The sequence below is a fragment of the candidate division WOR-3 bacterium genome (assembly GCA_039804025.1).
Classification (GTDB): Bacteria; Hydrothermota; Hydrothermia; order Hydrothermales; family JAJRUZ01; genus JBCNVI01.
In genome coordinates, this window is sequence record JBDRZP010000007.1 from 1 (window position 1) to 57671 (window position 57671).

53 protein-coding genes (1 of these 53 running past the window's edge) are annotated in these 57671 nt (G+C 28.6%); 24 read left to right on the top strand and 29 right to left on the bottom strand.

Translation table 11 applies throughout. The features are described from left to right. The 5 genes from ABIN73_03615 to ABIN73_03635 all read left to right on the top strand — a co-directional run. Window positions 1-666 (top strand): hypothetical protein (locus ABIN73_03615; GenBank protein ID MEO0268810.1); only part of this gene is annotated, 666 nt, incomplete at its 5' end. Then, window positions 666-1010, top strand: coding sequence for a 6-carboxytetrahydropterin synthase (locus ABIN73_03620; GenBank protein MEO0268811.1), 345 nt, complete (start codon window positions 666-668; stop codon window positions 1008-1010). The genes ABIN73_03615 and ABIN73_03620, both read left to right, overlap by 1 nt. Continuing rightward, window positions 1007-3667, top strand: coding sequence for a M1 family metallopeptidase (locus ABIN73_03625; GenBank protein ID MEO0268812.1), 2661 nt, complete (start codon window positions 1007-1009; stop codon window positions 3665-3667). Before ABIN73_03620 ends, ABIN73_03625 begins: the two co-directional genes overlap by 4 nt. Window positions 3668-3701: 34 nt before the next feature. After that, window positions 3702-4214, top strand: coding sequence for a YIP1 family protein (locus ABIN73_03630; GenBank protein ID MEO0268813.1), 513 nt, complete (start codon window positions 3702-3704; stop codon window positions 4212-4214). A gap of 111 nt (window positions 4215-4325) precedes the next feature. Next, a complete protein-coding gene (locus tag ABIN73_03635; GenBank protein ID MEO0268814.1) occupies window positions 4326-5573 on the top strand; it encodes an FAD-linked oxidase C-terminal domain-containing protein in 1248 nt (415 codons plus the stop codon). Between the two features lie 97 nt (window positions 5574-5670). On the opposite strand, the gene ABIN73_03640 is transcribed toward ABIN73_03635, so the two are convergent. Next, window positions 5671-6918, bottom strand: a complete 1248-nt coding sequence (locus tag ABIN73_03640) for a Glu/Leu/Phe/Val dehydrogenase (protein ID MEO0268815.1) — start codon at window positions 6916-6918, stop codon at window positions 5671-5673. Window positions 6919-7067: 149 nt separating this feature from the next. Between ABIN73_03640 and ABIN73_03645 the strand changes: the two genes are divergently transcribed. From ABIN73_03645 to ABIN73_03685, 9 genes are read left to right on the top strand one after another with little or no spacing between them, the layout of a single operon-like run. Continuing rightward, window positions 7068-7247 (top strand): hypothetical protein, encoded by a 180-nt coding sequence (locus ABIN73_03645; protein MEO0268816.1) that lies wholly within the window; start codon window positions 7068-7070, stop codon window positions 7245-7247. A gap of 27 nt (window positions 7248-7274) precedes the next feature. Continuing rightward, entirely contained in the window at window positions 7275-7673 is a 399-nt protein-coding gene (locus ABIN73_03650) for a hypothetical protein (GenBank protein ID MEO0268817.1), read from the top strand. Beyond that, window positions 7670-9544 (top strand): DnaA/Hda family protein, encoded by a 1875-nt coding sequence (locus ABIN73_03655; GenBank protein MEO0268818.1) that lies wholly within the window; start codon window positions 7670-7672, stop codon window positions 9542-9544. The genes ABIN73_03650 and ABIN73_03655 overlap by 4 nt, the downstream gene beginning before the upstream one ends. Beyond that, window positions 9541-11118 (top strand): tetratricopeptide repeat protein, encoded by a 1578-nt coding sequence (locus ABIN73_03660; protein MEO0268819.1) that lies wholly within the window; start codon window positions 9541-9543, stop codon window positions 11116-11118. The genes ABIN73_03655 and ABIN73_03660 overlap by 4 nt, the downstream gene beginning before the upstream one ends. After that, entirely contained in the window at window positions 11111-11881 is a 771-nt protein-coding gene (locus ABIN73_03665) for a protein-glutamate O-methyltransferase CheR (protein ID MEO0268820.1), read from the top strand. Before ABIN73_03660 ends, ABIN73_03665 begins: the two co-directional genes overlap by 8 nt. Next, entirely contained in the window at window positions 11878-13698 is a 1821-nt protein-coding gene (locus ABIN73_03670; protein ID MEO0268821.1) for a hypothetical protein, read from the top strand. The genes ABIN73_03665 and ABIN73_03670 overlap by 4 nt, the downstream gene beginning before the upstream one ends. 29 nt (window positions 13699-13727) lie before the next feature. Beyond that, complete coding sequence (locus tag ABIN73_03675) at window positions 13728-14435, top strand: M28 family peptidase (protein MEO0268822.1); 708 nt, start codon at window positions 13728-13730, stop codon at window positions 14433-14435. Window positions 14436-14472: 37 nt separating this feature from the next. After that, entirely contained in the window at window positions 14473-15345 is an 873-nt protein-coding gene (locus ABIN73_03680) for a hypothetical protein (GenBank protein MEO0268823.1), read from the top strand. After that, on the top strand, window positions 15315-15962 hold the full coding sequence (locus ABIN73_03685; GenBank protein ID MEO0268824.1) for an ABC transporter ATP-binding protein: 648 nt from the start codon (window positions 15315-15317) through the stop codon (window positions 15960-15962). Before ABIN73_03680 ends, ABIN73_03685 begins: the two co-directional genes overlap by 31 nt. Here the strand turns inward: ABIN73_03685 and rtcA are convergent. Both rtcA and ABIN73_03695 read right to left on the bottom strand, forming a co-directional pair. Further along, window positions 15949-16962 (bottom strand): RNA 3'-terminal phosphate cyclase, encoded by a 1014-nt coding sequence (gene rtcA / locus ABIN73_03690; GenBank protein ID MEO0268825.1) that lies wholly within the window; start codon window positions 16960-16962, stop codon window positions 15949-15951. The two genes, ABIN73_03685 and rtcA, sit on opposite strands and share 14 nt — an antisense overlap. A gap of 8 nt (window positions 16963-16970) precedes the next feature. Beyond that, a complete protein-coding gene (locus tag ABIN73_03695) occupies window positions 16971-17450 on the bottom strand; it encodes a hypothetical protein (GenBank protein ID MEO0268826.1) in 480 nt (159 codons plus the stop codon). A gap of 120 nt (window positions 17451-17570) precedes the next feature. Here ABIN73_03695 and amrS point away from each other — a divergent pair, with 120 nt between their 5' ends. The 6 genes from amrS to ABIN73_03725 all read left to right on the top strand — a co-directional run bounded on the left by amrS (window position 17571) and on the right by ABIN73_03725 (window position 24762). Then, window positions 17571-18602 (top strand): AmmeMemoRadiSam system radical SAM enzyme, encoded by a 1032-nt coding sequence (amrS, locus tag ABIN73_03700; GenBank protein MEO0268827.1) that lies wholly within the window; start codon window positions 17571-17573, stop codon window positions 18600-18602. Continuing rightward, complete coding sequence (locus tag ABIN73_03705) at window positions 18593-19561, top strand: ATP-binding cassette domain-containing protein (GenBank protein MEO0268828.1); 969 nt, start codon at window positions 18593-18595, stop codon at window positions 19559-19561. Before amrS ends, ABIN73_03705 begins: the two co-directional genes overlap by 10 nt. Then, on the top strand, window positions 19558-20382 hold the full coding sequence (locus ABIN73_03710; GenBank protein ID MEO0268829.1) for an ABC transporter permease: 825 nt from the start codon (window positions 19558-19560) through the stop codon (window positions 20380-20382). The genes ABIN73_03705 and ABIN73_03710 overlap by 4 nt, the downstream gene beginning before the upstream one ends. After that, window positions 20373-21200, top strand: coding sequence for an ABC transporter permease (locus ABIN73_03715; GenBank protein ID MEO0268830.1), 828 nt, complete (start codon window positions 20373-20375; stop codon window positions 21198-21200). Before ABIN73_03710 ends, ABIN73_03715 begins: the two co-directional genes overlap by 10 nt. 9 nt (window positions 21201-21209) lie before the next feature. Next, complete coding sequence (locus ABIN73_03720) at window positions 21210-22019, top strand: class I SAM-dependent methyltransferase (GenBank protein ID MEO0268831.1); 810 nt, start codon at window positions 21210-21212, stop codon at window positions 22017-22019. A 109-nt stretch (window positions 22020-22128) separates the two neighbouring features. Beyond that, window positions 22129-24762 (top strand): S8 family serine peptidase, encoded by a 2634-nt coding sequence (locus ABIN73_03725; protein ID MEO0268832.1) that lies wholly within the window; start codon window positions 22129-22131, stop codon window positions 24760-24762. Between the two features lie 40 nt (window positions 24763-24802). Here the strand turns inward: ABIN73_03725 and ABIN73_03730 are convergent, their stop codons facing one another. The 20 genes from ABIN73_03730 to ABIN73_03825 form a co-directional block, all read right to left on the bottom strand. Further along, entirely contained in the window at window positions 24803-26239 is a 1437-nt protein-coding gene (locus ABIN73_03730) for an NOL1/NOP2/sun family putative RNA methylase (GenBank protein ID MEO0268833.1), read from the bottom strand. Then, window positions 26220-26951, bottom strand: a complete 732-nt coding sequence (locus ABIN73_03735) for a DUF1732 domain-containing protein (protein ID MEO0268834.1) — start codon at window positions 26949-26951, stop codon at window positions 26220-26222. Before ABIN73_03735 ends, ABIN73_03730 begins: the two co-directional genes overlap by 20 nt. Continuing rightward, window positions 26948-27601, bottom strand: coding sequence for a heme exporter protein CcmB (locus tag ABIN73_03740; protein MEO0268835.1), 654 nt, complete (start codon window positions 27599-27601; stop codon window positions 26948-26950). The genes ABIN73_03735 and ABIN73_03740 overlap by 4 nt, the downstream gene beginning before the upstream one ends. Before the next feature lie 3 nt (window positions 27602-27604). Continuing rightward, window positions 27605-27787 carry a 50S ribosomal protein L28 gene (rpmB, locus tag ABIN73_03745; GenBank protein ID MEO0268836.1) on the bottom strand — a complete coding sequence of 61 codons (183 nt, stop codon included), beginning with the start codon at window positions 27785-27787 and terminating at the stop codon, window positions 27605-27607. Window positions 27788-28227: 440 nt separating this feature from the next. Beyond that, window positions 28228-28785, bottom strand: coding sequence for a hypothetical protein (locus ABIN73_03750; GenBank protein ID MEO0268837.1), 558 nt, complete (start codon window positions 28783-28785; stop codon window positions 28228-28230). Between the two features lie 93 nt (window positions 28786-28878). Beyond that, window positions 28879-30900, bottom strand: a complete 2022-nt coding sequence (locus tag ABIN73_03755; GenBank protein ID MEO0268838.1) for a T9SS type A sorting domain-containing protein — start codon at window positions 30898-30900, stop codon at window positions 28879-28881. A gap of 507 nt (window positions 30901-31407) precedes the next feature. Further along, window positions 31408-31884 (bottom strand): hypothetical protein, encoded by a 477-nt coding sequence (locus tag ABIN73_03760; protein MEO0268839.1) that lies wholly within the window; start codon window positions 31882-31884, stop codon window positions 31408-31410. A 128-nt stretch (window positions 31885-32012) separates the two neighbouring features. Next, window positions 32013-33647: a Na+/H+ antiporter NhaC family protein gene (locus ABIN73_03765; protein ID MEO0268840.1), complete on the bottom strand. Its 1635-nt coding sequence runs from the start codon at window positions 33645-33647 to the stop codon at window positions 32013-32015. After that, window positions 33644-34240, bottom strand: coding sequence for a lysine exporter LysO family protein (locus tag ABIN73_03770; protein MEO0268841.1), 597 nt, complete (start codon window positions 34238-34240; stop codon window positions 33644-33646). Before ABIN73_03770 ends, ABIN73_03765 begins: the two co-directional genes overlap by 4 nt. Beyond that, window positions 34237-34494, bottom strand: a complete 258-nt coding sequence (locus ABIN73_03775; GenBank protein MEO0268842.1) for a LysO family transporter — start codon at window positions 34492-34494, stop codon at window positions 34237-34239. Before ABIN73_03775 ends, ABIN73_03770 begins: the two co-directional genes overlap by 4 nt. Beyond that, a complete protein-coding gene (locus ABIN73_03780) occupies window positions 34494-34970 on the bottom strand; it encodes a hypothetical protein (GenBank protein ID MEO0268843.1) in 477 nt (158 codons plus the stop codon). Before ABIN73_03780 ends, ABIN73_03775 begins: the two co-directional genes overlap by 1 nt. A 6-nt stretch (window positions 34971-34976) precedes the next feature. Then, window positions 34977-36287 (bottom strand): hypothetical protein, encoded by a 1311-nt coding sequence (locus ABIN73_03785; GenBank protein MEO0268844.1) that lies wholly within the window; start codon window positions 36285-36287, stop codon window positions 34977-34979. Continuing rightward, the gene (locus ABIN73_03790; GenBank protein MEO0268845.1) at window positions 36284-36727 is read right to left on the bottom strand and encodes a hypothetical protein; all 444 of its coding nucleotides are present in this window, start codon (window positions 36725-36727) and stop codon (window positions 36284-36286) included. Before ABIN73_03790 ends, ABIN73_03785 begins: the two co-directional genes overlap by 4 nt. 9 nt (window positions 36728-36736) lie before the next feature. Further along, window positions 36737-37510, bottom strand: coding sequence for an ArsA-related P-loop ATPase (locus tag ABIN73_03795; GenBank protein MEO0268846.1), 774 nt, complete (start codon window positions 37508-37510; stop codon window positions 36737-36739). Continuing rightward, a complete protein-coding gene (locus ABIN73_03800) occupies window positions 37497-37730 on the bottom strand; it encodes a hypothetical protein (GenBank protein ID MEO0268847.1) in 234 nt (77 codons plus the stop codon). Before ABIN73_03800 ends, ABIN73_03795 begins: the two co-directional genes overlap by 14 nt. Next, the gene (locus tag ABIN73_03805) at window positions 37714-39411 is read right to left on the bottom strand and encodes a carbon starvation protein A (protein MEO0268848.1); all 1698 of its coding nucleotides are present in this window, start codon (window positions 39409-39411) and stop codon (window positions 37714-37716) included. The genes ABIN73_03800 and ABIN73_03805 overlap by 17 nt, the downstream gene beginning before the upstream one ends. Window positions 39412-39442: 31 nt before the next feature. After that, a complete protein-coding gene (locus ABIN73_03810; GenBank protein MEO0268849.1) occupies window positions 39443-40837 on the bottom strand; it encodes a hypothetical protein in 1395 nt (464 codons plus the stop codon). Next, window positions 40804-41835 carry an L-threonine 3-dehydrogenase gene (gene tdh, locus ABIN73_03815; GenBank protein MEO0268850.1) on the bottom strand — a complete coding sequence of 344 codons (1032 nt, stop codon included), beginning with the start codon at window positions 41833-41835 and terminating at the stop codon, window positions 40804-40806. Before tdh ends, ABIN73_03810 begins: the two co-directional genes overlap by 34 nt. 47 nt (window positions 41836-41882) lie before the next feature. After that, window positions 41883-43301 (bottom strand): NADH-quinone oxidoreductase subunit N, encoded by a 1419-nt coding sequence (locus ABIN73_03820; GenBank protein ID MEO0268851.1) that lies wholly within the window; start codon window positions 43299-43301, stop codon window positions 41883-41885. Between the two features lies 1 nt (window position 43302). Continuing rightward, complete coding sequence (locus tag ABIN73_03825; protein ID MEO0268852.1) at window positions 43303-44862, bottom strand: NADH-quinone oxidoreductase subunit M; 1560 nt, start codon at window positions 44860-44862, stop codon at window positions 43303-43305. A gap of 111 nt (window positions 44863-44973) precedes the next feature. Here ABIN73_03825 and ABIN73_03830 point away from each other — a divergent pair, with 111 nt between their 5' ends. Continuing rightward, complete coding sequence (locus ABIN73_03830) at window positions 44974-46566, top strand: hypothetical protein (GenBank protein ID MEO0268853.1); 1593 nt, start codon at window positions 44974-44976, stop codon at window positions 46564-46566. Between the two features lie 23 nt (window positions 46567-46589). Here the strand turns inward: ABIN73_03830 and ABIN73_03835 are convergent, their stop codons facing one another. Further along, entirely contained in the window at window positions 46590-47045 is a 456-nt protein-coding gene (locus ABIN73_03835) for a hypothetical protein (GenBank protein ID MEO0268854.1), read from the bottom strand. A gap of 44 nt (window positions 47046-47089) precedes the next feature. Between ABIN73_03835 and ABIN73_03840 the strand changes: the two genes are divergently transcribed. Beyond that, on the top strand, window positions 47090-47233 hold the full coding sequence (locus ABIN73_03840; protein MEO0268855.1) for a hypothetical protein: 144 nt from the start codon (window positions 47090-47092) through the stop codon (window positions 47231-47233). 347 nt (window positions 47234-47580) lie between these two features. On the opposite strand, the gene malQ is transcribed toward ABIN73_03840, so the two are convergent. The 4 genes from malQ to ABIN73_03860 are packed head-to-tail and all read right to left on the bottom strand — an operon-like array spanning window position 47581 to window position 54049. Beyond that, window positions 47581-49074 (bottom strand): 4-alpha-glucanotransferase, encoded by a 1494-nt coding sequence (gene malQ / locus ABIN73_03845; protein ID MEO0268856.1) that lies wholly within the window; start codon window positions 49072-49074, stop codon window positions 47581-47583. Further along, a complete protein-coding gene (gene glgB, locus ABIN73_03850) occupies window positions 49067-50947 on the bottom strand; it encodes a 1,4-alpha-glucan branching protein GlgB (GenBank protein MEO0268857.1) in 1881 nt (626 codons plus the stop codon). The genes malQ and glgB overlap by 8 nt, the downstream gene beginning before the upstream one ends. Window positions 50948-50950: 3 nt before the next feature. Then, the gene (gene galT, locus ABIN73_03855) at window positions 50951-51979 is read right to left on the bottom strand and encodes a galactose-1-phosphate uridylyltransferase (GenBank protein MEO0268858.1); all 1029 of its coding nucleotides are present in this window, start codon (window positions 51977-51979) and stop codon (window positions 50951-50953) included. Window positions 51980-51994: 15 nt separating this feature from the next. Then, a complete protein-coding gene (locus tag ABIN73_03860; GenBank protein ID MEO0268859.1) occupies window positions 51995-54049 on the bottom strand; it encodes a glycoside hydrolase family 57 protein in 2055 nt (684 codons plus the stop codon). 93 nt (window positions 54050-54142) lie between these two features. On the opposite strand from ABIN73_03860, the gene ABIN73_03865 reads away from it, so the two are divergent. Further along, complete coding sequence (locus ABIN73_03865; GenBank protein ID MEO0268860.1) at window positions 54143-55576, top strand: glycogen/starch synthase; 1434 nt, start codon at window positions 54143-54145, stop codon at window positions 55574-55576. Then, window positions 55563-56792 (top strand): glucose-1-phosphate adenylyltransferase, encoded by a 1230-nt coding sequence (locus tag ABIN73_03870; protein ID MEO0268861.1) that lies wholly within the window; start codon window positions 55563-55565, stop codon window positions 56790-56792. The genes ABIN73_03865 and ABIN73_03870 overlap by 14 nt, the downstream gene beginning before the upstream one ends. A gap of 24 nt (window positions 56793-56816) precedes the next feature. Here ABIN73_03870 and ABIN73_03875 read toward each other — a convergent pair whose 3' ends face one another. Further along, window positions 56817-57671, bottom strand: partial view of a V-type ATP synthase subunit A gene (locus ABIN73_03875; GenBank protein ID MEO0268862.1) — the final stretch only. The gene runs 903 nt beyond the window's last position; the window shows 855 of its 1758 coding nt (coding positions 904-1758); the start codon falls outside the window, past its right edge; it ends in the stop codon at window positions 56817-56819.

The following is a 57671-nucleotide window of genomic DNA, read 5'->3' on the forward strand; positions in this document are numbered from 1 at the left end:
ATTGAAAAAATTGAAATTAAAAAAAATTTAAAGGGAGATACACTTTTTTATTTCTTCTTAGATAACAAAAAATTGCCTTTAATTTTGACCGATGAAAAAAATTTGATAATATCAACACCTGACTTATGGAAAATAAATCTTGCATCAGAAAGAAATTTAGAAAAAAAATTTATAGAAATAATAAGAAAAAATTTTTTATCAAATTTAGATCCTAAAATAGTTCCTCTTTTCTCAGAAAAAGAAACAGAAGGTGAATTCAGTTTATCCTTTTTTATTAAAAGTTTTGGTGAAATCCCTCCCTTTTTGCCTTTTTACATAAATGGAAAAAAATATTCTCTTAAAAGAGAAACAGAAAATATATATGAATCACCTTTAATAAATTTTAAAAAGGGTAAATATCTTATAAAAATTTTTAATAAAACTTTTAATTTAGAAATAGAAGAAGAAAAAGAAAAGCCAAAATTTTTTGATATTCAATTTCTTGAATCAGCAAGACTCTATACAGGTGGAGAAAAGATACCTTTGAATTACGATTATAAGATAAAGGATAAAGAAAAAATTTTTAAAAAAGAAATATTTTCCTCAAAAAGTATTTTTCTCTTATTATTATTTATAACCTTTTACTCAATTGAAATATATTTAAGAAAAAAAAGAGGGCTCTTATAATGGCTTTTATATTAAAATATAAAAATAGTTTCAGGGCAAAACATGCCCTCTTATCTTATAAGGGAAAAAAAGAAGAGCTTCATGAGCACCTTTATACGCTCATAGTCTCAATAAATGTCAATGAAAGAAATGATGAAGGTTATACAATTGATTTTATGGAAATTAAAAAATTTATAGATAAGCTTTTGCCCAATGAAGGAGAAAATTTAAATGAAAGATTTCCCTTCCCCACTTCAACAGAAAATATTGCAGAATATTTTTATGAAAGTATAAAAGAAGTATTTGATGTTAAAGAAATTGAATTATGGCAGGATGACAATTTCTGTGTAATATACAGAAAATGAGTCTTCTTATATTTTTTATTCTACTCTGGGAGCAAAAGGTAAATTACAAGATGGATTTAGAACTTGACACTTTAAAGGATATTTTGAAAGGTTATGAGGAAATAATCTATAAAAATAATTCACCTTATGTTCTAAAGGAGTTATATCTCCATTTATATAACAATGCTTACAAAAATCTTAACACATATGCATATAAAAGTTTTTTCAAGGATTATCTCATTTCATTTATAAGAATAATAGGAAAATTTTTTTATAAAGATGGCTATATAGAAGTAGATTCAGTAAAAATTAAAAATAAAAAGGTTAGATTTAAAATAGACGAAACTTTGCTTTTAATACCCCTTGAAGAGGACCTAAAACCATCGGATTCAATAAAATTTGAGATATATTTTAAAAGTAAGGTTCCATCTTTATTTAGATACCGATCAGGTTATAATAAAAATCACTATGATTTTGGTCAGTTTTATCCTGTTATGTGTGTATTTGATGAAAAAGGATGGCATAATAGAAAATGGCATTTTAATGCTGAATTTTATCATAACTTTTCCAATTATACTGTTAAAATTAAAGTTCCTGGTAATTTTATTGTAGCAGGTGTTGGAGAATGCATTTCAAAAAATGATACTGTAAGAAAAGATGGCTTTAAAGAGGTAATTTTTAAAGCTGAAAATATAATAGATTACTTTTTCTCTTGTGATCCAGATTTTCTATATCAGGATACGATAATTGATAATACTCATATTATTGCCTTTTACAGGAAAAAAAATGAATCTTACAAAGATTCCTTTTTAATAAGGGGAGTAAGGGCATATAACTATTTAAAAGAAATATTTGGTGAATATCCTTATAAATGGCTAAAGATTGTGGATGGTTTAATCGGAGGAGGGATGGAGTATCCTGGTTTTGCTTTATGCGGTGGAGATACATTTGATTTAATTCTTCATGAGGTTGGTCACACATATTTTATGGGGATTCTTGCTTCAAATCAGGAAGATGAAGCATGGCTTGATGAGGGAGGCACTTCTTTTATAACTGATTATTACGAAGTTAAAAAGAAAAAAAATTTAAAAATTTTCTATGAGAATACAAAAGATATAACTGAAACAATAAGGGAAGGTTTTGATGATATTCTCTTAACGCCTTCTTATGCTTTTAAGAATAATTATTTTTCAGTTTATTCAAAAGGGTCTCATATTTATGCAATACTTTTTGATATAATGGGAGAAGAAAATTTTGAAAAATTTCTAAAGGAATACTACATAAGATTTAGATTTAAACATCCCGATACTGATAGTTTATTTAAAGTAGCAGAGGAAATTTACGGGAAATCTTTAAAAGAGATAAAAAATATATATGTAAAGGGATTACCTTTAAGTGATTATGAGATTGTAAAATTTAAAAAATTTAAAGAAAAAGATAAATGGTTAAATGAAATTAAAATTAAAAATAATGGTAATACAATTTATCCAATTAGTTTATTTCTTGTAAAAGGTAAAGATACTTTTAAAACAAAAATAGATTTTTTCAAAAGGGATACTATTATAAAAATTCAAACGGATTTTGAACCTGAAAAAATAATTCTTGACCCTTATAATTTTTCTCTCGACATAAAAAGAATAAATAACTTTTATCCAGTTAATTTTGAAAGAAAATTATCCTTAAATCATAACCCTCAAGAAAATGGACTCCATTTAAATTATTTTCCCTTTTTATTTTATTCACCTTTTTCTCACATTTCCCCTGGTTTTAATTTTACTTTTTCATATTTAAGAAAATACCCCTTTCTTAATGGAGAAATTTTCTATTCTACAAAGAGAAAGGATATTTATTATAACCTTAAATATGGCATAAGTTTTCCTTTTGTTTTTCCCCAGAATATCATATACCTAAATTCTCTATTTTTTGAAAGTAATTATTTCCTAAAAATAGGTTTTAAAAAAAGATATCAGGAATATTCATTGGATCCTAAAAAAGGAATTTTTCTTTCAGAATTTATTTATAAAAACTCAAAAAAAGAAAGTAAATTTTTTGATGATGCCAATTATGCAGGTTTTAATTTTGGATTTTATATTTTCCCTGTCACTGACTTATTTTATAATGAGATTAACATTAATTTTTCTTTTTATCCCCAAAGATTTTCAGGAGATTATAACTTTAAAAAATTTTTTATAAAATATGAACTTTCTTTTAGCCCTTTTTATCCATATTTATCTTACATAAATCCTTTTGACCTTATAAATATAAAATTTTTTTACGGCAGAATTGAGGGTCATTTCCCTTTACAGGAGTTCTTTAATAATTATTCCATTTCCTCTTATGATATCTTGAGTTCCCCTTTTGAAAGAATTTCTCTTTTATCTTCTGATTATACCTTTACAGGTGAGGAAGGAATTTATTTAAAAGGCTATAAATTTGTAAGATTTAAAAATGTATTATCTTTTTTCTTTTCTTCGGGTTTTAAAAATTTTGGAATTTTCTATGAAAAGATTTTATGGGGTGACTTCAATCTTTGGGATTCAGGAATTTACTTTATAAAATACTTTAAGAATTTTATGTTGAAAATATATTTACCTTTTTATATAAATAACCCTCACCTTAATAAGGAAAAGAACAATTTTGATTTTAGAATTAAAATTGTGTTAAAATTTTTTGAATAAAAGGTTCAAATCCTAAAAAATAGAAAGAAAAAAAATGGATTTTGGAAAAATAATTGAAAAAGCTCTTTCAATTTTACAATTAAAAGAAGATGTAATAAAGGAAGTATCTGAAAAACCTGAATATTTAAATTTTTCAATTTTAATTGTTGCTATTGCGGGACTTGCAAGTTCAATTGGTTCTTTTAAGTTTATTCCAGGTATAATCACTGGTCCAATTGTTGCTGTGATTGGATTTTTTATTTGGGTTGGAATATTGTGGATTATTGCAAAAATCTTCGGTGGTAAAGGAAATTACCTCTCTTACTTTAAACCTCTTGCAATGTCTGATATAATTCAATGGGTAACAGTTATACCTTTTATAGGCTCTTTTCTTGGTGCCATTGCCTTAATATGGATGGTAATTGTTGCCATAAAGGTAACACAGATTGTTCATGAACTTGATCTTCCTAAAGCAGTTCTTGTTGTTCTAATACCGATTGGTGTAGTCTTCTTCCTGTTTCTTCTTTTTGGGGCTGCAGCCCTTGCTGTAATTGGAATGAGAGGATAAAAATCTTAATCAAGAATAAAAGAAATTTTAACTAAATTTGAAAATAAATTATTAAGAGATAAAGATTTATTAATCAAATATTCTGAGGACGAATCACCGGTTAAGGGTAAAATACCAGAATTTGTATTTCTTCCTCAAAAAGTAGAAGAAGTCTCTGAATTTATTAAATACTGCTTTAAGTATAAAATTCCAATAACACCAAGAGGAGGGGGAACAGGTCTTTCAGGTGGTGCTGTTCCTTTAAAAGGTGGTGTTATATCCTTTGAAAGGATGAATAAAATTATTGATATTGACGAAATAAATCAATATGTGGTCCTTGAGCCTGGTGTAATTACAGGGGAAATTAATAAAGTTCTTAAATCCTTTGATCTTTTTTATCCACCTGATCCAATGAGTCTTGATTCATGTACCATTGGTGGTAATGTTGCAACAAACGCAGGGGGTCCTAAGGCTTATAAATATGGTGTTACATCAAATTACCTTCTTGAACTGGAATGTGTATTTCCAAATGGGAAAGTAGAAACAATAGGTAAAAGAACAAGAAAATGGAAGGCTGGTTACAACCTATTGAATTTCTTATGTGGTTCTGAAGGAACACTTGCATTATTTACAAAGATTACTCTTAAGGTAATTCCAAAACCTGAAAAAGAGATTCTTATAATGCTTGGATTTGAAGAAAATAATAAACTTTTTGAGTTTGTAAAAAAAATTATCAAAAATAAATTTTTCCCTTCAGTAATTGAATTTATGGATAAAAGTTGTTTTAATTTAGTAAAAGAGAAAATTAAAAATTTTTTCCAAATAGAAAGTTCTATACTCTTTATCAGTTTTGAAGGAGGGGAAAAAGATATAGAAAAGATTATTGAAAGATTTTATTTACTAACGGAAAAAGAAAAGATAAATAACATTTTTGTAGGAGATGATAAAAATACTATTGAAAGAATGTGGAATATAAGAAAAAATATGTTTTATGAAACAGAAAAAATGGGTTTTAAAGTTCATTCAGAGGATGCAGGGATAACATTAACAAAAGCTATAGAATTTATTGAGGATATAAAAAAAATTCTTAAGGATTATAATAAAGAAGGTTATATATTCGGTCATCTTGGTGATGGGAATATACATATAAATTTGACTTATAAAATGGATGAAAAAGGGTTGATTAAGGAAATTTCAAAAATTATATGGAATCTCATAATAAAATATGGTGGGACAATAACTGCAGAGCATGGAATAGGTTATTTAAAAAAGGAAGGGTTTAAAAGAGAAATATCACCTTTTTTATACAGAATTCATAAAGATATTAAAAAAATTTTTGACCCAAAAGGCATTTTGAACCCGGGAAAAATTTTTTACTAAATTTTAACTCAAATTATAGAATAAAAGTTTATTTAAAGATTTAAAAGGGGAAAAGGAGAATAATACTCTCCCCTCCCCCTGTTATATATCTCCTTAATTACACCCAGCCTCTTAATTTCATTCCTTCCACCACTCTTCTCACTGCCACAGCGTATGCAGCAGTTCTGGGGTCAACATTAAATTCTTTCATAGCATCCCAGACAGCATTAAAGGACTTTGTCATTTTTGTATCAAGTCTCGAATAAACCTCTTCCTCTTCCCAGTAAAACCCAGTAATATTCTGAACCCATTCAAAGTAAGAAACAGTAACACCACCTGCATTAGCAAGAAAATCAGGTAAAAATAAAATATTTTTCTTGTGCAAAATTTCATCAGCTTCAGGAGTAACAGGTCCATTTGCAAGCTCTAAAATTATTTTAGCCTTTATTTTATTTGCATTTTCTTCTGTTATCACTTCCTCAAGTGCTGCTGGAATAAGAATATCCACATCCAGTTCAAGAAGCTCCTCATTTGTTATTTTTTCACTTCCTTTAAAACCTACTACAGAACCTGTTTTATTTTTATGTTCAAAAACTTCCTCAAAGGGAAGTCCTTTCTTGTTTAAAATTCCACCTTTTGAATCGCTGACAGCAATAACTTTTGTTCCGAACATTTCTGTTATAAGTTTGTGGGCAAAGTATCCTGCATTTCCGTATCCCTGAATTGCACAGGTTGCTTTTTTAAGGTCTATCCCGAGTTTTTTAGCAGCTTCTCTCAATACATACATACCACCTCTTGCAGTAGCATCATTTCTTCCAACAGAACCACCTATTCTTAAAGGTTTCCCGGTAATTACCCCAGGGGCATTATACTGTCTTATTTTACTGAATTCATCCATCATCCAAGCCATTATCTGGGGATTTGTGTAAACATCAGGAGCAGGAATATCCTTTTCAGGTCCTATTACCTGGGCTATAGCTCTTATATATCCTCTTGAAAGTTCTTCCAGTTCCCTTTGAGACATTTCTTTTGGATTACATACAACACCACCCTTTCCCCCACCATAAGGTAAATCCATAAGTGCTGTTTTCCATGTCATCCAGGCTGCAAGTGCTCTAACAGTATCAATAGTTTCCTCAGGATGGAATCTTATACCACCCTTTGTTGGGCCAAGAGCATCATTATACTGAACCCTGAACCCTCTAAATACCTTAACAGTTCCATTATCCATTTTTACAGGTATAGAAACATGTATTTCCCGCATAGGCCACCTTAGCATCTCGTGAACATGAGGCTCAAGTTTTAAAACTTGGGCAGCTTTATCAAGCTGCTCCTGAGCAACTTCAAAGGGATTTTTTTTAGCCATTTTTAGTCCTCCAATTGTTATTTTTAAATTTTAGGGGATTTAACCCTCCTCCTTTTTAAATTAATTATATAATAACTTTACAAATTCAGTCAAATAATTTAAAATATAATTATAAGGTTCAAGTCCCTTTTTAAAAAAGAGGTTAAAAAATGAACATTTCAAAAATAATTTTTATACTTTCCCTTATTACTTTTATAATAGCAATTGTTTTAAAACTTACAGGCACTGAATTCCCTCATCTTTTTAAACCTTATACCTACCTGAAAGGGACCTGGACATTACTTTTATTTTCTATTAGTTACCATTTGATTTTTGAAAAGGGGAAATAAAAGGGAAAAATATTTTAAAATATATATGTGAATAAAGACACTTTAATTTTAGGTGTTGAAGAATTTGTTGAATTACAGAAATTGCTTGATGATTTTACATACAGAGCAAACACACATTCTTCAATGCTTTCTACCCTTTCAGGACAATTACTTGTTTCTTCAGGTTTTAAAACTCCCTTTAATCTACTTGCCATATCAGCATTACTTGCAGGGATTTTTCAAAGCACAAGAGAATTGGCAAGAATAATAGGAGAAAAAAATTTTGTAACTTTTTTTCAGGAAGGTAATAGCTGGAATATATATTACACCCTGGTTGGGGAAGACCTGCTCCTTACCACCTTTTTTGATGATAGAACTATACTGGGAATGGTAGAAGTTCAGGCAAAAAAACTTGCAAAAAAGATAAATGAACTTTTGAAAAAATGACCCTTTTAAATCCAAGATTTACCTTTAAAAACTTTGTTGAATATAAAGGGAACAGAATGGCAAAAAGAGCCCTTGAAACCATAATAGAGGATCCACTTGTTTTCAATCCAGTCTTTATATACTCAGAACCAGGAATGGGTAAAACCCACCTTGTAACTGCTCTTACACACAGATTAAGAGAAAAAAACATTAAGGACCTTTTTCTTATACCAAAAGAATTTGAAAAAAATTATGAAAAAATATACGATTTTAAAAAGGGATTTTTAATCATTGATAATTTTGAAAATTTTTCAAAAATAAAAAGTGAAATAATTGAGGAGTTCACGAATAATTTTGAAATACTTCTTGCGAATGAGGTTGAAATAATTCTCTCTTCCTCAATTCCCTATAATGAATTAAAGGACCTACCTTTCGAACTTTTATCAAGGATAAAAGGAGGCCTTTTAATAGAAATATTGCCACCTGATGAAGAAGATATTAAAATCATTATAAAAGAGAAACTAATTAAAAGAGGAATAGAATTAGAGGAAAGATTTATTAATTTGATTTCAAGGAAAAATTACAAAAATATAAGAGAAATAGAAGGTGATATAAATAAAATTTTTTTAAGGTTTATTTCAAAAGAAAAAATTGAAGAAAAAGATATAGAAGAAATAACAGGAATATCACTTCCTATACTCTTCTTTTCAGATATAATACCTGAAATTGAAAAAAGCCTTGAAAAATTAGAAGTAGTTGCAAGGGAAGAGGAAGCTTTAAAAACAGCCTTAAAGGAAAAAATTTATATATGGGAAATGAAGGGATTTAAAACTGATAGACTCAAAAAACTTATAGGAGTAAAAGACTTGCAGATTTTAAAAGAAGAATACAGAAAATTTATCAGCGATGTTACAAAACTGATTGAGTATCAAAAAATTTATGGTGAAATAGGTGTTCAAGATATAGAAATTGAAAAAGCCCTTTTTGATCCTGATAGGGTTCTTGAGGTTGAAAAATGGATAGAAGAGATAAAAAGCAGTGTTTTAAAGAAAGAGGAACCAATAATTCTAGAAGAAGCTATAAAGGAATCTGAAGAAACTGAAGAAATTGAAGAAATCAGTACTACAGAAGAAAAAAAAGAAATTGAAGAAATTATAGAAGTAAAAGAAGAGGAAGAAGTATTTATAATTGAGTCTGATTATAACAGAGATGTTCTTGAAGAAATAAAAAAACAAGCAAGAGAAGGTAAACCTGAGATTTTACTTATCTTTTCTCAGGGAAGGAGGGGACTTTCAACTCATCTTCTTTATGCTTATGAAATAAATAAAGAAAAGAAAAAAGTTTTTTACCATTCAAATGACATATCAGATTTATTCTTTGAAGACGAAAGTAAACTTAATACAATTTTTAAAGATTATAATTTTATTGTAATAGATGATGCAGAAATATTTTTTGATGTGGAGGATTTAAGAGATAAAATTTTACCTTTAATTATAGAAGAAAAAAATAATGGGAAAAAATTTTTAATAGGAATAAAGAAAAATCCTGAAGAAATCTATTTACCGGAGGAATACAAAAAAGTATTTGAGTCTTCAAAAAATGTTTCCTTAAAAAAACCAGATAGAAAAATACTTGAAGAAATTTTAAATGAAAAAATAAAAAAAGAAAACTTGAACCTCGATGAAAATCTAAAAGAAGAAATTCTTAATAGAGAGTTTTTTGATTTAAAAGAATTTGAAGATTATCTTAAGGAAACACAGAAAATAATTGAAAATAGAGTAAAAAAAGAGGAAATTAAAATAAGTCTAAAGGGAAACTCAGCCAATGAGAAAAGTAATATAATTTTTGATATTGAAATAATAGAAGAAAGAATTTTTGAGGACTACCCATGAGAGGTTCTCTTAAAGAGGTGCCTTTTTCTGATGTAGTTCAGTTAATGGTTATGGGTAAAAAAACAGGAAGGTTATCAGTAACAAATGGAGAAGATTTTTTAGAACTATATTTTAAGGGGGGAATAGTAATATATGGTAAAATGGTTAATAGACCTGAAAGAATAGGGGAAATTCTTTTAGCAAAAGGGATAATTGATGAGGAAAAGTTAAAAGAAGCCAAATCACTTGTTGACAAAGGAAAACCAAATATAGGAAGTGCTCTTTTAGAACTTAATGTTCCAGAAAACGAAATTAAAAAAGCCTACGAAGAGGAAATTAAAAAATTTGTTGCCAATGCAATTTCTTGGAATGATGGATATTTTAACTTTGAACCTGATGAGTTTCCAAAGGAAAAACCCATTGTTTCTATTGACCCTTCTTATCTTCTTTTAGAATCTGCAAGAACCTTTGATGAATGGCGAAAAATAGAAGATATTATTCCATCTTTAGATGAAATATGTATTTTAAAAGACAAAACCTATGTGCCAAGAGATGAAAAAGAAGCTAAAATTATTGAAAGGATTGATGGAAAAAAAACTGTAAAAGAAATTTTAGAGGAAACAGGTGAAAATCTCTTTGACCTTGCTGAGACTTTTAAAAATCTCCTCTTAAGAGAGGTTATAGAAACAAAAGAAAAAATTGAAAAGGAAGAAGTTTCAAAAGCAAAAATTCTTGAACATATAAACTTAGGGTATGCCTTTCTAAAAACAGGATTATTTGAAGAGGCTGAGAGAGAATTTAAAAGACTCAATGAGCTTGCTCCCAATAAACCAGAAGGTTATTTTTATTTAGGACTTCTTTCTATTTATAAAAAGGAGTTCGAAAAAGCAATTTCTTATTTAAATGAAGCATTAAAATTGGACCCCCTTAATCCAAAAATACTTAACAATTTGCTTTATATTTACCTCGAAACTAACAGGTTAGAGGAAGCAGAAAAAATTATAAAACAATTAAATGAAATTAAAATTGATGATGAGAGATTCTTACTTAATAAGGCAATTTATTTTGAAAAAATTGGGGAAAAAGAAAAGTCAGAGGAAATAATAAGAGCATTAATGAAGGAAAAATCTTTCTTAAAAACACCTTATATTCTTCTTGCTCAGAAACTTTATAATGAAAAAAAGTTTCTTCAGGTTATAGAGATACTTTCAATAATAAAAGGATATGATCCGAAAAATCCTGAGGTTAATTATGGTCTCGGTTTATCATACAGAGCCTTAGGAAAAATAAAGGAAGCTGAAGAATTTTTGAAAAATGCAATGAAACTATCTCCATCAAATATAAAGTATAAACTCGCCCTTGCTGATTTTTATTATGAAAAGGGAAAATTTGATGAATGTAAAAATCTATACACACAGGTTTTATCAATTGATAAGCATAACAAGGAAGCCTTATTCAGAATGGGAAATATTTATTTAAAAGAAGGTAAATACGAAAATGCTCTTAAATATTTTGAAGAGATCTTAAAAATTGAACCTGAAAACAGAGTGGTAAAAAGAAATGTTGAAATTATCAGAAAAACTATTAATGTTTGATTTAAAAAGTATAAAAGAAATAATACTTGAAAAAACAGGTATTGATTTATCCTATTACAGAGATAGTTACCTTGAAAGAAGAATAAGAGTAAGGATGAGGAAAAGCGGTTTTTCAAATTTTCTCGATTATATTGAAAAACTGGAAAGTGATTTTGAAGAAAGAAAAAAATTTATAGATGAAATAGGAATAAATGTATCATACTTTTTCAGAAATAAAAATACCTTTGAAGAAATAAGAAGGTTAATTATACCTGAGTTAAGAAATAGAAAAACAATTTATATATGGAGTGCTGGATGTGCCTCTGGAGAGGAACCCTATTCTTTAGCCATAATTTTAAACGAGGAAAAAATTGAAAACTACAAAATATTTGCAACAGATATTGATAGTGAAATAATTGAAAAGGCAAAAGAAGGGATTTATTTTCCTGATAAGTTTATTGAAACACCTAAGGAATTTATTGAAAAATATTTTTTTAAAATAAATGGAAAATATAAAATAGTTGAGTATTTGAAAAAAAATATTACATTTTTTCTTCATGATGTAATAAAAAAACCACCACTTTTTAATTTTGACCTCGTTCTTTGCAGAAATGTTGTTATATATTTTATTAAGGATAAACAAAGAATTGTATTCGAAAATCTATATAATAGTCTGAAAAAAGGGGGGTTTCTTGTTCTTGGTAAAACAGAATTCCTTCCCTTTGAATTTAATGATAAATTTGATTACATTTCAAAATCTGAAAGAATATTGAAAAAATTATGAAAGAAGAAAAATTTTTTATTCCTGTTTTGGATACAAATTATGAGGAAAGTTACAATTTAAGTTATCCAGAATGGAGAATAAAATTTGAGAAATTATTACAGGAAATGGAAAAGGGAAATCTAAGGTATATATACTTAGGAGCAAACACTTCCTTTTTCCTTAGATTTTATAAAGAAAACATTTTAGAAGAAATTAAAATAAACCTTCCCCTTAGATTAAAGAAAATTGGTTTAAACACACTTTATTACTTTATTCCAGTAAATGTTATTGATTCCTTTTCTTTGATTTTAAACTTTAAAATTATTTTTGAAGAATTGAAGGAAAGTTTTTCAGGAGAAAGAACAGTTTATTTGCCTTATATAAATAAACTTCCTAAAGGATTTTTAGCACTTTTAAAGGGATTTGGCATAGAATTCATATTTTCAAGAGTTCCTGTAAAAAGACCCTACTTAATAGTAAATGATATTGAAAATGAAATAAAAATAGTTAATGTTTCTTCTGACTCAAAAATTGTATTCCTTGATTCCTTTCTAATAAAAGAGGATATTAGTAAAAATTTATTCTCCATTGAAGAAATAACATCAAGTATTCCTGATAAGGGTGAATTGTATGAATTTAAATCAGAAGTCAAAATAAAGAAAAGTTTTCCTTATTTTAAAAAGCTTGAAGAAACTATTTTTAAATACCATATTTTAAACATAGTATTAAAAATTGAAAATCCCAATATTTCAAATTATTATATTAAAGAAAAAATAAAAAATTTTTTAACCCTCTATAATTCAGAAAATATCGAACTTTTAAAAGAAGAAATAAGGGAAATAAAGCACTATGGTAAAAAGTTAAAAGAAGATTTTCTTGATAATAGTAAAAAATTATCAGTATTCAATCCTTTACCCTATAAATTTAATTATTACAGAATAATAAATAACAAACTTTATAAGGCAGAAGCAAAGCCTTTTTCCTTTTCAGAATTGAAAGAAGAAGAATCCTATGAAAAAAATCTGGATTTTAGAATTTATAATAGAGGTAACATAAAATTTTATGAACTTTTAATTCTTACAAAATTAATTGGTGAAAAAGGTGAACTTAAAGGTGGAATTTATGAAGAAGAAGTTATAAAGGAAAACTTTATTAAAACTAAATCAAAATTAAGATTGAGTGATAAATCTTACGATTATTCAATTACATTAATTCCTCATGAAAATCTTTTAAAAATAAGAGGAAAACTAAAAAATATAAATAAATGTGAAATTTTAATAGGGAGTGAAAAAAATTTAAATATTAGAGAATTTTCCCTCTTTGAGTTAGAGGAATTGACTCTTGAGAAAACCTATTCCGGTTTTCTTATTATTGATGGTGATAACAGATATCTTATAAAAACAATACCTGGAATCGGTGTTAAAAAATATAATAATACCTTGAAACTTATTTTTGAAGGAAAGGTAAGCCTTGATATAAAGAAAATTTCTGAATCTTTAATCCTTGAGTATATGAAGTATAAATACAAACCCATTATTTTTGAAGGCTCGCCTAAAAAGGAACTTTCATCAATTTTTGAAATAAAAAATGAAGATACAAATTTTATTTATATGGATGTTAAAGAAAATATGCTTTATATATACCTTTATTCAGATGAAAAAGATAATATAAAAATTCTTTTTAAGGGAAAACCTCTTGAAGCCTTTATTTTTGACTTAAAGGCTAATAAAAAACTTGATAAAGTTATGATTAGGGATAGATGGGTAATAATACCCCCAAAAAAGGGAATTTTCTGTATTGGAGTTGACATAAAAACTTTTCCCTTTTCAATATTTTAATGATAAAGGATTCAATTTTGATTTTTTATATGAATTTTTTAATGTCAATTGGACCAAGAGTTCCGGGAACTTTTGCTCATGAAAATTTAAGAAAATTTCTCTTAAAGGAATTTGAAAGAATGGGATTTAAATCTGAGATAGATTCTTTTTATGAAGATGGGTATAAATTTTTTAATTTAATATTTAAAAAGGGAAAAGGAAATTTCATACTTCTTGGAACCCACTATGATACAAAGCCTGGTATAGAAGGTGCAAATGATTCAGGTTCAGGTGTTCTTTTACTTTTATATTTGGCAAATTTACTTAAAAATACTCATAAAAATTTTCTATTTGTCTTCTTTGATGGGGAAGATTTCGGTGATAATGCACCTCTTTACGGTTCAAAACATTTTGCAAAAACAAAAAATTATAAAATTGAATGGGGAGTTATTTTTGATATGATCGGTGACAAAAACCTTGAAATTTTTATGGAAGGTTTTTCTTATGAATTAGCTCCAGATTTAACCTTAAAGATTTTTGATTTTGCAGAAAAAAGGAAAAAGGATTTTATGTTCAAAAAAGTAAAACATTATATAATTGATGACCATTTACCCCTTCTAAAGAAAGGGGAAAAGGTTATTCTTTTAATTGATTTTGACTACCCTTACTGGCACACAGAAAAAGATACATGGGATAAGATAAGCATAGAAAATATAAAAAAATTAGGGGAATTCTTTTTTGAATATTTAAATGAATAAATTTGAAATTAGGAATTCAAAAATAGTATAAATAAACATGGAAATAACATTATTATTTTTTTCAATATTTTTAAAAGGGGAACTTCTTTTAAAAGACTCCATTCCTTTAAAGGATTATAAAGTAACATTTTATGAACTTGACTCTGCTCTTTCACTTATTGATTCCTCTTTCACAAAAACTGACCGAGAGGGAAAGTTTTTATTCAAAAATGATAGAAAGGGAATATATATTGTGAAAATTAACTATCAGGGTATAAGATACAGAACTGATCCAATACTTAAGGATGATGATAAAATAAGGTTAAGTGTCTATGACACTGTTTCAAATTATGAGCAAATGGTTTTGCAGAGAGCACATATTGCTTTTATACCATCACCTGGATTAATTCAGGTAATTGAAGTTTACAACTTTTTTAATGCTCATAACAAAACAGTTAAAAGAGAATTTAGAATACCTCTTCCTCCTAATGCTACACATATTTTTTCTCCACAGGGTGTTCTTCCTTTTGAATTTAAACTCTTTGAAAATTCCTTTATATATAAGGAAGGGTTTAAACCTGGGTTAAAAACAATTTCTTTGCTTTATCATCTCCCCTTTGACAGGATTAAATTTGAAAGAAAAATACCCTTTATAACAAATGAATTTCTTGTTATGCTACCAAAGGAACTTGAATTAAAAACAAGGATGAATTTTGAAAAAGAAAATTTACAAACACCACAGGGAAGCTTTTATGTTTATTCCTTTAAAAATTTAAAGGCTAACGAAATTTTATCTTTTGAAATTAAAGTCAAAAAAGGTGAAATGTTAAAGGATTTTATTCCACCTTTTCTTTTATTAATTTTGTTTTTAATATTTTTGTTTTTTATTTTTAGAAAAAAATGGAAGAAAAGGGAAGTTATCTCAGAGTAATTGATTTAAAAAAAATTTTTAGAAAAACTTATGTTTTAAAAAATATAAATTTTGAAATAAAAGAAAAAGGTCTTTATCTATTTATTGGTGACAACGGTGCGGGTAAAACAACTCTTTTTAAAATTCTTTCCTTTTTACTTTTCCCCTCAGGTGGAGAAATATTTTACATGGAAAAAAAAATAAGAGACAATCAGGAAAAAATTTTAAAAAATATAGGCTTTTCAACTCATAATCCCTTTCTTTATCCTGACTTAACCTGTCTTGAGAATCTGGAATTTGCATCAAAATTTTATAATATAAAAAAAGAGGTAATTTTTGAAATTTCTGAAATTTTTGAAACAAGTGAGTATCTCCGCAAAAAAGTAAAGGAACTTTCAAGAGGTCAGCTTCAGAGGATTTCCTTAATAAAATCAATGCTCCATGACCCTCTATTTTTATATCTTGATGAACCTTTTAATGCACTTGATAAAAAGGGAGTAAAAATTCTTGAAGATTATATCATTAAAAATCTTGATAGAAAAATAATCTGTATATCAAGTCACACCCATTCTGATATTTTTGAAAGGAAAAGAAAAGCCTATTATTTAAAAAAAGGTGAAATTATCAGAGAGGAATAAATTTAAAAAAACCTTCTCTTCTTTCTACTTCAAAATTTAAAAAATGTTTACATGTCCAGATTGCTGTTTCAAAGTGTCTTGTTGGTTCTGGAACAAAAATTTCTCCTCCATATAAACAAAGAAAAGGAACTAACTGGTCAGAAAGATTTGGATCAGGAGAATCACCTCTTTTTAAGAGAAATAAAAATCTATCGGCAATTTCTTCACCCAGTTTTTCAGAACTTACTCCTTTTTTACATAATATATCAAGAGCAAGTTCTCTATTACCATCAAAAATTCCCTTGATAAAAAAAGCACATCCAGGTGAAAGGGATTCCTCATAAGATATTTCTATATCCTTGATAACATTTATTTCTTTAACTTTTTTCAAAAAGGATTCTTTCATTCTTTCGAGAACTCTTCTTTCTTTCAAAATTATTGAACCTGATAATTTGCCCACTATTTTTTTAAGTTCTCCTTTTCCAAAATTTAGATTTATTTTATCAAGTTTTCCATGAAATTTAAGTTTAACAAAACCTCCACCCTGTGGGTAATATCCCCTTCTTATAATAAAAATTTCATTTTCAAAAAGAATTTTTTCAAATAAAGGTAAAAAATGAAACCTGAAATAATCAAAGGTGGGGGCACCTTCTACATCAGTTCCCCCCTGTATTTCAAGATATAAAGGTTTTTCAGATATAAGGGAAACAGGGAAAATTGTCTGTAAAAAAAGGGGAATTGAACCAGCGGTTTTAAAATCCATTTTAACCTTTCCGCCTTTAATTTTTCCTGGAAAAAATTTAACTTCAAGGGAATTTAAAGTATCACCTTCTACCTTTATATCAGATATTTCCTTTAAACATTTTATAATATGTAAATGTTGGTTTTTAAGCCCTGGATTTGGTCTTCCTCTTCTAATGTTATAGATATAAAAGGGCTTTTTTGTTAATAGTGAAAGAAAAAGAGAAATCCTTAAAATCTGACCTCCACCTTCAAGGTAAGAGCCATCAATTTGAATCATATACTAATTTACTTCCTCAAACTTTCAGTGAATTCTAATCCTTTCTCAGTTAAAACATAAAGTGGTTTTCCATTCCTCTTTTTAGGTAAAGAATAAATAAAATTTTTTTTTCTAAACTTCTGTAAAAAGGTTGAGGGATTTTTTGATATTTTCCATTTCATTATTTTATAGATTGATTTTATATCAGAAAGTGTAAAGGATTTTCTTCCAAAATTCTCATAATAGAATCTCGCAGCAAGTAACATTTTTTCAGTATTACTTTTTATTTTAAAATTTTTAAAATAATCCTTTGTTTTTTCTAAATCACTCTCTTCTAACTTGATTTTTTCTTTTTCAAAATATTTCTCTTTTTCAATATACTTCTCTTCAGGAAACTTTTTAAAAAAAGTTTTTAAAAATTCCTTAAATTTTCTTTCAACAAAATCCCTGTCACCCTGAATTTCTAACTCTAAATTTCCTTCCTTAATTCTTATAAGATATGTTGACATTATTTTCTCCCTTATGGATTTATGGAATAGAACCTTTAAAAAGCAGTATATTATAATAACTTATGAAGATTTTTTTTTCAATTAAGGTTCAAATCCTCTTATTAAAAAGAAGGGTAAAAAATGATTAGAATAGATGAACTTACAAGAGAAGGAGAGCTGTATGAGGTTTTAGACAACAAAAAAGTAAGATGTTATGCCTGTGCCCATAAATGTGTTATATTTGAGGGTAAAAGGGGAATCTGCCAGGTTAGATTTAACATTGATGGAAAACTTTATGTTCCTTTTAATTATGTTTCAGGACTTCAAAATGATCCTATTGAAAAAAAACCCTTTTTTCATTTTTTACCAGGTTCTTATGCTTTAACCTTTGGTATGCTTGGTTGTGACTTTCACTGTCCGTATTGCCAAAACTGGATAACATCACAAGCTTTTAAAGATGAAAGAGCTATCCTTTATTATGAGGAAATAACACCGGAAGAGATAGTAAAAATAGCACTTTTAAAGGGTTCAAAAAGTATAATTTCTTCCTATAATGAACCACTTATAACAACAGAATGGGCAAAGGAAATTTTTAAATTAGCAAAAGAAAAAGGTCTTAAAACAGGTTATGTTTCTAATGGTTATGTAACTGATGAGGTTTTGGATTATCTTACCGGTTTAATTGATGCCTATAAAATTGATCTAAAAAGTTTTAAAGAAGAAAATTACAGGATTTTAGGTGGAAAACTTAAATATGTTCTTGAAGGGATTGAAAAAGTTTTTAAAAGGGGATTATGGCTTGAAATTGTCACACTTATTGTTCCCGATTACAATGATTCTGAAGAGGAATTAAGAGAGATTGCAAAGTTTATTAAAAGTTTATCACCTTTTATTCCATGGCATGTTACTGCCTTTCATCCTGATTATAAAATGCAAGATCGTGATAGAACCTCTGTTAGAAAAATAATAAGAGCAAGGGAAATTGGACTTGAAGAGGGTCTTAAATTTGTATATGGAGGAAATGTTTGGGGTTTTCCTGAAATTGAAAGCACCTATTGTCCTTCTTGTGGAGAAATGCTTATTAAAAGGGAAATATTTCTTGTTTTAGAAAATAAAATTAAAAATGGGAAATGCCCAAAATGTAAAACTGAAATTAAAGGAATATGGAATTAAATTTTCCTATAAAAACCGTTGATTTAAAAAGATATTACGGCAAAGTCTGTGCTCTTGATGGTGTTTCAATAGAGGTTAAAGAGGGAGAAATTTTCGGTCTTTTAGGTCCTAATGGAGCAGGTAAAACAACCTTTATAAGAATTCTAACAACCTTACTTTTACCTTCTTCAGGAAAGGCTTATGTTTTGGGTTATGATGTGGAAAAGGATTTTAGAGAAATAAGAAAAAGAATAAATATGGTATCAGGAGGTGAAGAGATAGGTTATGGAATTTTAACCCTTGAGGAGACCCTTTTTTTATTTTCCCAATTCTATGGAATTTCAATTAAAGAAACAAGAAGAAGAATAAAAGAACTTTCACAATTACTTAACTTAGAACCCCATCTAAAAAAAAGAGTATCAAGACTTTCAACAGGATTAAGGCAAAGGATGAATATAGCAAGGGGATTTATAAATAATCCTCAAGTAATATTTCTTGATGAGCCAACAATGGGACTTGATGTTGAGTCAAGTATTGAGGTTAGACGATTCATTAAAAAATGGGTAAGAGAAAACAAGGGAAAAACAATACTTCTAACAACCCATAACATGTTTGAAGCAGATGAGTTATGTGATAGAATAGCAATAATAAATAAGGGAAAAATCCTTGCCTGTGACACACCTCAAGGGTTAAAGGAAATGGTAAAAAAGGAAGATATATATGAATTTGAAATAAGAGCAAGGGAATATGAGCTTGAAAAAACTTCTGAATTATCAATATTAGAAAAAAAGAAATTGGAAGGTGAAAGAATATACATTAAAATAAGAGCTCAAAAAAATCTACCTTTTGAAAAAATTATAAATGAGATAAAGAGGAATAAAGAGGAGATACTTTCTTTTAAAAAAATTGAACCAACTCTTGAAGAGGTATTTGTTAAACTTGTTGGTAAAACTTTTGAAGAGATTGAAAAAGAAAAATGAAAAAATTTAAGGAATCTCTTTCAATAAATATAAGAGCAATATTAGCAAGAGCCTATGTTAGAATAGTTGCAACCCACAGGGAAGGTTCTTGGATTTTTTTATATGGTTTAACAGGTCTTATTTCAATAGCCTCCTACATTTTTTTATACAGAAATCTTGGAGCAAAAAAGGTATTTGAAGGATTTGTTATAATAGGTGGTTTTGTTTTAGCTTTCTGGATAAATGTTTTATGGAGTATAGCCTCACAGCTATACTGGGAAAAACTTTCAGGTAATTTAAGATACTTTATAATAGCACCTTGTTCAAAAATGTCAATTTTAATTGGAATGTCAATAGGTGGAATTTATATGATTTTATTCAGATCTATATTTATTCTTTTTACTGCTTTTATAATTTTTAAAACACCATTAAAACTTTTTAATCCTTTTCTTGCAATTTTAACATTTTTTATTACTCTTTTTGGACTCTATGGGCTTGGTATGTCTTTTTCTTCTTTATATCTGCTATGGGGAAGGGAGGCTTGGCACTTATCTAATCTCTTTCAAGAGCCTGTTTATGCAATTTCTGGTTTATATTATCCGATAAAAGTTTTACCAATTTTTATTATTTTTGTAGCTTCTCTTATCCCCCTTACCCTTGGTCTTGATGCTATGAGGCATGCTTTTTTCGGAAAAGAAGCAGAGGGAATTTTAAACATTTATATTGAAATTTTAATACTTACAATTTTATCAGTGATTTTTCTTTTACTTTCTTACTATGCTTTAATAAAGATGGAAACAATAGCAAGAAAATGGGGAACACTTATTGAGAGATGGCAATAGTAAGATTTCTTTACTCTTCTTTTCTATTAGCTTTCAAGGTTGAATCAAACTGGACAAGACCTTTCTGGTTTTTCTTTTATCATGCAATAAGACCCTTTTCTACAGTTATTCTGGTTTTATTCATGTATAAGGCTATACTTGGTTTTGATTTTGAAAATCCCTATTTCCCCTTTTTATATACTGGAACGGTTTTCTGGACTTTTATTCAGAATTCAATATTTGGAATTTCATGGAGTATTCTCGGTGATAGGGAATTTTATCAGACTTTAAAGTATATGGTAACTTTACCTTTCCCCTATTCATTAAATTTATTTGGTAGATTCTTAGCCTATTTAGTTCTTTCAATATTTTCAGTGACAATTCTTTTATTAGCAGGAAAGATAATATTCAAAGTAAATTATTTAATTGGACCTTTATTTTTTATATATTTTTTTTCAGCAATACCATTATTTTTCTCATCAGGTTTACTTTTTTCATCTCTTTTACTTATTTATCCCAGGTATGCTTTTTTTATTCAGGAACTCTTTTCAGGAGTATTGTTTTTAATTTCAGGAGTTATTTATCCTGTTAAAATTCTTCCTTATCCCTTAAATCTAATTGCAGCATATTCACCTGTTACAATATGGCTTGATGGTTTGAGGAAAAGCCTTGGATTAAAGCTTTTTTCCCAGGAGATTTTTAATCCTGAAAATGTTTCCTTTATTTTTATATTTTTCTTATTTTCTTTTTTCTTTTCCATTATCTCAATTTACCTTTTTAATCTCTCGGAAAATATGGCAAGGAAAAAGGGGCTCCTTGAAGAAACAACAGGCGGTTGAAGTTTTAATATGGAAATAATAAATGAAATAAATGAAAAAAGAAGAAGATATGTAGATGATTTTCTTTCCTTTATACCGATTTATGAGGATAAAAAAAGGGAAATTGCCTTAAAAAATTTACTTTTAAAAAATAGAAAATTTATCAAAAACAAGATATGTGTAGAAGCAGGTGCAGGTAAGGGAATTTTTTCAAAATTTATGGTTCTTTTAGGAGCAAAAAGAGTTTATGCTGTGGAAGAGAGCTTTTACCTTTATAAAATTTTAAAAGAAAATGTAAAAGATGAGAAAAAAATAATTCCGGTAAATAAAAAAATAGAAGATTTTTTGCCTGATGAAGAAATTGATTTACTTTTCCAGGAGTTTTATGGTTCTCTTCTTTTTGATGAATCCCTTTTAGCTCTTGAAAAAATAAGATTTAAACCTAAGAGGGTAATACCTGATGGTGGTGCTTTATGGTGTATGATTTTAAAAGAAAAGGAAATTATGGAAAAAGATAAGATATATGAAAAAAATTGGAAAGAAATTTTAAAAAATGTTTTAGTATCTGACCTTTTTCCTTACATAAAATTTAAGCCACATTTTAAAATATTTGAATGGAATTACGGGAAAGATTTTCCTAAATTTATTAAATTTGAATTAAAAAGAAAAGGTGATTTTCTTGTATTTTCATCAGAAATAAAAGATAAAGGGAAAAGTATTTTAAAAACATGGGAAACGGATACCTGGTCTTTAATTTATACGCCGATTAATGGAAAAAAATTCCTTTTTGAGTTTAATTATGAAAATGCTTTTACGGAGATTAAATTCAAATGGATATAAAGTCAAAAAAGTATTTAAAAATGAAAAATCTTGAAATTTTTATAATTTTATTTTATTATTACATGTAAGGCATATAGGGTCTAATTCCCTTAAAAATATCATAAATATTATGAATTTTTTATTTTTATTCTTTTTTATATCTCAAATGAGTGAAGGTTTAAAAATAAACTTTCATACAGCAAGTTTTGAGCCAATTACTGAAGGTGTCCCTATATTCTCTTCTCAGTTGGATGGGAATTTTAATCCAGGTTTAAATTATGTAGTTATACAGTTTTCAGAAATCCCGACTCCAGAAGAAAGAAAAAATATTGGTGCAAGTTATGGTATTAAATTTACTCCCTGGTATATCCATGAGAATGCTTTTATTGTAAGTTTCGTTTCAGACAACCCATTAAAAAAGATAGAAGAAATAAAGGAAATAAGAAATGTGCGAAGTGTCTTTCTTTACAAACCAGCTTTTAAATTTACGAAAGATGCCTGGGAACTATTTACTACACAACCTGATTTAAGAGACAAATTTTATGTTCAGGTTTTTCACGATTCTTTACTAATGGATGCTGTAAATCAGGTTATCAATCTTGGAGGTGAAATATTATTCATCGGAAAAAGAGATTTAGAAGAGGCAAAACATCTTGCAAGATTTGGATTTATAATAGAAGCAGGGAAACTCGCACAGATTGCAAATAATAGTGGAGTTTTTGTTATCGGAAGATTATATGAAAAGAATGTTTTTAATGATGCTTCAAGATGGGTAATTCAGACAAATCTCTCAGTTGATACATCTATATGGGCTCGTGGAATTAGAGGTGAGGGAGTTATAATAGGGCATAATGACAACGGACTTGACCCAAACCATTGTTTCTTTAATGGAACTATAGACGGTCAGCCAAAAATTGTAAGACTTTTTGATTATAACGGTGGAGGTTTTGCAAACGGGGATCATGGAACTCATACTGCAGGAAGTGCACTTGGTGGAACTGATCAGCAGAGCACAAATAAACAATATAAAGGAATGGCTAAAAGGGCAAGACTTGTATCACAGGAACCATTAGCTCCTGACCCTCCTGGCTTTTACAGTGTCCTTCTTGACGCATATAGTGAAGGAGCAAGAATACATACAAATAGTTGGGGTTATCAATGTAATGCTATTTTAAATTATTGTGGAACAGGTGGATACGAATTAGAGGCTCTTGATATTGATAATTTTGTATGGAATTATATTGATATGACCGTATTTTTTGCAGCAGCAAATGGTGGAGATTGTGTATCCCCTTGGACTTGTGGAAATGTAAGAAGAATATCCTGTCCTGCAACTGCAAAAAATGATATAACAGTTGTTGCAACAAGAAGAGCAAACAATCAGGAATATAAGACAACATGGAGTTCCTTTGGGGCACCGAATAATCGTGGTGATTACAGGTTTGGAACGGATTTAACTGCCCCTGGTGAGAATGTCAACTCTGCTGATAATAATACAGCATGTGGTATTGTTCAAATGTCAGGGACATCAATGGCAACTCCAACAGCAGCAGGGGCAGGAGCACTTGTTGTTCAATATTATAAAGAAGGATGGTATGGAAACGGAACAAAGAACTCTGCACCTTCATGGAATCCCTCATCAGCACTTGTAAGGGCTACTCTTTTAGCATCTTGTAGGGATATGCTTTATGATGTTGATGATGATGAGTATGGACCAGCAAATTCAGGAGTCCCAAATATTTATGAGGGTGCAGGAAGAATAACTCTTGAAGATGCTTTGTGGTTTGGTGAGACAAGAAAACTTGCCTTTGTTGATGGTGACTTACCATACGGAGATAATCAGTTTAATACTGGTGATTCAATTGTTTACACAATAAATGTTCTTGGAAGCTCTATACCATTAATAATTATTCTTTCATGGATTGATTATGTGGGGACAGCAAATACATATCCAGTTATAGTTAATAACCTAAATTTAAAGGTGGTTGATCCTTCCGGAAACACATATAAGGGGAATGTTACATCCAATGGATGGTCTGTTCCAAATACTGGCTCTTTTGATGCACTTAATACCTGGGAACTCTTCAAATTACAGAACCCTTCAACAGGGGAATGGAAAATAATAGTTAAAGGTGCTAATATACCTCAGCCCAAGCCTGCAGGAATAAAATATCCTTTTGCAATTGTTGTCACAGGTAATTTTGACCAAATTTCAAAACTTGGAACTACTGAAAGTTTTCTTATTCTCTCTTCTTTAAAAGAAGGGATTCTTTTAAATCTTAACTTCTTTGAAAAAATTTCAGAAATTTTGATCTTTAAAAAGGAAGAAAAAGAGAAAAACTTCTCCCTTATTTTAAAAGAAGAAAACCCTTTAGCACCCTACAGATTTGTTGATAGGAATGTAAAAATCGGGAATACTTATGAATATAAAGTGATGGTAATTTCAGGAAGCGGAAATCAGTGGTTTGGTCCAGTTTCAATAAAGTATGATTACTTAACAAGTGAAATCAAAGCTTTTTCACAAATTTCCGGTTCAAAACTTAAGTTAAATCTATACCTTGAAGAAGAGGACGAAATAGAACTCTATCTTAAAGACCCCTCTGGTAGAAATGTTAAAAAGATTCTTGAAAATAGATTTTCAAAAGGAAACCACTCCTTAGTTTTTGACCTTTCAAATTACAGAATACCAAGCGGAATTTATTTTCTGAATATTAAAGGTAAAAGTGGAATTGATTTCAAGATTAAAATAAGTGTTTTATACTAAAATTTCCACAAAACCTAAAAAGATAAACTGTAAGGAAAATTTATAATACTATTTCTTCAAACCTTCTACTCTTTGGTATCTGGCTTTTTATTTTGTTTTCCCTTTTAATACCAATTCCAAGGCATATTCCATCATAAACAAGAACTTTAAAACCATCCCTTTCTTTATCTGAAATTTCAATATCAAAACCCTTTAAAATTTTTATCGCATCTTCAGAATTTTTAATTTCATAAATATTTTTCTTAATAAATGGAAAAACAAGCTGAACAAAATTTGTTGTCAGTTTGTATTCATTATTATGCAATCTTGCTATACGCATACCCTCCCTGAAAGAATGAGGAATTTCAAATTTTTCAAAATCTTCTGATAAAAGCCATATATCATTCTTTAATTTAAAAATTTTATCATCAAAATAAGATTCATCTATTCCAAAATATTCTTTAAGAAATTTTAAAAACCTTCTAACCTCAGAATTATCCCTTTTTAAAAGTTTTCTATACTCTTTTTTTAAAACATAATCCTTTTCTTTTTTTAGTTTATCTATTTTCTTCATTTTAACAATAAAAAAACCCTCCATTTTTGATTTATGAGGCCATATCCTGATAGCTTTTTCAATTTCTTTTGAAAACTTTTTATCCCTATATTCAGTTATACCCCTTTCCTCATTTATGTTAAGTTTATCAATTTTCATCACTTCTACTGGGTAACTTTTTAAAATCTCATCAATAAGTTCTTCATTTTCTTCAACTGTTAAGGTGCAGGTTGAATAAACAATTTCACCTCCTACCTTTAAAGCCTTTATTGCTGAAACAAGAAGTTTTTTTTGAATAATTTTATAAAAATTAACCTCCCTTTCATTCCACCAGGAAAGAACCTCCTTTGCTTTATGGAGAGTTCCCATACTTGAACAGGGAGCATCAACGAGAATTTTATCAAAACTTTCAAAATAAAATTTTCCAAATTGGACTCCATCCATCATAGTTATGGCAGTATTAATAAGACCAATTCTATCAATGTTATGGGTTAAAGCTTTTATTCTTGGTAAATGAATATCATTACAAACAAGAACACCTTTATTTTCCATAATTTCACCAATCTGAGTTGCCTTAGAACCAGGAGCAGAAGCAATATCAAGTATAAATTGACCTTTTTCAGGTTTTAGAATCTTTACAGGTAAAAGAGAAGATTTTTCCTGTATGTAAAAAAGACCTGCGTAGTGTTCAAGTGTTTTACCTATTTCGTATGGTTCATAAATAACTTCAAAGGAATTTTCATAAAGAGGGTTTTCTTTTAATATAAAGCCTTTCTTTATTAATCTTTCCTTCAAAAAATTTTTATCAGTTTTTAAAATATTAACTCTTAAAGTTTTAGGGAATTCATCCTTAACAGATTCAAAAAATTCCTTTGTTTCCTTAGAACCAATGAGTTTAACAAGGTAAGAATAAAAGGAGGTATTTTCAAACAAGATTTCTTGCAAGTTCCCTTATGTTAAGAGCACTTTCCTTTATTTTTATTGCAGAGTTTATTACCTTTAAATCTTCCGTTTTCTGAGAAATTGTATTTGCTTCTTTTAAAATTTCCTGTCCATAAAAATCCAGTTTTTTACCCCATGGTCCATCTTTATTTTTTAAAATTCTCATAATACTTTTTATATGAGAGCCTATTCTAACAATTTCCTCATTTATTTTCTCACCATTCATCTTTTCTAAATTAAACCCAATTTTTTTTATTTCCCTTTCAATTGCTTTTTTTATTTCTTCTCCCTCCTTTAATCTTTTTTCTTCAAGTTCTATTAGGGCTTTTTTTAAAAGTCTTTTTAAAAGTATCCATATTCTTTTTTCAGGATAAATAAATTTAACAAGACCAGGAATTTTGAATGGGTCAATGGTAAATAGTAAATTCTTTTTACTTTTAAGTTTTATATCTTTAATTAAATTTTCATTAATTTTGAATCTCAATCCTGTTTCGGGAAAATTAATTTTAACTATGAATTTTCCATCCTTTAAATTTTTTTCAAGAAAATTTCTTACCTTTGCTTCTATTCCAGGGATTTCTGGCTGTAAAATAACTTTAAACTCAGAACCTAATGAATTTAAAGATATAATTTCAAGTTTACAGAAAATATTACCTTCTCTTCCCGATTTCGTGCTTACACCTGTCATACTTTTTATTCCCTTTTTAATTTTCATTCCATTAAAACATATTCAAAAAGTAAATCAGATATAAAGAAATAAAGAACATCAAAGAAAAAAAGAAAGAAAACATAGTTTAAATTAAAAATTTTCTCTTCAAGCAAAAGAGTTAAACTTTTTGTGACTGAGATGAAAGGAGGAACAAATAGGGGTAATAAAATTATAGGTAATAAAAATTCCCTTGCTTTTGATGAGAAAGTGAGAAAGGATAAAAGTGTCCCCAGAATTGAAAACCCAAAGGAAAATAAAATTAGAATTATAAAAAAGGGTAAAAAGGGGGGAAAATCAACATTAAGGAAAATTGAGAAAATTACCATTAAAATAAAACCTGAAATTAGCTGAAATAGAAACATGGAAAGGGTTTTTGAAATGAAGATATAATTTCTCGGAATAGGAAATGTTAAAAGAGAGTATATTCCACCAGTTTCAAATTCCATTGAACTTATTCTTTCAAATCCAATCATTCCTGCAAAAATAAAGGATAAAAAGTAGAAAAAGGAAAAAAGCTTTAAATCTTCAATTCTTTCAATTCCAAAACTCAAAAGAAAAAGTAATAAAAAGGAGAAAAGAAGGTAAGGTATAATTATTTCTTTTGTTCTAAATTCAAGTAAGATATCTTTTTTAATTAAATGGATTATATACTTCAAAAATCAAACTACCTCAAGTTTTCTTAAACACTTTGTGCATACTCTAACTTTTTTAATTTTTCCGTTTATTTTTGCCCTTCTTGTGTGTAAATTAACCTTAAATTTTCTTGGTGTGACCCTGTGAGAATGGGAAATTTGTCTTCCAATAATTGTTTTTTTTCCACAGATTTCACATTGCATTGCCATTTTTCTTCCTCCTTTAATTTTTAATTATAATAAAAATAAATAAAATTTTCAACCTGAAAGAAGAAGTTTAGTACCAGAGGAACATATAAGGAAATTGATAAAAAAATAGCATTCTTAAAAGATAAAGTATTTTATTTATCTTCTCTCACCCTTTGCCCATAGGTGATTTCTTACAAAAATTGTTCTGTAATATAAAATATTTTTAACCCTAAATAAATCTTTATTTTAAAATTAAAATTTAACAATAGTGAATATCCTTTGCACTTATTTTAGGAATTCTTGCTTTAATCCAACCCCTATCTTATTTTACAAATAAACTCATACAAAATGAGAATAAAAGAGCAAAGAAAATTACTGGGAGACAGAAAGGATGTTTGATGAGGTAAATAAAACCTGAAATAATTCTATCATAAGTTATTAAAAGATCTTAATTAATTGAACTATCTTAAATGTCTTATAATTTCCAATACTTCTCTATGTCTTTCCTCTGCATTCTTTTCCATAACTCTTAAAGTCTCATCCATTTTATAAAGCATCTCACTTATTTTTTCTAAAATCTCTGATTGCTTATTTAGAATTTCTGTGTGCCTATTTATCGTTTCTGATTGCTTATTTAACATTTCTGCCATCTTATTTAACATTTCTGTTTGCTTATTTAACATTTCAGTTTGTTTATTTAGCATTTCAGTTTGCTTATTTAGCATTTCTGATTGCTTATTTAGCATTTCAGTTTGCTTATTTAGCATTTCTGATTGCTTATTTAATGTTTCTGTTTGCTTGTTTAATATTTCTGATTGCTTATTTAATGTTTCTGTTTGCTTGTTTAATATTTCAGTCTGTTTGTTTAGCATTTCAGTATGTTTATTTAAAATTTCATTCTGTTTATTTAGCATTTCATTTTGTTTACTTATCATTTCCTTCATCCATCTGCCATTACTCCATGCAAGATAAGTTAAAACTCCTGCAAGAAGGGTCAGTCCTATTCCAAATATTTCCATAGTATAAAATTATAAAGAAAAAATGCATTAAATACCAATTTTATTAGAATACCCTTCCTTTTTCTTTCTCCTAATTTTAATTTATTTTCCAGTTTACCTTGTGATTATAACTTTAAAAGGTTTATTCTCTTTGTTATATTTTAAAAAGTAAATGCCAGAGCAAATTCCATCAATGGATAATGAAATTCTTGAATTTGATTTGCTCACTCTATAAGTTCTAACTTTCTCACCAAGAACATTATAAAGTTCAAATTGACTTATTTTATCTTTAATCAAATGATTTGATTCAATCTTTATCTCATTTTTAACAACATTACCTAATAACCTGAATTCTTCTTTTGAAAAATCGTTTTCCTCTATTCCATATCCATAAAACTTGTAAATCTGTAAACCAGCATAATAATCAGCTACATAGGCGTAATTTTCTGAAACATAAACACCTTCTGCCCATTCAGGTGTCTGATAGTATCCTACTTCATATGGTGAAGAAGGATTTGAAACATTTATTATCCTTAAACCAGAATTCCCATCAGCAACATAGGCATAATTGTCTGAAACATAAACACCCTGTGCATAGCCAGGTGTATCATAATATCCTACTTCATATGGTGAAGAAGGATTTGAAATATCTATTATCCTTAAACCAGAACCTCCATCAGCAACATAGGCATAATTGCTCGAAACATAAACACCCTGTGCATAGCCAGGTGTATCATAATATCCTACTTCATATGGTGAAGAAGGATTTGAAATATCTATTATCCTTAAACCAGCCCTCTCATCAGCAACATAGGCATAATTGCTCGAAACATAAACACCTAATGCAGCTCCAGGTGTATCATAATATCCTACTTCATATGGTGAAAAAGAATTTGAAACATCTATTATCCTTAAACCAGAACCCTTATCAGCAACATAGGCATAATTGCCCGAAACATAAACACCTATTGCATCGTCAGGTGTATAATAATATCCTACTTCATATGGTGAAGAAGGATTTGAAATATCTATTATCCTTAAACCAGCATAATAATCAGCAACATAGGCATAATTGCTTGAAATATAAACACCTAATGCAGCTCCAGGTGTATCATAATATCCTACTTCATATGGTGAAAAAGGATTTGAAACATTTATTATCCTTAAACCAGCCCTCCCATCAGCAACATAGGCATAATTGCTCGAAACATAAACACCTATTGCATCGTCAGGTGTATAATAATATCCTACTTCATATGGTGAAGAAGGATTTGAAACATTTATTATCCTTAAACCAGAATTCCCATCAGCAACATAGGCATAATTGTCTGAAACATAAACACCCTGTGCAGCTCCAGGTGTATCATAATATCCTACTTCATATGGTGAAGAAGAATTTGAAACATCTATTATCCTTAAACCAGAACCTCCATCAGCAACATAGGCGTAATTGCCTGAAACATAAACACCCCATGCCCAGCCAGGTGTATAATAATATCCTACTTCATATGGTGAAGAAGGATTTGAAACATCTATTATCCTTAAACCAGAAATTCCATCAGCAACATAGGCGTAATTGCCTGAAATATGAACACCTAATGGATAGCCAGGTGTATTATAATATCCTACTTCATATGGTGAAGAAGGATTTGAAACATTTATTATCCTTAAACCAGCATAATAATCAGTAACATAGGCGTAATTGCCTGAAACATAAACACCATAAGAATAGCTAGGTGTAAAATAATGACCAAGTTTGATTGGATTTGACGCATCTGTAACATCCCATATTTCAAGTCCACCTTGTTCTGTTGCAATATACAATCTCTTATTTACTGGTTCATAAAAAAGTCCCCAAACAAATCCCCTTGTATAAATTTTTTCTGAAACTTTTTGAGGATTAGAAGGATTTGAAACATTTAAAATATATACACCACCACCTGAACCCAAAAATACAAGGTTCCTTGAAGGATCAAAAGAAACTGCAAAAGAAGGACCAAATGGCCAGTTGCCTATGAATCGGACATTCATTGAATCAAAACCTGCCTTTACTTCAATTTCAGAAGGAGGAAACAATTTCCAGGGCTTATAATTAATTCCGGTATTTATCAAATTTATAAGTATGAATACCAACATTATTTATACCTCCTTATTTAACAATTAAATTTTACTTAAAATTTATAAAAAAATCTATAAAAAAATCAAATAAAAGTTTAGAATACCATAACATTTTAGACTTATAAAGATTATATTTTTAAATTTTTAAAAAATAATCGAAGGGAGAAAAATTATTTAAAGATTTATGGGTTTATATTGAATTTTTCTGGCTCAATAAGATTAAAAGAAATGCTTACTACAAAATGTTCTAGATTTTGCTTTTTTCATAAATATACCGCAACCTTTTTAACTCCAAAAGCATCTTTTGTTGCCTATTTTTCAAAAAATTTTATAGCAATCTCCATTAATTTTTCCCCTCTATAATTATTTTTTACACTTTTTTTCATATTTTAATCTTAAAGGAATTTTTGCGCACCCTAAAGGGTGCGGCTACCATAAAATTATAGAATATGGGAATAAATGTTAAAAATTTTCAAAAATGGTAATTAATGAATAACTTTAATAGATTTTTATACTTTGAAAGTATTATCTAATGAATTTTAGAAAGGTAAAAAATATTATAGTCATAACACCTATCTGTCCTACCCAGAATATAAACATCCATTTTATTATGTTCGCATAAGTTTTTGAAATTTTTTCATTAAATTCAACTCTTAATTTTGAAATCTCCTCAGTAATTCTTTTATCAATTTTTGCAGTTTCCTCAGTTATCCTTTTATCAAGTCTTGCACTTTCTTCAGTTATCCTTTTATCAAGTCTTGCGATATCTTCAGATTTTAATTTGTTAATCTCTTCAGTTATCCTTTTATCAAGTCTTGAGATATCTTCGGCTCTTAATTTATTAATCTCTTCAGTTAATCTCCTTTCATATTTTTCAGTCTGTAGCTCAATTAAATCAATTTTCAGTTTTTCATTAGAGGCATTTAAAAGCTCAATTAATGCATCAACCCCATCTTCCCCAAGCTTCTCCCTTAAAACCTTTGGAATAGTTATTATTTTCATAATTTAAATTATAAAGAAAAGATACGAAAAATTCAAATATTTAAATCTTCTTGATTTTAATTTTTCTATAAATATACCGTAAACCTTTTTAACTCCAAAAAAAACATCTTTTTCTATATTGTCGCAATTTAAATATACAGAAAAAATATTAAAAAAAGGATAAAAACTAAAAGAAATATTAAAATCGGAGATATTCCAAGGGGAGTTAATAAATAACCGAATATAAAGGCAAAAGATGCAACAAAAACACTGTAAGGCAATTGGGTTCTAACATGATCGATGTGATCACAGGAAGAAAAAATTGAACTCATTATAGTTGTATCTGATATTGGTGAACAATGATCTCCAAAAATTGCACCATCAAGGATAGAGGCAAGAGTCATAATCGTTGTAATTCCATAGACATTTCCATCAAGAGCAAAGGCAACAGGTCCTGCTATGGGAATAATTATTGCCATTGTTCCCCAGCTTGTTCCTGTTGCAAAAGAAGTAAGACATGAAACTAAAAATGTAAGAGCAGGAAAAATTTTAGGAGAAATAATTCCTTTAAAAATATTTATGAGATACTCTGCAGTTTTTAATTCAAGACAGACATTTTTAAGAGACCAGGCAAGAACTAAAATTGTAATGGGTAAATAGGAAGAAAAAGCACCCTTTACTGAATAATAAAAATTTTTTTTAAAACTCAAACCACTATTTATTTTTGAAATTAATAAAGCACTTATTAACCCAAAGAAAGAGCTAACTAATAAAACAAATATATTGTTTTCTGCATTAGTTATAACTTTAAGCCATACATAGGGATTAAAAAAATTAAAAATATTTTCCCTTAAATAAAATAAACCTTTACCATCAAGCCATAACCCGGAAAGAAGGGTTAAAAATAAAATGAAAACAGGAATTATAAAGGTCATTAAAGAAGACCTTGCACTTTCATCCTCCCTTATTCTTTCAAAACCTTTAGAAGAAAGAGGAACAGCTCCATCATTCAAAAGTTTTCCTTCTTTTTCTGCCCTCTCCTCTGCTTTTTTCATTGGACCGAAATCTTTCCCTTTTAAAGTCAAAATTAAAATAAAAATTATCATGAAAAGACAGTAAAATCTATATTTAAATACATCAAGAAATATTGAATAACCGTCCTTTAAAATTCCCACACTTTTTGCAAATTCAGAAAATAATCCCACTTCATATCCAATCCATGTGCTTATAAGGGCAATCCCTGCAACAGGAGCAGATGTGGCATCAACTAAAAAAGCAAGTTTTTCCCTTGAAATTTTAAATTTATCTGTTATAGGTCTTGCAGAAGTTCCAACAACCATTGTATTTGCATAATCATCAATAAAGACAATAAGTCCAAGAAGAAATGTAATAAATTGAGCCCTTTTTTTTGTCTTTGCAAATCTTATCAAATAATTAACAAGAGAGCTAAATCCACCTGAAGCTGTTATAACACTGATCATTGACATAATAAAAACAACAAAAAGGAGAATTTCAATATTTGTAATATTAAAGAGAGAATTTGTTATAAAACTTAAAGATTTTATTAAAAAAAATTCCGTATCTCTAAAAAGCATACCACCAATAATAACTGATAAAAATAAACTCATTAAAAGTTTTCTTGAAATAAGAGTAAGTATAATTGCCAAAAAAGGGGGTAAAACACTTAAAAATTCCCTCTCTCCATCTATTTTGAAAAAAATTTTTAAAAAAAGAAAAAGGAAAAAAACAAAAAAATGAAAAAAGTAATTTTTTAAAAATTTCATTTTATAGATAAAATAAAAATTATAAAAATTGGAACAAATAAGGAAAGTAAAAAACCATTTATAATTGATAGCAAAAGATATTCTTTACCACCCCACTTTATTATAACAGGAAGAGTGGTATCAACTGTTGTAGCACCACCTGATGCAATTAAAGAGCTTTTACCAAAAATCCTTATAAGGAAAGGAGCAAAAATAATTGTTTCAATTTCTCTTAAAAGGTTAGTCATTAATGTTATAATCCCAAAAAACTCACCTTTTATTTCTGAAACAAGAATACTTGATAGACTGTAATAACCCATTCCTGACACAATGGTTATCCCCTCTTTTATTGGAAATCTAAATATTAAAAAAACAAAAAAAGAAAAGAAGATTGTCCCCAGAAGTGAAATAAAGGGAAATAACAGATATTTAAAATTTATATTTTTAAAAATTTCTGAAACTCTTTTTTCACTACCAATTTGAATTCCAACAAAAAAAAGAAGAATATAAAGAACATAGGTTTTATAGTCAAACTTTTGCAATTCAGTAAATGAGAAAAATTTACCTGTTAAAATACCGAAAAGGAAGAAAAAAAAGAAAAAAATTGATGTCACTTTTTTAACAAAAAATATGTAAATAAAGAACTTCCTAAAATACCTGTAATAGAAAAAATTAAAGAATAATAAAAATTTTTATTCAAATTAGATAGGATTTTTTCATCAGAACCAACTGAATAACCTATTACAAAAAGAAAAACTGCAATAAGAATATATACAATAATTTCCGAGAATTTATTTAAAAAGGCAATTTTTTTTAATAAAAAACCTATAACTATACCAGTTAAAAAAAATATGAAAATATTTATCATTAATTAAATATCTGAGAAATTACTTTACCAACAAAATGAGAAATGATAACAACTAAAGTTCCTATAATTAAATGCTCAGATACAACTTTAAGGGGGTTCTCAGACTGAATTCTGGAAAGAATATAACTTATAACTGTAAGAACAAAGAATCCCCATAAAATATTAACAATAACTGCTAAATTTAATTTTAAAAACAAAACAGGCAAAATAAAAGTAGAAGCAAATATAAATTTTGCTAAAAAGGTTGAAATTGTTGAAACCCATATTTCTTTTCCTGTATGAACATTCTCTGACTCCTCAGAAATATGAATTCCAAGAGCATCGGAAAAGGCATCTGCAATTGCAATTGTAAGAATACCTCCTATTACAGCAAGCCTTGAACTTGTACCTGAAAAAAGTCCTACCATAAGACCCATTGTTGTTATTATTCCAGAGGTCATACCAAAGGCAAAACCCACTGTTATTGAATGCCTCATAGGCTTTTAATACAATTTTTTTACTTTCACAAAAGCCGATAAATAAGTAATTTTACTTGACCAGTCAGGTGAAGGAAAATTAACATTTGGGTCAGTTGGAGAACTATCCTGGGCATGAGTATTTTCTCCACCTGTTGTAAAAACTTCAATAAAAATAGAATCAGGATTTGAAAGAAGAGAATCAGGTATTGAAAATTCTAAAAAATTACGAGAGGTGTAACCCTGCTCTCCACCTTTATTCAGAAGATTTAAATATTGCCAGGAAGAACCTTTCCATCTGCATAATTGCGCTTCTTGAAGAATATCATTTTCAGGATGCCAGACATAAAGTATATATTTTGGATAAAAGGGATTTAAAGAATCACCTGCTGCAACCCTTCTATTCCATGGGTCAGAGAAAGCTCCTGATGGGGAAATTGAATTTGTAAAAATATATATTCCAAAAGCAAGACCGTAATTAGGTCCTGAATTAACATTAAAGCCTATAAACCACTTATCATCAATATGACAAGCCCATAAAGAGTCTAAATCAAGATTTGGCTCATTAATATCATAAACAGGATCAAGACCTCTAAGATCCTGAGGTAAAAAATCATTTATTCCATCAATGATTATTGGATTCCTTACTGTACTCTTTTTCAAAACAAAGTTAATATTTTTTATTTCACTGTAATTTAAAAATAGAAAAAGAGTATCAGGAGAATAATTATTTGACATAGCAATTATTTTAAAAGAATCATCAATAAGATCATTAAACTCAAAAGAATTATTCATGGAGTCTGTTGTAAAACTTCTTAAAAGGGTATCAGAATTCTTATAGTAAAGATAAACTTTTGAAACTGGATATGGAGCATTAATTATGTCTTCAAAATTAACCTTGCCCCTAATTGTTCCTGTACCTCTTATTTTTTTAATTCTGTAAAATAATGAATCCTCAAGTAATAAAAATCTGTAAAAGCCATCCTCAGGTAAACTTGCTGATATATGTGTTCCCTCACCTGAAACAAGCTCAAGTTTTCCATAAAGTAAAGTATCTTCCCAGGAAGTTCCAAAGGAAGGATCCCATTTCTGGTCAGGAACAAATTTAAACATTATGTTTTTTTTATATTTAAATTTTTTAACTATTTCCCATCTATAGTCAGAAACAAGTTCCATAAAGGAATTTGGGTCACCTAAATTCCATCCTTGAAAATCTCCTGCAAGTTGCATTTTGCTGTAATTGGAGAGATAGTAATTACCTGGCAATTTAAAATAAGGATTTTCTCTTTTTTTACAGGATAAAAAAATTAATAAAATTATAAAAAAAAACTTTTTCATTTTACCCTTAAAATTGAATTAACATAAGGACCATTTTGAATCCTCTCAGGATTTGATGGATCAAGAATCCAGTTCACTCCATCAATTACATATTTATACTGATATACACCAGGTGGTAAAACTTTTATTATAGTCCATATACCATCACCTTTTACTCTATCACCCTTTACACCATCATCGTTCATCCTATCAATATCCGGGTTATAAACACCATTTGCAGTTCCTCCCCAGGCATTAAAATCTCCTGCAAGTGTTACATATCTTGCAGAAGGAGCATAAACTTCAAAAATTACAAACTTTTGATTCTCTCTCTTTAAAACCCTTATTTCCTCAGGAACATCTTTTTCATCAATTATCCGTGGAGGTGGAACTCTGGGTCTTATAGAATTCCACAGTGAACAGGAAAAAATCATTAAAAAGAAAAGAAAGAAAAATTTCATAATTAATTATTAAAAAAAATTTAAAGGATTTTCAATTTCAGGAATAATTATATCAAAACCTTTAAAACTTCCCTCTTTTACCCTATTCATAATTTTTTTTACCATTAAACCATTCTTTTTTAAAAAATCAGTTATTCTATCACCCTCTTTAATTGATGCTTCAAAGGGATTATAAACTACGAAAAAAATACTCCTCTTAAATTCAGGATAAAATTTCTTATATATGTTTAAATTTTCTTTAATCTTTTCATAAACTGGGTCCTTTTCAATTTTTTCACCCATAATTTTCCTCAATTCAATTATTTTTTTTCTCTGATGCAATAAAAAACTTAGAAGTTTTTTTCTCATAAGAATAAGAGAAACTATTCTTAAGGAAAGAGCTGTTGGAGGCATATCAAAAATTACTCTATCGTAATTATCAGAGAATCCCTTAATAATAAGGTCAATCATACAATCTTCTTCTATACCTGGTAAATATCTAAAATTTTCTTTTAAAGAATCTTCAAATAAAGTAAAAAGAGGAGAAAATTTTTCAATTTTCCTTGATTCCTCAAATGCTTTTTTATCTATTAGTCTTTCTATATCAGGTTCATATATAAAAATATTTTTAAACTCTTTAAATTCTTTTTTTTCTTTTAAACCGAGATAATCTGAAATGTTATGGGCAGGATCAAGAGAAAAAAGAAGAGTATTCTTTCCAAAAAATTTTGAAAGGAGTATTGAAAGAGTTGTTTTTCCTGAACCACCTTTTCCAAGAAAGAAAAAAAATTTATGAGATATCAAAAAATCCGAATACTTCTGAAAAGGGGTCATCATTAAAAAGAAAATTTTTATTTTTTATTTCCTCTACAAGATAAGGATAAATTTCAAGAAAAAAGGAAAAGGGTAGAAAAGGTGAAAGTCCAAGAAGCGGAGAAAAAGTAATCATTAAAAAAACTTTTTCTCTCTCGTATAACTCCTTTTTTATTTTAGAAAACAAAAATTTTTTAAAAGGATTTTTCATTTAAAGACTTATAAAAATTAATAAATAAAATTGAATTTAAATAAAGCATCACTAAGATCATAATAGCAATAAGAATTTTTTGATATAAATTCATAACATGTGAAGAAACAAAAGGAATAACATAAAATAAATACCATAGAAAAGCAAGAGTTACAGTTAACCAGAGAAAAAGGGAGGGCACAAGAATTAATAATTTAAGAGTGCCTTTTATTTTTAAAATTTTTATAACCCAGAGAGAAATAGTCAAAAGAGCTACAGAAGCTAAAAGCTGGTTTGCTCCACCAAAGGATGGCCATAATAAAGACCATGAACCCTGTATCGCAAGAAAAAACCCTAAAAGAACAGGTATAGAGGAAAGGAGATACTTATTTTGTAATTTAGCAAAGAAAGTTTTTTTAAGTGTTATAGGCTCCATAAGCTCCTTTAAAATATACCTTGCAATTCTACCACAAGTATCGAGTGTCGTAGTTGCAAAAGATGAAACCCATAAAGATGCAAAAATAAGTATAATTTTTTCAGAAACAAAATTAAAAGAAGAATTAACAGCTTTTGCGTAACTTTTTGCAAATATTCCTATTGGACCACCAATTTTAACAATTTCTGAAAGATAATCCTTACCAACATTTATTTCACCAATTAAATTTAAACCAAAAAGACCTATTACAAGAACAACAACAGTTGCAAGCATTCCCTCTGTAAACATAGAACCCGCACCGACAAAGAGACCTGATGTTTCTTTATCCAGCTGTTTACTTGAAGTTCCTGAACAAACAAGACAGTGAAATCCTGATAAAGAACCACATGCAATAATTAAAGGAATTGTGGGCCAGAAAGGAGAATTTCTTCCCTCTATAGCAGGTGGTGAAAAACTTGTAAAAAATGGAAAATTTATTGATTTGAAACTCAAAAAAACTGAAATCATACCTATAAATAAACCAATCCATAGAAACCAGGCATTTATATAATCTCTTGGCTGAAGCAAAACCCATACAGGAAGTGAGGAAGCAAAAATAACATAAAGAGAAAGAAAAATTAACCACATTTTATAAGGTAAATTGAGTGGGAAAAGAAAGGAAATATAAAATAAAAAGGGCATTAAAAAAAGACCTACTATAGTAACAATAACATAATTGCCCCTTAAAATTCTCAAAAGATAACCCAAAAACACCGCAAGTATAGTAAATAAAAGAAAGGCAGTTGCAACCTCTGGCTGTTTTGTAAATAAATTTGAAATGATTGAAGAAAAAGCTGCAAGAACTAAAATAAGAACAAAAAGAACAAAAAAATTAAAGAGAATCTGGGTTCTTTCACCCATAAGTTTTCCAGCTATCCATTGAATTGATTTACCCTCATATCTTACACTTGCCATAAGGGAAAGATAATCATGAACTTTACCAATAAAAACATTACCTATCCAAATCCATAAAAGAGGAAGACCATACCCCCATATCATAGCTATAGCAGGTCCTACAATAGGCCCAACACCTGCAATGGAAGCAAAGTGATGTCCAAAAAGAATAAGTTTAGGAGTAGGCACATAATCTACATCATCTCTCAGTTTGATAGCAGGAGTTTTGCTTTCTGGATCTGCTTTCACCACTTTCTTTTCGAGTATTTTCCCATAGGTAAAATAAAAAAATAGATAAATAAATCCACCGGTTAATAAAAGTAAAGTTGCCATTTTGAATTATAAAATCTTTTCTTTTACTGGTTCAAAAATAAATAAGATAAAAAACAAGAAAAACAGCAAGAAAAAAATAAGTTACAAGGTCAAGAGTTTTAAGGGAAGGAGCACCTATAAAATAAAATAAACCTAAAATAACAAAGGTTATAGTTAAAAGAATATAAAAAAATATATTTACAAATCCAAGAAAGGGAAGTAAAAATATTCCAATTGTAAAAAAAAGATAACCCAATTCTTTTTTTCTTTTCATCAAAAAGTATCTTGAAGTTCCATAAAAAAGAAAAAAAAGAAAAACAAAGAGAAAAAGAGATTTATCTACAAAATTTAAAAAATCTTTACCTGAGGAAGATGTATAGCCAAAGAGAAAAAGACCAGCAGATTCAACTGATATCTCAAGGGGTCTTATTTTAAGGGTTTTGATAAAAGTTCTATTTAAAACATAAATTGAAAAAAGAATAAAGATAATAAAAAAGTGATAAAATGATAATAAAAGGGAAAAAATAAGAGAAATTGATAATGTAAAAGGGACATAATCTAAATTTTTTCTAAAAAGAAATTTGCTTAAAGAATAAAATATCACAGGAGTTAAAATAAAAAGGGGAATAAATTTATTAAAAGGAAAATCAAAAAATTTTCCATGTTCTTCAAAAATTATCTTATAAGATGTCCAGAAACCCATAAAGGGTAAAAACAAATTTAAAAAAAGAAAATCATAATTTATAAATTTTCTCAATATATTTTCCTTATACTCTCTGAAAATTAGAAAAAATAAAAATAGAAGAAAAACAAAAAGAACTCCATATAAAATTGAAATTTTCTGAAGTTCAAAAGGGAAAACACCACCTTTCCAGAAATCCCTGTTATTGCCAGAGATTAAAATAGGGAAAATTAAAAGAAATATATAAGAAAAAATATTCAAAATAGTTAAAAAAATTATTTTATAAAATTTTTTACTGAAAGAGACAATATATAGAAAAGTAATAAAGCCCATAATGATAATTTCTATCTTAATACCTATGGGTATATGAATCAGATCCTTTAAAGAAAAACTTATATAAACAAAATCAGAGCTTTTTCTAAAAGAGAATAAAAAATTTATAAAGGGAGTAAAAACAACAAAAGAAAAAGAAGAGGTATAAAAAGATAAAATTTTTTTAAGTCTTCTGTTTATTAAAAATTTAGTAAAAAGTAAATAAATAATTAAAAGCGTAGAATAAAAAAATATAAAATAAATAACAAATATAAAAAAATGGTACAGATTCTTCAAAAAAAATTTATTTGTATCTAAAATAATAGAGAAAAAAATCTTTATTAAGATGATAGTTAGAAAATAAAAAAGAGAATATTTATAATCAGGAAATAAATTTTCTAAAAATTTTATTTTTTCCTTTAACTGAAAGGTAAAAGGGAGATTTTTCCACATTCACCCTCCTCCATCAATTTCATGGCTTTATCTATTTCTTCCATTTTTAAGGTATGGGTTATAACTTTTTTAAGGTCAAGACCTGATTCAAGAAGTTTATCAATTTTATACCATGTAGAAAAAATACCTCTTCCAGTTATTCCGTAAATTCTTATATTTTTTAGAATTACTAAATTATTCAAATCTATATTTACTTTTCCTTCAAAAATTCCAAGAAAAGAAGCTCTTCCACAAGGTGAAAGACACTTTAGCCCCTCTTCAAGAGCTTTCTGGTTTCCTGACATTTCTATGAGAACTTCAACACCTTCACCTTTTGTTTTTTCCATAATAATTTCATAAACATTTTCCTTTAAGGGATTTATAACATAATCAGCACCGAGTTCTTTTGCTTTTTTTATTCTGTATTCTTTTACCTCTGTGATAAATACAGGATAGGCACCTGAATGCTTTGCAACAAGTATAGCCATCATTCCCAGAGGCCCTGCACCAGTTATTAAAAGACTTTTACCTGAGACATCCTCTGCCAAAACTGTATCCACTGCATTACCAAAGGGTTCTTTCAAGGAAAGCACTTCTTCGGGCAAATTAATTTCATTTTTCCACAGATTAAAAGCAGGAACTTTAACATATTCAGCATAAGCACCATCTACATCTACTCCGAGAATCTTTGTGTTATAACAAACCCTATAATTACCCTTTTTGCATGCAGGACAGTTATTACAAACAAAGTGAGATTCAACCGAAACTATATCCCCTATTTTAAAATTTTTTACATCCTTTCCCATTTCAACTATTTCACCTGCTACCTCATGACCTATAATTTTGGGAATTTCAAATTTTTTACTTATCCATTCATCCCATCTATATATATGTAAATCTGTTCCACATATGGAGCATCTTTTTACTTTTAATATAACCTCATCTCTTCCAGGAACAGGTTCTTTAACATCTTTTATCTCAAAACCTCTTCCTTCTTTAGTTTTAATAATGGCTTTCATTTTTTCCCTCCTTAAGTTAAATTTATTTTTAAAAATTTAAGCAAAAATTAAGGAGCAACACTTGTTACAGCCCAGTTTGAAAAATCAACTAATATTTTCGGAAAAACTCCAAAAAATAAAATACCTGCAATACATATTATCATTGAAAGTTTAAGATTAAATGGCATATTCGTTTTAAATTCTATATCCGAATCTTCAATATAAAGTTTTTTTGCAACCATAAGATAGTAATAAAGAGCTACAATTGTGAGTATTGCTCCCCATAAAGCAAGATACCATAGTCCAGCATGAACACCAGCAAGAAACACATAAAGTTTTGCCCAGAAACCTGCAACTGGTGGAATTCCACCAAGAGATAGAAGTATTATAAGCATTGAAAGGGATAGTATAGGGGCTTTTTGGGAAAGACCTTTAAGATTCTCAATTTCAGTTTTATTAATTGTATTTCTAACAGTTTCAACAAAAAGAAAAGCTCCCATATTGGAAAAGAGATAGGTAAACAAATAAAAAATTACCATACCAAGTCCTTCTTTTGTTCCACTGGCTACTCCCACAAGTATATATCCTATATGGGCAATACTTGAATAGGCAAGCAACCTTTTAAGATTTTTTTGTGGAAGAGCAAGAAGGTTTCCAATAAACATTGAGAAAAAGGAAAGAAGGATGATTAAAAGTAAAATATCACTTCTATCTGAAGGTAAAACTTCAAAAATAATTCTGAAAATAGCAGCAAAGCCAGCTGCTTTTGGGGCAACTGCTAAAAAGGCAACATAAGGTTCAGGAGCTCCATGGTATGTATCTGGAAGCCAGGAGTGGAAAGGGAAACTTGCTATTTTAAAACCCAAACCTGCAATTAAGAAAACTATTCCAGCAGCAAAAAGTGGCGTAAAATCGCTTAAAAAGGATTTAATTTTTATAAATTCAAGAAAACCTGAAGCTCCATAGATAAAGGAGATCCCAAAAAACATTATTGCAGCAGAAAAAGCACCTACAAGAAAAAACTTAAGACCAACCTCTGGTGCCAATTCATCATATTTCCTTATAGCAGATAAAACATAAAGGGGAATACTCATCAATTCAAAAGCAACAAAAAATAAAAGAAAGTTTTTGGAAGAAACTAAGATACTCATTCCAAGAACTGAAGTTAAAATAAGTAAATAATACTCAGCCTTCCTTTTTGGAAGTTCATTTTCAACATAATGAATGCTTCCGAGGATTCCAATAAATGCAGCAGAAAAGAACAAAAGCTTAAAAGCATAGGAGAATTCATCAAAATAAAAATCTCCATAATAATTTCCAACAAAATTTTTAAAGAAAATAAACAGCAAGAGTCCGAAAAGAAGTAAAATAGAATTTAAGTAACCTATTATTTTACCTTTTCCCTTTTCAGGAATAATAAAATCTAAAACAAAAGTTAAAACCATCAGAAAAATAATATAAAATTCAATTAAAGCTACTTTTAACATTTTACCCTCCTATGTTAAATTTTGATAAAAATTCAATAACACTTGCATCAATAAACTTAACAAGGAGGAAAGGAAACATTCCAAAAATTATAAGTGTAAAGGAAAGTATATAGAGGCTTACCCACTCAGGTCCCTTTGCATCAGAAAGATCATGCCATGCTTTTTCATCAAAGGGACCATAAAAGACAATTTTTAAAAATCTTAAAACATACACAGCAGTTATAAATGTCCCTGTTATTGCTGCCAAAAACCAGGGAAAGTGTCCTGATTTTACAGCTCCTATAAAAACAAGAACTTCGGCAACAAATCCTGAAAGTCCTGGTAAACCCAGAGATGTTAATCCTGCAATTGTAAAAGCAGTTGCAATTCCCGGCATTTTTTTACCAAATCCACCCATTTTTAATATATCTCTTGTATGAGATTTCTCATATACAAGCCCAACAAGAGCAAATAAAAGACCTGTCATTATACCATGGGAAAACATTTGAAAAACAGCACCATTTACTCCCCATTCATGAAGAGTTGCAAGACCCAGCATAACATACCCCATATGTGAAACTGAGGAATAAGCTACAATGTATTTTAAATCAAATTGATTCATAGCTGAAAGAGCACCGTAAACAATATTTATACATGCAATTAATCCTACAAGAAAGGAAAAATCAGAAGCACCCTGAGGGAAAAGTCCCCATCCCCATCTCATTGCACCATAAGCTCCCAATTTCATCAAAACTCCTGCATGAAGCATTGAAACAGCAGTTGGGGCAGCAGCATGTCCATCAGGAGACCAGGTATGAAGTGGAAAAACACCAGCAAGAACACCAAAACCAACATAAAAAGTTAAAAATAGAATTCTCTGTAATTCTAAAGGATAATATTTTGTGCTTAATTCTGTATAAGAAAATGTATTTCCACCCTGAAAATAAAGCACAAGCATTCCAACCAAAATAAAAGCAGAACCAAGAAGCAAGTATAGGGTAAGCTTTGCTGCTGCATATTCCTTTGTTCCAAGTGTAACATTTCTCATCGCCGTATCAATAGGTCTCATTATATACTGGATTAAGTTATTGGGTGGAATTTTTGGTTTTAAATCTGCACCTGATCCCCATATTCCTATTAAAAGATACATTGGAAGAACTGCAATTTCATAAAAAAGAAAGAATATAAAGAAATCAAGGGATGCAAATACTCCAAAAACTCCTGTTACAAGAACAAAAAGGAGAATGTAAAATTCCTGGGATCTAAAAGGGATTGTCCAGGAAGCAAAAGTTCCAGTGAATATTATTAAGCCTGTTAAAAGTAATAGAGAAAGAGAAATTCCATCTGCACCAAGATAATAAGAAATTCCAAGGGTTTTAACAAGAGGAATGTGTTCAATAAACTGGAATCCCCCTTTTTTAAAATCATATAAAAAAAACAAAAGTATAGAGAAAAATAGGGAGATTCCTGAAAAAATACTTGCTGTAATTCTTACGAGGAGGGGTTTCCTCCTCATAAATAGCATTAAAAATGCTCCTACAAATGGTGAAAAAACAATTATTGATAAAAATGGGAATTTCATTATTTTTTATAAATTTAAATGTTGGATTTGAACCCCTTTAATTATAAAATAATTTTTTTTTAAAATCAAAAAAAATTTGTATGAAAAATTGAGAGTTTAATAAAATTAAAAATGAACAGAAAACTATACTTTAAATTATTTATTATCCACTTTCTAACAAATTTCTTATTCCTGTTGAACTATGATGGTGTTTACTGGGATGATTACGCATTATACAACCAGAACTTTAAAACAATTTATGAAATGTTTAAAGATCATTCCGGTTACCTATCACTATATTTTTCTTATTTACATTTTATACTTTTAAAAGCCGGAATTTTTATTTATCGGATTTTAGTTTTCCTTTTATATTTCTTTAATACAATTTTTTTATATGAAATTCTAAAAAAATTAAACTTTCTTTCTGAAAATGAAAAACTCTCAATAACACTTTTATTTATGCTTTCACCCCTTTGTTTTGCAAAAATTTCCCTGATGCATTTTACATATGTCTTTAATTTACCAATCTTTTATTTTGCCTTTTTCCTTTTAAGCATTTATATCGAGAGTCCCTCCTTTCTAAAACGAATTATAATACTAATACTCTTTTTCATATCATTTACAACTAACTCATTGCTTGTTTTTTATCTTCTTCCAATAGCTTATTTATTCTATTTAAATTATAACTCTAAAACTTCCTTCACTTTTAACTTCTTGAAATTCTTAAAAAATAATATTGATTTTTTAATTTTACCATTAATATATTGGTTTCTTAGATTAACTTATTTCAAACCGAGTGGTTTATATGAAGGTTATAATGCAATAAATATTAATTTAAGAACTCCCTTTTATATTCTTATTTCTCTTTTTACAAATTTAATTGAACCTCTTGACTTATCTTTTAGTCACTCTTTTTCCCTATGGTATATTACTATTTTCCTGATTTTAATTTTTTATTTTTTATTTGATGAACAATTTGAAAAATCAGAAAATAATGAAGATAAGTTATTAAATTTAAAATTTTTGATGGGCATCATAATTTTTTTAATTAGTGTTTTACCTTATATATTAGTCCAGAAAATTCCCTCTCTATGGGACTGGGATTCAAGACATCAGCTATTACTTCCGCTTGGATTCAGTTTTATAGTTTATTTCGGCTCAAAAATTCTTTTAACTAAATTCCTAAAATTGAAATTTAATAATTTTATTTTATATTTCTTTTTATCATCTTTCTTAATTGAAAATTTAATAGCAAATTTCAAATACCATATTGACTTTTTTTACCAGCTAAGTATTATAGAAAATATGAAAAAAAACGAATCAATAAAAAATAATTACACTTTTGTTGTTAAAACAGAACTAAAGGACAAATTAGCCTTTAACAGATGGTTCAGATCTTACGAATTAAACGGGATGTCAAAAATTGCTTTTGGTATTGACAACAAATTATTTATTCCTGAGAATATAGATTTAAATTCAGATTTTAACTTTTATAAACCTTACAAACAGTATAATTTCTCAAACTGGGATCCAGGTTCCTTTCAAAATAAGAAATATATCGTGATAAAGGAAAACCCTGATACTCCCTTTTTTAATTTTGATAAAAAATTCTTTATACTCTTTCCTTATTTAAAATACTATTTAAAACTTAACTTTTATAAAATATTTAAACCCACTTATTTCAAAAGAGAAATATCAAAACTTGTAATAATAGAGGCTTTATAGAAAAAGGATACTCTATGAATTCTTTAAACTTTTTTTATTATTTTATATATATTTCCGAGACAACAGGAACCTTGCGGGTTTCTTAAATCGCAAGCACACTGTTTTAGCTTTATTCCTGTATTTATATCCTCAATAATTTCTTTTTCTCTCTTTTCCTTTACCATAGAAAGAATTTCACCGAGAGTATGATTAAAACAGTAACAAACAGGAACAAAAGGGTTTTCTGGCTCTTTTTGATAAACAGGGACTTTTACATCTTCGGTTTTAAATACATCATCAGAAGAATTATAATAAACGATAGGACAATTTTCAGTTTCACAGAAAAAATAAGATTCTGAAGGAAATATTCTTCTCAAAGAGACTTTCAAAAGGGACTTTAAAGTTTTTAGATTCACCTTTTTACCAGGTTTTCCACAGAAAGGACAATTAGTATTTTCTTTTATTATGTCACCTTTCTCACATTGAATGCACTTATCCATTTTTAAATTATATTGAATAAGGATAAATAATTTAAAATTATTTTATGATACCGAAAGAATTTAAATTGACATGTTATAATTTGGAAGAAATAGAGAAAAAACACGATGAGATAGTAAAAATTCGCAGGCTAAAGCCTGCACCTACCATTTTTTTGAAAATCTTTAACATTTATTCCCATATTATATAATTTTAGGGTAGCCGCACCCTTCAGGGTGCGTTAAATTAATTCTCTGGTTGTATTTCGCAGGCTAAAGCCTGCGCCTACATTTTTTTGAATTTTTTTAACATTTATAACCCTAATTTTATTATAAAATCTTGAGATTTATTCTGAAGGCTAAAGCCTGCTCCTACCATTTTTTGAAAATCTTTAACATTTATTCCCATATTCTATAATTTTATGGTAGCCGCACCCTTTAGGGTGCGCAAAAATTCGTTAAGATTAAAATATGAAAAAAAGTGTAAAAAATAATTATAGAGAAGAAAAATTAAGGGAGATTGCTATAAAATTTTTTGACATAATTTGAATTATAAATTTTATCTATTTGAAGCTTCAATCAATTTTTTTAAAATTTTAATTTTTTCTTTCAATTCCTCAAAAAGTTTTAAACTCATTCTCCATTTCCAGTTACCAATTTTTGTCCCCGGTTTATTAATTCTTGCCTCTTCACCAAGAAATAAAATATCATAAACAGGAATTATTATAACACTTGCTCTTGAAAAAAGCATCTTTTTCATTATCCCGTTCCAGATATCATCTTCTGAGGAAATATTAAGATAATCTAAAATAAATTTTTTTATATTATCTTTTATTTCCTTCTCAAACCAACCTTTTAAGGTATTTGTATCATGAGTTGAGGTGTATCCAAAGGATTTTTCAGGATAATTATGGGGTAAATGGGGATTATTTAAATTTAAATCTCCAAAACCAAATTGAAAAACCCTCATTCCAGGAATATCATAAATTTTCATAATCTCAACAACATCATCAGTTATAAAACCAAGATCTTCTGCAATTAAATTAAACTTACCAAATTTTTTAAAAATAAAATCAAAAAATTCTCTTGCAGGAGCCTTTACCCACTCACCAATCCTTGCATCCTCACTTCCATAAGGAATCTGATAATAACCAACAAAACCTCTAAAGTGGTCTATTCTTATATAATCATAAAATTTTAAATTATGAAAAATCCTTTTAACCCAGAAATCAAAATTTCTCTCCCTTAATTTATCCCAATCATAAACTGGATTCCCCCATAATTGACCTTTTTCAGAAAAATAATCAGGCGGAACTCCTGAAACATAAAGAGGTTTTTTATTTTCATCAAGTTTAAAAATTTGAGGATTCTCCCAGACATCAGCACTATCATAGGAGACATAAATAGGTATATCACCTATTATTTTTACTCCCCTTTTATTTGCATATCTTTTAAGAGTTATAAACTGTTTATAAAAAATATACTGAACAAATTTTACTTTTTCTATTTCCCTTTCATATTTCCTCTCCAGTTTTCCAATCACCTCAGGAGACCTATCCCTTATTTTACTTTCCCACTCATTCCATATAGTTTTAAATTCATTTTTTAAAACAGTAAATAAAGAATAAGAATTTAACCAGTAATCATTTTCTCTACAAAATTTCAAAAATTTATCCTCTTCATTTTTTTTCTTGAAATTATAATAGGCAATATCTAAAATAACTCTTTTAAAATCATAAATCCTTTCGTATTCTACTTCATTTTCCTTAAAGTCAGGAACTTTTTTCAGTATGTCTTTACTTAATAAATCTTCCTTGATTAAAAAATAAGGTGAAATAAATAAAAAATTGTAAGCAAAGGCTGAATAACTCATGTAAGGAGAAAAAAGACCAGATTTATCAACTGGATTTAAAGGCAAAATCTGCCAGAATTTAATTTTATTTTCAGCTAAAATATCAACAAATTTATAAGCAAAACCACCAAAATCTCCTATACCAAAAGGTGAAGGTAATGAAAATATAGGAAGTAAAACACCACATCCCCTCTCATTCATTTTTTAAGTATAAAACAGCAAGTGGAGGTAAAGTTAATTCTATTGAATAATTTCTTCCGTGAAAGGGAATATCTTGTGAATAAATTTCACCATTTTTAACACCACTTCCTCCAAAATTTGTATCATCACTGTTTAGAATCTCAAAATATTTTCCCTTTTTAGGAACTCCGATTCTGTAATTATATCTAACAACAGGGGTAAAATTACATACAACAAGAATAAAATCACCCTTTTTATCCTTTCTTATAAAACTTATAACGCTTTGTTCTCTATCGTTAAAATCAATCCATTCAAAACCTTCTGAATAAAAATCAGTTTCATGAAAACATTTTTCTTTCTTATAAATTTCATTTAACTTCTTAACAAAATTAAAAAGAGAGTTGTTATAATGATTATTAAGTAAAGAAAAATTAATTTCAGAATCATGATTCCATTCTCTATCCTCACCGATTTCATTTCCCATAAAAAGAAGTTTTTTTCCAGGATGAGCATACATATAACCATACAAAAGTCTTAAATTGGCAAACTTTTGCCAAGTATCACCTGGCATCTTATTCAAAAGTGAACCCTTTCCATGGACAACTTCATCATGGGATAAAGGCAATATAAAATTTTCAGAAAAAGCATACCATATACTGAAAGTTATTTTATCGTGATGATATTTTCTATAAATTGGATCCTTTGAAAAATAAAAAAGAGTATCATGCATCCATCCCATGTTCCATTTCATTCCAAAACCAAGTCCTCCTTCGTCAACCCTTCTTGAAACTTTAGGCCAGGAAGTTGATTCTTCAGCGACTGTGTGGATCCCCTCAAATTCTCTATAAAGGTAAGAATTCATTTCTTTTAAAAAATCAATGGCTTCAAGATTTTCTCTACCTCCATAAATATTTGGAATCCATTCACCTTCTTTTCTTGAATAATCAAGATAAAGCATTGAAGCTACTGCATCCACCCTTAAACCATCTGCATGGTATTTATCAAGCCAGAAACAGGCACTTGAAATTAAAAAAGACTTAACTTCATTTCTTCCATAATTAAAAATCAAACTATCCCAGTCAGGATGCCATCCTTTTCTTCTATCCATATGCTCATAGAGATTAGTTCCGTCATAAAAAGACAATGCAAAATCATCTTTTGAAAAATGTGAGGGAACAAAATCAAGAAAAACTGCAATTTTATTCTTATGTAAATAATCTATCAAAAACATCAAATCTTCTGGTTTTCCGTACCTTGAAGTGGGAGCAAAATATCCTGTTACTAAATATCCCCATGATCCATAAAAAGGATGTTCCATTAAAGGTAAAAATTCAATATGGGTAAATCCAAGTTCTTTCACATATTCACAGAGTAAAGGGGCTATTTCCCTGTAATTAAAAAATTTACCGTTCTTTTTTTTCCATGAGCCAAGATGAACCTCATATATCGAAATAGGGGCTTCATGATGATTTATTTTTTTTCTCTCCTTTAACCATTCCTCATCATTCCATTTATAATCCAGTCTCCATACAATGGAAGCTGTTCGCGGTGGTTCCTCAAAACAAAAAGCAAAAGGGTCCTGTTTGTAAGCTGAATAATTATTAAACTTTGATACAATAAAATATTTATAAAGGGATCCATTCAAATCTTTTTCAACTATTCCCTCCCATATTCCAGAACCATCCCATCTAACAAAAAGTGGATTTCTTTCTGGTTCCCAATTATTGAATTCACCTACTACATAAACTTTTTCAGCATTAGGAGCCCATACTGCAAAATAGGTTATATATTTCCCATTTACCTTTATAACATGTGAGCCAAGTTTTTCATAAAGTTTATAATGTGAGCCTTTTTTAAATAAATAAATATCATAATCAGTGAAAAGAGAAAACATTGATTATTTTACTTCCCTTAAATACCTTGCCGCCTCCTCAGGAGATATTGGATTTATATAAAAACCTGAACCCCACTCAAAACCTGCAATATAAGTTATTCTTGGTATTATCTCAATATGAAAATGGTAATCAAGATGTATTGTCTCCCAATAATAAGGTCTTCCAGGTCTTGGTCTTATAACAGGGGATGTGTGAATTACAAAATTATAGGGGGGGTCATTTAAAAGAAGTTTAATTCTCAAAAGAACATCTTTTAAAACAATTGATAAATCTTTTATTTCTTCATTATCCATCAAAGTAAAATCATGACTGTGTTTTAAAGGGAAAATCCATGTTTCAAAAGGAAAAGAAGAAGCATAAGGGCACCAGACTAAAAATTTTTCAGTTTTGTATACAATTCTTTCACCTAAAGAAACTTCCTGGTCAATTAAATCACAGAATATACATCTTTCCTTTCTTTTATAATGTTCCTTTGCTGCCTCAAGTTCTGCAACCACTGCAAGAGGAATTATAGGAGTCGCAATAAGTTGAGAATGAGAATGATATAAAGAAGCACCAGCATCCTTTCCGTAATTTTTAAAAATTAAAATGTATCTGAATCTTATATCTTTTGTTAAATCTATATATCTTTCTTTAAAGGCTATAAGCACATTTTTTATATCATCATGATTCATATCTTGAAGTTGAGTTTCATGGTTAGGTGTTTCAATGATTACCTCATGGGCACCTATTCCTGAAACATGATCAAAAAGCCCAACTCCCTTTCTCATTAGTTCTCCCTCAATTCTTAAAGCTGGAAATTTATTAGGAACAACCCTCACTTTCCAACCTGGTTTATCTCTTTGTGTTCCCTCTTTTCTTATAGAAAAAACCTCCTTCGGGGTTTTATCCTCATTTCCTTCACAGAAAGGACATGTATCCTTTGGGGGTATCTCTTCTTTTTCTCTTTGAAAATCTTTTGGTCTTAAACCTCTTTCAGGAGAAATTATGGTCCACCTCCATCTTATAGGGTCATATCTTAATTCAGGCATATTATTTTCTCCTTTTTAAACAAAATTATAATCTTCTTCTTTTTTTTCAATCAGATAGTAACCGTATATAGGATGTCTGCATACATTTTTATTTTCAATAGCCAAAAAGAGATATATATTATTATAAAGATTTTTTATTCTTAATTCAAAAATTTTATCTGCCTTAAATTCAAGGTCATAAGGTAAATTATCTTTTTCAAATTTAAAAATTTTTTCAAAGTTATCTGACTTTATAGCAATCAAAATTTTATAACCTTCCTCAAAAATTTCATTAAAATTCTTTTTTGCATCAATTCTTAAACAGAAATTTTTCTCTTCATCCCATCCAAAGTAAAGAAACTTTAAAATACATTTATGTTCTATATCCAGGTCAATAGTACCTGCATTTGCCCATTCATAAAAATTTGTTATTTTACCGTCAATAACAGGATATATAAATCCTGAAATATTCTTCAAGAAATTTTTATGAATTTCCTTTTTAATTGGATTATTAAGAAAATCAGGGTATTTTTTACCTAAATTTTTGTAAACATTTTTTAAATGTTCTCTAAATAAAATATCAAACTCTGGAGCATAAAATGTAGGATTATCATAACCAAGCCACCAGAAAAAGTCACTACCCTCTGCAAAAAGCATTGAATACATAGATTTTTCATTTTTTAGAAAATCTCTTCCAATATCCTCTCTTACTTTTTTTAAGATAGTCCAACCTTCATTTTTCTCATCATCCCCCATCCATGTGGTAAAATCACTTCTTATCCATGAACCTGGATGAATTCTCTCTAAAACTCCCTTATCCTTAAAATCAAAACCTTGCTCGAAAGTTGAAAAAACAATAAAATCTTTTTGGGAGAGTGTTTCATAAAACTTTCTTAAAAACAAAATCCCCCCTTTCTCATAATGAATCCAAGGATTTTCTCCGTCAAGAATTACTGTTACCCATAAATTCTTCCCTTTTCTTCTTAAATTTTCAAGGTAATTAACAAAATCTGAAACTGCTTCCTCTGACTTAAGATTTTTATAAACAAAACCTATCTTGTCAGATAAAACTCTATCTCTAAAAAATAAAAGAATTTCACCTTCTTTCCCCCTGTAAATGTAAGGTTTATAGAGTTCATCTCTTATTTCCCAAGGCTTTTCTCTTAAAGGTATATTTATACTCCTTTCAAGAATACCCTCATCAGTCATTGTAAATTGAATTTTTTTTCTAATAAATAAATCAAGGGTTTTGTCTGATACACTACCTTCAGAAGGCCATATACCTTTAATTTCTGTATTGAATTCTTTTCTCATGTAAGATAAAGCAAGATCTATATGCATTTCTGCATCCTCTGTATGGGAAAATTCAACCATTCTTTCTTTAATATGAGGTGATGATATTTCAAAGGACTTACTTTCTATTATAAGGGGAAGAATTGGATGTGAAAAGGGGGATGTTGTTAATAAAACTTTTTTATTTTCAATAAGTTCTTTATAAATTTTAACAAGTTCTTCAATTATTTCAAAGCATATTTTTAAAATTTCTTTTTTGTCCTCTTCAGAATAATTTTCTTTTTTTTCTCCGAGTTCCTTTAAAATTTTATTTTCCTCTTTTTTAATTTCAGAAATACTTGAATATATAAAATAAAACATTATATCCCTTAATTCATTATTTGAAAAAAATTTTATTTTTTTCTCAAGTCCTAGAATGTTCCCCCTTTTTATAAAAAGGTAATTAAATCTCTCATAAGGTTTAATCTGTTTCTCGTAATTTAGAGAAAAAAAATTCCTCAAAACAAAAATTTTTTCATCATTTTCCATTTGAGAAGGGTCCTTTTTAAAAATATTAAGCCATAAACAGGAAACATCTTTTTCTAAATATTTTTTTATCTGATACCAGAGAGTGGGGGTTATGTTAAAAGTAACCTTCACATTTTGAGGTGTATCAACTAAAATTCTCCCCATATCATAATACTCCCTTATTGCATGAATAAATACCCATGGAAAGAAAAAATATTCCCTTTCAGGTTCAAGAAGAAAATATGAAGGTTGATGAAGGTGCCAGAGAATAGAAAGGTTTATATCTTTCATGGATGGTAATTATAAAATTAGAAAAAAAGCAAAAACAAATAAAAGTTTGAAAAAATGAAAAATGTTAAATATAATATTAAAAATTTTTATAAAATGAAAATTGCCTATTTCTCTGCAGAAGTTTATCCCTTTTCAAAAGTTGGTGGACTTGCAGATGTGGCAGGTTCACTTCCTATTTTTATAAAAAATAAAGGAATTAACATAATAGTTTTATCGCCTTATTACTCAAAATTTATTAAAGAAAAAAACTTTAAAATCAAGGAAAAAGTAGAACTGAAGGTAGAATTTGATAATAAAAATTTAATAACAGAATGGATTCATATTTCCTATAAAAATGTTTCCTTTTACCTTTTAAAATATGAGGAATATTTTGGAAGAGATTATATTTATGTGCCCTCATCAGGTGAAGATGAAAAACAGTATAAGAGATTCGCTCTATTTTCTTATGCATCCCTTTTATTTTTAAAAAAAATTAACTTTAAACCCGATATAATTCATATAAATGACTGGCACACTTCTTTTATACCTCTATATATAAAAAGAAAATTTAATAGAGATGAATTTTTTAAAGAAATAAAAATTTTGCTTACAATTCATAACCTTTCCTATCAGGGGATTTATGAGAAAAAAGTTTTGAAGGAAATTGGATTTGATGAAGAAATAAAAGAAATAGAAAGTAACGGAAATATCAATTTCTTAAAAGCAGGAATTTTATTTTCTGATTATATAAACACAGTAAGCAAAAGCTATTCTGAGGAAATATTAACTCCTCAGTTTGGATGCGGACTTGATGAAATTTTAAAAAGTAAGAAAAATAAAATTTATGGAATATTAAACGGTATAGATTACGAGGAATGGAACCCAGAAAAAGATAAGGATATTTATAAAAATTATAGTATCAAAGATTTTAAGGAAGGAAAGGAAATAAATAAGAAAAAGTTAAGGGAAGAATTTAATTTAAAAGATGATAACTCAATTTTAATAGGAATGGTATCAAGATTAACATATCAAAAGGGAATAGATTTACTTATTGAATCTTTCAATGAATTTTTTAAAAGAGAACTCCAATTTATTTTACTTGCAACAGGAGAAAAGAGATATGAGGATAAAGTAAAGGAATTTGAAGTTAAGTATAAAGAAAAGTTCAGATTTTTACCAAAATTTGATTTAATCCTTGCCAAAAAAATTTATGCAGGCTCAGATCTTTTCTTAATTCCATCTATATTTGAACCCTGTGGTCTTACACAAATGATATCAATGAGATTTGGAACAATTCCTTTTGGTTTTAAAACAGGGGGGCTAAAAGATTCAATCAAAGATTATGAAGAAGGAGGATATGGTTTTTTATTTGATGAATATAAAAAGGAAAAATTTATTGAAAAACTTGATAAAATTATTTCGGTTTTTAAAGATAAAGAAAAATGGAATAAATTAATAGAGGAATGCATGAGAAAGGACTTTTCCTGGGAAAATTCAGCGAAGGAGTATATAAAATTATATGAAAGAATAAAATATGAGGGAGTTTAATCATTTAAAAATAATCACACTTATTTTAGCAGGAGGAAAGGGTGAAAGACTTTACCCTTTAACAAAATTCAGAACAAAGCCAGCAGTTCCTTTTGGTGGAAAATATAGGATTATTGATTTTGTGCTCTCCAATTTAACAAATTCAGGTTTCCTTTCTATATATGTTTTAACACAGTATAAAGCACAGAGTTTAACAGAACATATTGAACAGGGTTGGCAGCTTGGAAGTGCCTTAAGAAGAAGGAATTTCTTTATAACAATTGCTCCTGCACAAATGTGGATGGGTGAAGAGTGGTATAAAGGAACAGCAGATGCTGTTTATCAAAATTTTCATTTACTTTCAAACTTTGACCCTGATATAGTTCTTGTTTTTGCAGCAGATCATGTTTATAAAATGGATGTTTCTCAAATGTTAAGGTTTCACCTTGAAAAGGATGCAGATTTTACAGTATGTGGTATTCCTGTCACAACTCAAGATATATCTCATTATGGAATAATATGCTCTGATAATGAAAACAGAGTTTGTGGATTCTGGGAAAAGCCGAAAACTTTACCCCCTGAATTAAAAGATAAAAAATTATTTATATCTATGGGTAATTATATTTTTAGAAGGGAATTTCTTGAAGAAATTTTAATTGAAGATTCAAGGGATGAAAAAAGTTCTCATGATTTTGGTAAAGATATTTTGCCTAAAGTTTACAAAAATTCAAGGGTATTTATATATGATTTCTCACAAAACAAAATAAGAGGTGAAGAATTTAACTACTGGCGTGATGTAGGAACAATAAAGGAATATTATGAAGCAAACATGGATTTATTAAAAATTCCTCCTCCTTTAAATTTATGGAATCCACACTGGACAATAGGAACTGTAAGCTTTAAAGATCCACCTTGTTTTATAGAAAAAAATGCAGAAGTTTATAATTCAATAATTGCAGAAGGAACAAGAATATTTAAAGGTGCAAAAGTTATAAATTCAGTAATTGGTAGAAATTGTATTATAGAAGAAAATGCTATTATTGAAGATTCAATAATTCATTATGGAGTAAAAATAAGAAAAAAAAGTATTGTTAAAAAATGCATAATTGATAAATTTGTGGAAATTGAAAAAGAAACTAATGTTTGGGAAGATAAAAAAGAAAACTATGAAATAAGGGATAACATTCTAATAATTCCATCCCCTCCACCATCTATGAGAACAAGTAAAATTTCTTAAATAATGGGTTCTTTATAAAGATAACTAAAGGGCTACTTTTTCTTTTAACAGAAGATTTTCAATTTCTTTCTCAACCAGCTCTTTTTCTGTTTTAAATTCCTCCAATGGTTTTTCCTTTAATCTTATAATCCTATCAATAAGTTCAGGATTCAAAATTTTCTCAATTTCTATTTCTTCTTTCAAAGCCTTTTCACCTGTTAAATAGAACTTCTGAATAACTTTCATCATACCATACTGTTTTTCAAGGGGACAGGTATAATCCACTTCATCAAAGGCACTCTGCTGTAAGAATCCATCCCTTATTATTCTTCCAGTTTCAAGTAATAACCTTTCATGATCTTCAAGAGCATCAGGACCAACAAGCTGGACAATTTCTTCAAGTTCAGCATTCTTCTGTAAAACTTCTCCTGCCCATCTTCTTAATTCAGGAAAATCAGGAGCAACGTTTTCCCTGAACCATTTTTCCATTAGTTCAAAATAAAGGGTATATGACCTTAACCAGTTTATAGCTGGATAATGTCTTCTATATGCAAGTGCAGTATCAAGTGCCCACAAAGCACCTACAACTCTCAATGTGCTCTGGGTAACAGGTTCAGAAAAATCTCCACCAGGAGGGGATACAGCACCAACAGCAGTAACAGAACCTTCATATTCATCACCTGCAAGAGGAATAACCCTACCTGTTCTTTCATAAAAAGCAGCAAGTTTTGCAGCAAGATAGGGGGGATAACCTTCTTCTCCAGGCATTTCTTCAAGTCTTGAAGATATTTCCCTTAAAGCCTCAGCCCATCTTGAAGTTGAGTCTGCAAGCAATAAAACATTATAACCCATGTCTCTATAATACTCAGCGAGGGTTATTCCAACATAAATTGATGCCTC

Bases quoted from the DNA above. Each gene is read 5' to 3' on its own strand.
- ABIN73_03620 (MEO0268811.1), top strand. From the start codon at position 666: ATGGCTTTTATATTAAAATATAAAAATAGTTTCAGGGCAAAACATGCC.
- ABIN73_03625 (MEO0268812.1), top strand. From the start codon at position 1,007: ATGAGTCTTCTTATATTTTTTATTCTACTCTGGGAGCAAAAGGTAAAT.
- ABIN73_03630 (MEO0268813.1), top strand. From the start codon at position 3,702: ATGGATTTTGGAAAAATAATTGAAAAAGCTCTTTCAATTTTACAATTA.
- ABIN73_03640 (MEO0268815.1), bottom strand. From the start codon at position 6,918: ATGGCTAAAAAAAATCCCTTTGAAGTTGCTCAGGAGCAGCTTGATAAA.
- ABIN73_03645 (MEO0268816.1), top strand. From the start codon at position 7,068: ATGAACATTTCAAAAATAATTTTTATACTTTCCCTTATTACTTTTATA.
- ABIN73_03655 (MEO0268818.1), top strand. From the start codon at position 7,670: ATGACCCTTTTAAATCCAAGATTTACCTTTAAAAACTTTGTTGAATAT.
- ABIN73_03660 (MEO0268819.1), top strand. From the start codon at position 9,541: ATGAGAGGTTCTCTTAAAGAGGTGCCTTTTTCTGATGTAGTTCAGTTA.
- ABIN73_03665 (MEO0268820.1), top strand. From the start codon at position 11,111: ATGTTTGATTTAAAAAGTATAAAAGAAATAATACTTGAAAAAACAGGT.
- ABIN73_03670 (MEO0268821.1), top strand. From the start codon at position 11,878: ATGAAAGAAGAAAAATTTTTTATTCCTGTTTTGGATACAAATTATGAG.
- ABIN73_03675 (MEO0268822.1), top strand. From the start codon at position 13,728: ATGAATTTTTTAATGTCAATTGGACCAAGAGTTCCGGGAACTTTTGCT.
- ABIN73_03680 (MEO0268823.1), top strand. From the start codon at position 14,473: ATGGAAATAACATTATTATTTTTTTCAATATTTTTAAAAGGGGAACTT.
- ABIN73_03685 (MEO0268824.1), top strand. From the start codon at position 15,315: ATGGAAGAAAAGGGAAGTTATCTCAGAGTAATTGATTTAAAAAAAATT.
- rtcA (MEO0268825.1), bottom strand. From the start codon at position 16,962: ATGATTCAAATTGATGGCTCTTACCTTGAAGGTGGAGGTCAGATTTTA.
- ABIN73_03695 (MEO0268826.1), bottom strand. From the start codon at position 17,450: ATGTCAACATATCTTATAAGAATTAAGGAAGGAAATTTAGAGTTAGAA.
- amrS (MEO0268827.1), top strand. From the start codon at position 17,571: ATGATTAGAATAGATGAACTTACAAGAGAAGGAGAGCTGTATGAGGTT.
- ABIN73_03705 (MEO0268828.1), top strand. From the start codon at position 18,593: ATGGAATTAAATTTTCCTATAAAAACCGTTGATTTAAAAAGATATTAC.
- ABIN73_03710 (MEO0268829.1), top strand. From the start codon at position 19,558: ATGAAAAAATTTAAGGAATCTCTTTCAATAAATATAAGAGCAATATTA.
- ABIN73_03715 (MEO0268830.1), top strand. From the start codon at position 20,373: ATGGCAATAGTAAGATTTCTTTACTCTTCTTTTCTATTAGCTTTCAAG.
- ABIN73_03720 (MEO0268831.1), top strand. From the start codon at position 21,210: ATGGAAATAATAAATGAAATAAATGAAAAAAGAAGAAGATATGTAGAT.
- ABIN73_03725 (MEO0268832.1), top strand. From the start codon at position 22,129: ATGAATTTTTTATTTTTATTCTTTTTTATATCTCAAATGAGTGAAGGT.
- ABIN73_03735 (MEO0268834.1), bottom strand. From the start codon at position 26,951: ATGAAAATTAAAAAGGGAATAAAAAGTATGACAGGTGTAAGCACGAAA.
- rpmB (MEO0268836.1), bottom strand. From the start codon at position 27,787: ATGGCAATGCAATGTGAAATCTGTGGAAAAAAAACAATTATTGGAAGA.
- ABIN73_03750 (MEO0268837.1), bottom strand. From the start codon at position 28,785: ATGGAAATATTTGGAATAGGACTGACCCTTCTTGCAGGAGTTTTAACT.
- ABIN73_03755 (MEO0268838.1), bottom strand. From the start codon at position 30,900: ATGTTGGTATTCATACTTATAAATTTGATAAATACCGGAATTAATTAT.
- ABIN73_03760 (MEO0268839.1), bottom strand. From the start codon at position 31,884: ATGAAAATAATAACTATTCCAAAGGTTTTAAGGGAGAAGCTTGGGGAA.
- ABIN73_03765 (MEO0268840.1), bottom strand. From the start codon at position 33,647: ATGAAATTTTTAAAAAATTACTTTTTTCATTTTTTTGTTTTTTTCCTT.
- ABIN73_03775 (MEO0268842.1), bottom strand. From the start codon at position 34,494: ATGATAAATATTTTCATATTTTTTTTAACTGGTATAGTTATAGGTTTT.
- ABIN73_03780 (MEO0268843.1), bottom strand. From the start codon at position 34,970: ATGAGGCATTCAATAACAGTGGGTTTTGCCTTTGGTATGACCTCTGGA.
- ABIN73_03785 (MEO0268844.1), bottom strand. From the start codon at position 36,287: ATGAAAAAGTTTTTTTTTATAATTTTATTAATTTTTTTATCCTGTAAA.
- ABIN73_03790 (MEO0268845.1), bottom strand. From the start codon at position 36,727: ATGAAATTTTTCTTTCTTTTCTTTTTAATGATTTTTTCCTGTTCACTG.
- ABIN73_03800 (MEO0268847.1), bottom strand. From the start codon at position 37,730: ATGAAAAATCCTTTTAAAAAATTTTTGTTTTCTAAAATAAAAAAGGAG.
- ABIN73_03805 (MEO0268848.1), bottom strand. From the start codon at position 39,411: ATGGCAACTTTACTTTTATTAACCGGTGGATTTATTTATCTATTTTTT.
- ABIN73_03810 (MEO0268849.1), bottom strand. From the start codon at position 40,837: ATGTGGAAAAATCTCCCTTTTACCTTTCAGTTAAAGGAAAAAATAAAA.
- tdh (MEO0268850.1), bottom strand. From the start codon at position 41,835: ATGAAAGCCATTATTAAAACTAAAGAAGGAAGAGGTTTTGAGATAAAA.
- ABIN73_03820 (MEO0268851.1), bottom strand. From the start codon at position 43,301: ATGTTAAAAGTAGCTTTAATTGAATTTTATATTATTTTTCTGATGGTT.
- ABIN73_03825 (MEO0268852.1), bottom strand. From the start codon at position 44,862: ATGAAATTCCCATTTTTATCAATAATTGTTTTTTCACCATTTGTAGGA.
- ABIN73_03830 (MEO0268853.1), top strand. From the start codon at position 44,974: ATGAACAGAAAACTATACTTTAAATTATTTATTATCCACTTTCTAACA.
- ABIN73_03835 (MEO0268854.1), bottom strand. From the start codon at position 47,045: ATGGATAAGTGCATTCAATGTGAGAAAGGTGACATAATAAAAGAAAAT.
- ABIN73_03840 (MEO0268855.1), top strand. From the start codon at position 47,090: ATGATACCGAAAGAATTTAAATTGACATGTTATAATTTGGAAGAAATA.
- malQ (MEO0268856.1), bottom strand. From the start codon at position 49,074: ATGAATGAGAGGGGATGTGGTGTTTTACTTCCTATATTTTCATTACCT.
- glgB (MEO0268857.1), bottom strand. From the start codon at position 50,947: ATGTTTTCTCTTTTCACTGATTATGATATTTATTTATTTAAAAAAGGC.
- galT (MEO0268858.1), bottom strand. From the start codon at position 51,979: ATGCCTGAATTAAGATATGACCCTATAAGATGGAGGTGGACCATAATT.
- ABIN73_03860 (MEO0268859.1), bottom strand. From the start codon at position 54,049: ATGAAAGATATAAACCTTTCTATTCTCTGGCACCTTCATCAACCTTCA.
- ABIN73_03865 (MEO0268860.1), top strand. From the start codon at position 54,143: ATGAAAATTGCCTATTTCTCTGCAGAAGTTTATCCCTTTTCAAAAGTT.
- ABIN73_03870 (MEO0268861.1), top strand. From the start codon at position 55,563: ATGAGGGAGTTTAATCATTTAAAAATAATCACACTTATTTTAGCAGGA.